The organism is Stenotrophomonas sp. STEN018 (assembly GCF_056760235.1).
In genome coordinates this window covers 1-53,334 of sequence record NZ_JBRREK010000034.1, presented here as the reverse complement: position 1 = coordinate 53,334, position 53,334 = coordinate 1, and the positions used below count along the sequence as shown (strand labels likewise).

Genomic DNA, 53,334 nt, shown 5'->3' with positions numbered 1-53,334 from the left:
GGGGGGGGGGGGGGGGGTGTGGTTCTTTTGCCCCCGCCCCCCCCCCGCCGGGGGGGGGGGCCCCCCCCCCCGCACCCCCCCCGCCCCCCCGGCCCCCCCACTACAGCTTCGCCTCCTCCCTTTCGCGCAGCGAAGGGGAGGGGCTAAAAGCAATCACTCCACCTCGTTCGGATCCGCCTTCCAATACCCGGTCGCGCGTATCCATTCCTTGGGCACCTGCAGGTGCCCCTCCACAAACTTGCGCATCATCCGCGCCCGCCGTGACTCAGTGGCAATCCAGTAGTGCGTATCACCATCCGGCTGCTCGAAATCCACCAGCGCATCCTCCAGCAAAGTACTGCTGGCAGCATCAAAGCCATTGCGCTCAAACCACGACACAGTTACCTGTGCTGAACTCTCCAGCGGCTGCCGATCACCTTCTTCCGGAATCTCGATGAACACCTCGGCTACCGCGCCTTCCGGCAGTTCTTCCAAACGCCGCGCAATCGCCGGCAGCGCCGTCTCATCACCAATCAGCACATAGCAGTCGAAGTCGTCGGCCACCACATGCGAACCACGCGGACCGGCAACCACCAACTCGTCGCCTACCTTGGCATTGGCAGCCCAAAGGGTCGCAGGGCCATCACCGTGCAAAACGAAGTCCAACACCAGCTCGCCCGCATCGGCATCGTAAAAACGCGGCGTGTAATCGCGCGCCGGTGAAGGCTGCTTGCCTTCCGGGTAGCGCGGGCCCTGCTCGGTGAGTTCCGGCAATACAAATTCGCCTTCGGCATTGGCGAAGAACAGCTTCACGTGGTCATCCGGTGAGCGGCTGTCAAAACCTTCCAGCGCATCGCCGCCTACAACAATGCGCTGCATGTTCGGGGTCAGGCGTTCCGTGTGCAATACCTGCAGCTGGCGGAAACGCGGGGTCATGCGGATCAATTGGGTTTCATGCTGTGACATGGGGGTACCTGGGGTCAGTGTCGGCAAGGCCGGGATGACCTGGCTGGATCGCTCTGGCTGGGTCGTAGTGAACAACGGTGATGTGGATCAGTCTTGCTGCGATGCCTGCTGCACCAGCGCCGTGGCTTCTGCAATCAAGCCGGCGATGCGCGCGACATCGGCGTCCTGCCAGTCGCCTTTGCGCAGCATCAGCGAGTGGGTGAACTGGTGCATGGCATCGCGCAGCGGCGCCGGCAGGCTCTCCCTGGCGATGACGCGGGAGTTGTGGCGTGCACGCATGCGTGCGGTCTCCACGTCCTCGGCACGCAGCTTGAGCTGGGACTGGCCCAGGCTGGTGATGTGGTAACGCTTGCGCCCGCCGTCTTCCTCGGCGCTTACCCAGCGCTGCTTCTCGAAGTCGGCCAGTAGCGGATAAACCGAGCCGGCGCTGGGCGTGTAGACGCGCACGAACATCTCGCTGATCTGCTGGATCAGCTCATAGCCATGGCGCGGCTGCTCGGCGATCAGCGACAGCAGCAACAGGCGCAGATCGCCACGGCCCAAGGGGCGCGGGGTGGGGGAGCGACGGGGTTCTGGGCTGGCCATTGGAGTTTTCGATATATCGAATTTGCGCAAAACGATATATCGAAAACTCTTCCGGCGCAAATGGCGTCGCTTCCCATGGGACGGTGCAGACCAGCAGGGCTTGCATTTCTCGCTGATTGCTGCAGTGCAGCATGACCCGGCTGTCACCGCCCTGACCTCTGTTGATGGCAACTTCGCCCGGTGTTTAGCGCCATTGGGCGCGTGCACAAGGGTGTGGCGCCTGTCCCTGGCTGTCCTTGCCGGTGCATGGGAGCTGTCGCCATTTGTCTTGCAGACACTGGCTCTTGGTGCTCCATACGCATGCGTAGCCAGCTTTGCTAGGTACCGGGTGCGCTAAACTCTACGGCTCAAAATAACGAAAACCGCGCGCGTGCGTGCAGTAACTGGGAGCGCTAATGAACTGGTTGAACGAGATGCTTAACAACGACACGAATCCCCTGGAAACCCAGGAGTGGATCGAGTCGTTGAAGGCCGTTATCGATGTCGAGGGCCCCGAGCGCGCGCATCAGTTGCTGGAAGGCATGGTTGAACTGACCCGTCGTTCGGGTGCGTTCCTGCCGTTCTCTCCCACCACCGAATACGTCAACACCATCGAGCCGCAGCTGGAAGCCAAGAGCCCCGGCAATGCGGAACTGGAATGGCGCATTCGTTCCATCATCCGTTGGAACGCGATGGCCACCGTGGTGCGCGCCAACCGCAAGCCGGGCGACCTGGGCGGCCACATCGCCTCGTTCGCATCGGGCGCCACGCTCTATGACGTGGGCTTCAACCACTTCTGGCGCGCGCCGAGCGACAACCACCCGGGCGACCTGCTGTTCATCCAGGGCCACAGCGCCCCGGGCATCTATGCGCGTTCCTTCCTGGAAGGCCGCATCAGCGAGCAGCAGCTGGACAAGTTCCGCATGGAAGTGGACGGCGGCGGTCTGTCGTCGTACCCGCACCCGTGGTTGATGCCGGATTACTGGCAGACCCCGACCGTGTCGATGGGCCTGGGCCCGCTGGCTGCAATCTACCAGGCGCAGTTCCTGCGTTACCTGGAAAACCGTGGCCTGATCGAGAAGAGCGACCGCAAGGTGTGGTGCTTCATCGGCGACGGCGAGTCGGACGAGCCGGAAACCCTGGGCGCGATCGCGTTGGCTGGCCGCGAAGGCCTGGACAACCTGATCTTCGTCGTCAACTGCAACCTGCAGCGCCTTGATGGCCCGGTGCGCGGCAACGGCAAGATCATCCAGGAGCTGGAAGGCGTGTTCCGTGGCGGCGGCTGGAACGTGATCAAGCTGTTGTGGGGCGGTTACTGGGATGCCCTGCTGGCCAAGGACACCAATGGCGTCCTGAAGAAGCTGATGATGGAAACCGTCGACGGCGAATACCAGAACTGCAAGGCCTTCGGCGGCGCGTATACGCGCGAGCATTTCTTCGGCAAGTACCCGGAAACCGCAGCCATGGTTGCCGGTCTGTCCGACGACGACATCTGGCGCTTGAACCGTGGCGGCCACGACCCGCACAAGGTGTACGCCGCCTACCACCAGGCCGTGAACACCAAGGGCATGCCGACCGTGATCCTGGCCAAGACGGTCAAGGGCTACGGCATGGGCAGCGCTGGCGAAGCGCTCAACCCCACCCACCAGACCAAGAAGCTGGACGACGAATCGGTCCGCCATTTCCGCGACCGCTTCAACATTCCGGTTACCGACGAACAGCTCAAGGACGGCCAGGTGCCGTTCTACCACCCGGGCCCGGATTCGCCGGAAATGAAGTACCTGCAGGAGCGTCGTGCAGCGCTGGGCGGCTACCTGCCGCAGCGTCGCCAGAAGGCCGACAAGTCCTTCGTCGCACCGAAGCTGGAAAGCTACGAGCGCCTGCTCAAGGAATCCGGCGAGCGCACCTATTCCACCACCATGGCCTTCGTGCAGACGCTGAACATCAGCCTGCGTGACAAGGAGCTGGGCCCGCGCATCGTGCCGATCGTGGCCGACGAAGCGCGTACCTTTGGTATGGAAGGCCTGTTCCGCCAGATCGGCATCTACGCGCCGTACGGCCAGAAGTACAAGCCGGTCGATGCCGACCAGCTCATGTACTACCGCGAAGACCAGGGCGGCCAGGTGCTGCAGCAGGGCATCAGCGAGCCGGGTGCCATGTCCTCGTGGATGGCGGCCGGTACCAGCTACTCGGTCAGCAATGTGCCGATGCTGCCGTTCTACATCTACTACTCGATGTTCGGCTTCCAGCGCATTGGCGACATCGCCTGGCAGGCAGCGGACATGCGTACCCGCGGCTTCCTGCTCGGCGGCACCGCCGGCCGTACCACGCTCAACGGCGAAGGCCTGCAGCACGAAGATGGCTTCAGCCACATCGTCGCTGGCGGCATCCCGAACGTGCGCAGCTACGACCCGACCTTCGGTTTCGAAGTCACCGTCATCCTCCAGCACGGCACCAAGGCCATGATGGAAGACCAGGTGGATGAGTACTACTACATCACCCTGATGAACGAGAACTACGCCCACCCGGCCATGCCGGCAGGCGCAGCCGAAGGCATCATCAAGGGCATGTACCTGCTCACCGACGCCGGCAAGCCGAAGAAGGGCGAGCTGCGCGTGCAGCTGCTGGGCAGCGGCACCATCCTGCGCGAAGCCATTGCAGCGGCCGAACTACTGGACAAGGATTTCGGCGTCACCGCCGACATCTGGAGCTGCCCGAGCTTCAACGAACTGCGTCGCGACGGTTTCGACGCCGAGCGCTGGAACCGCCTGCACCCGGAAGCCGAACCGCGCAAGCCGTACGTCACCGAGCTGCTGGAAGGCCGCCAGGGCCCGGTCATCGCTGCAACCGACTACGTGCGCGCCTACACCGACCAGATCCGCGCCTTCGTGCCGGCCACCTACTCGATCCTGGGCACCGATGGCTTCGGCCGTTCGGATACGCGTGCGAACCTGCGTCGCTTCTTCGAGGTTGACCGTTATTACATCGCGCATGCGGCCATTGCGGCGCTGGCTAAGGACGGGAAGATGACGGCTAAGGATGTTGCACGGGCGATCAAGCAGTATGGGATTGATCCGGAGAAGGCTAATCCTGTTGGGGTTTGATTTTTTGGTATGACAACAGCAAAAGGGCGGCCGAATGGCCGCTCTTTTGCTATGTTAAGTCTGCGTGATTTTTTGGCTGCGATCCAGTATGGATATTGGAGGGAGCATGGGGCTTTTGTTTGAAGTCGTCGATGGATACAAAAAGACCGAGAGGTATGTCGATGAAGTTCGTATGGGGGCGGATACGAATAAAGCGGCACTCGGTTTTTTGCAAGCAAGCGTCTATAGGCAGTTCGCACAGAAGGATGGCTTATATGTACTTCTTGAGATAAGCGGTGGCGCTCCGGTCTACGCCGGGCATCTGTTATTTGATCGAAGGTTCCCCCGTGCACATGTTCGCCAAATGTTCGTTCTGGAAAAGTACAGAAAATTTAAATGTGCGACGACCTTACTAAATAAGTTGAAGGCATCGCTTATTGATGATGGATTTATTTCCGTGTACGCCAGAGTCGCAGAGGATCTAACTGCTGCTAATGCATTCTGGGAGGCACAGTCGTTCTATGTCCAACGTGCCGAGAGGGGCGGGAGGACGACAAACAGGCAAATTAAAGTTCTGGTGCACGAGCTCGAAACGCCACAGTTGTTTCCCCCCAGTGGCGTATCAAGAGACAATCCGCTGGGACTAAAGGTGCCAATAGCGGAAGATCTGCCGGTTTTTCTTCTCGATCTAAACGTTCTATTTGATATCAATCCGCGACGCTACCGCAGGGATGAGGCAATAGCTTTGTTTCAAGCGGAGAAGATGAGTGTTTGCAGGCTGGCTATAAGCACGGAAATTCGTGCCGAACTTTCTCGTTCTGCTTACAGTGAGCGGCGTACAGATCCCATGGCGGCGTATCTAGATATATTTCCTTGTTACCCGGTTTCTCCAGATGAAGTAGCCGGAGACTTGATGGATGCCCTCGGGAAGACTATTTTTCCCGCCAACGCTGAGTTGGGGCTAAACGCCAATCAGATCTCGGATCTTAGGCATGTGGTTACCTCTATTGTCAATAAATTGGCCGGGTTGATAACCAATGATGTGGCTATTCTGTCGGCCGCTAGAGATATTGAGAGGCAATACGGAGTCTCGGTGTTATCTCCAGCGGCGTTTCAATTGCGTAAGGATGTAGTTGATTCAAGTGAGGTATACGCGGATCGATCTGGCGTGGCGCTCTCTTTTCTACAGGTTTCTCGAGCACAAGAAAGCCAAGTTGTAGAGTTTTTGAGTAGGGTGGGAGTTAGTGGGTCAGCGATTGCGTCAGGCTGGTTACCTCCTGACGTCACAGGGAGAATTGCCTGTAAGTTCGCAGTTTGGGAAGAAAGTCGGTGCGTTGGTTATGTTGCCTGGCCTGTTTGGTCTCATTCGGGTGTCAATATTGTTCGTGCTGCAGCAGACGAGGCACATGATTCGGCTATCGACGTAGCGCGAGCGTTGTTGATGCAGGTTGTCGAGAGAATCTCATCTGTAGGTCCGCGGCAAATAAGATTGGATTTGCCGCAGCGACAATCTAGCCTTAGGGAGGTGGCGAATGGGCTTGGGTTTCGGTCCGCTGGGCAAGATTCTTCTCTTATTAAATCGACATTGGGTACATTTGTTACTGAGTCGAATTGGGGCAGTACGCGCGTATCTCTAGAAGGGGCTGGTGGTCCGCGTCTTCCGGAGTGTCCTCCAGTTTTTCGGGGCATTGACCAGATCCTAGAGTTGCACTCTCCAAATGGAAATAAGGTCAATTTGACAATTGACCAGATTGAGACGCTTTTGTCGCCAGCAATATTCTATCTACCGGGACGAGCGGGCGTTGTTGTGCCGGTGCGGAGGGATTTTTCGGAAGAGCTTCTTGGCCATTCTGAGCAATTGTCTTTATTGCCCTCCAGCTCATCCTCGTTGTTCAATAGCAAGGTATTCTTTAGTGATCCTAAGGCTGTCAAGTATTTGAAACCCGGAATTTTGGCCTTCTTCTATGAATCACAGCGGCGTAAGGGGCGATCAGCAATCGTTGCGGTCGGTCGAGTTCGCCAGGCGTACTTAAAAAAGTGCGATAATATGACCGACTCTGATTTCAAGCCATCTGCACTCGATCCAGCAAAGGTGCGAGCTATCGGAGTTGCAGAGAATAAGACGGTTATGGTTTTTGATAATATTTTTCCTCTTCCAAAATTTGTGTCATTGGAGTTTATGAAAGGTATTGGTTGCGGTCGGCCTAATGACGTTATAACAACGCGACCTCTTAATGCTAAGCAGGTAAGGGAGATCGTTGTCGAGGCATTCGGGCATGATTGAGGCTGGCCACATCCTGGTGTCACTGGAAGCGAGACACGCAGATAATATTTTTTCCGGCCGGAAGCTCGTAGAACTCCGGCGCAGAAAGATGAACGTGGCGGCCGGCGACACGATGTGGATTTACGTTAAGATGCCTGTCGGCTCTATTCAGGGAAGTGCAAACATTACTTCCGTTCGTAGCGCTTCGCCGACGCAGTTATGGAGGCGATATGGCGAAGTGTCCGGGTTAAGTAAGCGCGAATTTTTTGATTATTTTGAAGGCGTTGAGCTGGGTGTAGCTCTCGAGTTAGTAAGGCCGCTTCGGCTAAAGAAGTCTATTTCGCTTGATCACATTAGAGCTTTAAGTTCGGGATTCTGTCCGCCGCAGTTCTTTGTTCACTTGCATAGTGGGCATCCTGTAAGAAGGGCGGTTGCAGAATCGGGAAAGCTATCGCCAAAGTGAGCTAGAAGAGTAGATCGCATTTTGCGCTACTTTGCGAGCGTTTGAGTTGGCGTTGTGATTGGGTTGATGGACCCGACTCGAAGTGGTTGGCGTGCGATCAAGTGACCGATTGCAAGAAGCGGTGTATTCTGGTGGCGCTGATGTCAGCGTAGGGGCGCGACGTGGGGGAATACGCTACGCAATTGCTGCGACTCTGGGATGCCTATGCCCTGGAGGCGAAGGTGGTTGCCTTCTTAATTGCTTTAGTCCTTGCTGGGATGAAAATATTCGCAAAGAAGCTAAGTTATTTAGCTTATCAATTTGCGTTCAGACGATATAGAGACTTCATCTCCTTCGAGCAACTGGAGGTGCGCGCGGCATTGAGGGGGTATGTAATGCATGAGTTTATGTCAATTGACCCCTCAGCGAAAATGGATATGGCCGATGCGCTCGCAGTCAAGAAGTCAGATTTATTTAAGGCACTTGACCGCTTTTTGTCCGAGCTCGGGCAGCAAAAATTCCTGTTCATTTTTGCAGACTGTGGCATGGGAAAGACTACGTTTCTAATCAACTACTTTCATAGGCGAATGGGGTGGTTGGGTCGCCGAGGCTTCCAGTTATTACTGATTTCATTATCAAAGCCTGGTTATGAAGTCGATATAAGTGCGGTCCCCATTTCTGATCGAAAACGAACTGTTGTCCTTATGGATGCTTTCGATGAGGATGCATTGGTTCTTGAAGGGGTGGAAAAGAGGCTCGCCCAGCTTATTCAGATGACCTCCTCATTTAGAGCGGTCGTGATAACCTGTAGGAGTCAGTTCTTCTCCTCTGATTCGGAAATCCCCCTTGCCACGGGCGCACTGCGCACAGGGGCAACACCTGCGGGGATGTCAAAGGAGTATGAATTCGAGCGGTTCTACATCGCTCCATTTGATCAGCGGAAGATCAGGCAGTATCTGCGGAGGGCAATGCCCGGCCCGTTCGCTATTTTAAGAAGGAGGAGAGCTGCACGCCTTGTCGATAGAGTTCCTTCGCTATCTATGCGGCCAATGCTACTGGCGCATCTCGCAGATGTTCTGGAGATCTCGAATCGATCTGAGCAAATGTCACTCGCTGATATTTACCAGGCGATTGTGTCTGCCTGGGCTAAAAGGGAGAGCCATTGGCTAGTACCACTTGATCTGCTTAACTTTTCTCAGCGCCTTGCGCTCAATTTGTTTGATGAGCGACATTCTCGCGGTGGCGAATTCTGCAGTCGCGACGAAGTAATTGCTCTGGCTAGAGAGTGGAAGATTGATATTAGATCAGATTTGCTGACAGGGCGATCGCTGCTGAATAGATTGGATGACGGGAGATGTAAATTTGCTCATCGTTCGATATTGGAGTATTTCGTAGCTGAGGGGATTATCGCTGGGACGTCCCCTCGAAAGCTTGATATTACTGATCAGATAATAGGCTTTATGTTTGATAGGCTTAATATTGATCAATCGGGTCTCATTGGTCGTTTGGGGTCTAGATCAACAATTGAAGTGGTGAGCGCGGAGAATCGTTTAGGTTATTCGACAAATTTTAGCTTGCTTCATTTGTCAGATGAAGTAATGGACCCGGGATCCATCTGTCGAGCGGAGGTTGTTGATGCCCTTGGTAGGCCGTCATTGCTCGGCGAGCATCTGCAGGCAATGACCGACCTAGCCGATCCTCATGCCAAGCTTATTGATATCCGTATCTCTCTCTCGGGTGAATCTCGTGAGGGTGGGGTGGATGCTTTTCTTTCGGTTTGGTCTAGCCGGGAAGCTGTTCTGAGCCAGGTGTTGTTGACGGGAAGATTGGCTCGCGGACTATCTATGGGAAGTTGGTCTTCAAGGCGAACTCAGCATCTTGTTGGCAAGTTCCGTAGTCGCGGCGTAGGCAGCGCCGAGTTTCATGCAGCTACATTCTGTGATGGCTCTACTGATTTCCTTGGGGTCGATTCCGCAAATTATTGCAGTGTGATATCAGCTGGTTTCGATGGGGAACATGGTTGTGCGCATTTTAAATTCATAGCTGGATTTACTGAGCGAGGTCCCTTGGCGCCATTCGGGATATTAAAGGGGGGTAGTCGTGCTTTATTTGGTGGGAAAAAGTTTGCGATTATAAAGGCGCGAGGATTTGCGCAGGAGGATGCTTCCTTCCCTGTGCGGGACATTTTCCATGAAAAGGCAGTTGTGGCGCCTGCAGAGAGGTGGGGTAGTGGGGGAGGGAAACGTCAGCGATGACGAACATGGTCTGGTTAATTGGAAAGTTTGGGTCAGAGTCAGGTTAATTCCTCTCTGGCTCCTGTCGGCTGCGGCCGGCCAAATCTCAGCGAACGATTGTGTCAGATTTGTGGGCAGGTCAAAGATCGCTTATGTGGAAATAGGCGGCAGAGTCGCTTAAATTCTCAGCTGATATAGCAAAGCTAACCGGCCAGGACTGAAGCGATAGGGTGCGCGTCAACCCGCCCGCTAGGGCGGGTTATGTAACAGAGAAATGGGATCAGAGTCGATTTGGCTTAGTCGCCAATAGTATTGATTCCCATCTCTACCGTACATTTCCTATTGGATTAGTTGGGTATCAAGTGGCTTTTTGAACGAACGCAGCACGATGCTGTTCAAGAAAAGGCGTTTGTTCGGGTCTGAAGCCATCAAGCTTCTTCTGCGGATCAATGCCCCATCGATCCAGTACGTCCAGAGAAAGTGACCGGTGAAAGCGCATGCGTCCGTCGTCTTCGAACGTCATCAGGTGGTCGTCAAACAGCGCGTCGACATGCGGTGACAGCAAGATGCCATTGTGACCATTGAGGCGCTCGATGTTGCTGGACGCGCGCCATGGCTTGATGTGACTCGCAATGAGTACCCGGCTATCTTCCACGCCGGTTACGCGGCAAGCGGACTCCAACAACATCACGCGTTTTCGGTACAAGCCTTGGCCTACGCGTGCTTTGGCTAGGTGCAGGCGCTGCGTCTCAAGCACGTTTGGATCGTGCTCGATCACGTGCAAGTCCTCCAGTAGCTCCGGTGCAGGCACTTGCTCAATGGCGGGATGATGGAGCCAAGGTCTCGGGTCGATCTTTAGAAGTGCAAGCAAAATATGGCCCAACGCATCGCTGATCGCGGCCAGGTAGCAGCCTTGATTGCCGTGCCCAGTAGTTTTCTGGATGGGGGAATGCTTATCTGGCAGCAATGGGGCTATTTGCTGCAGGTGATCGACAGGTCGCAAAGGCTGGCCCACCTGCTCGAAGTGCACGTCGACTAGCCAGCCAATATCCGACCAGTTGTCGCCTACGTTGCCAAATTCCTCGGGCTTTGGGGCCGGTACCGCAGCAGCCGTGACAGTGCCGACATATGCGATGTACCCCGAACCGTATGAAAACACGGTGTCGCCAACCTTTACGTGGCGCATGTTTTCGTAGCTCTGATTGAATGCGCCATTGGCGTTACGGTACGGAGACCACAAATAGCCTCCGCGGACCTCGTGAGTACGCGTCTGCTTGTGATTAACCCACCAGAAGCTCATCGATCTGCCTCAATGCAGCAGATGAAGTTGGTCGGCTGGAAAGCAGTAAAGATCGCATTAGCCATTCAGATTTCCCCCCTTTCGGAGGATGGTAGGCGAGCGGCACCAAATCTTCCATCTCAGCCAGTGGGACTGGCCCAGGGCAACCTCGCTGCTCTTTGGTCAGCGGGAGTGAGAAATGGAGAGGGAGAAGGGATTTGCTGTCTTGGAGTACTTGTATCGTGATGCAGGCAACTGGAAGACGCATGGCGCGGTGTTACTGAGCGGCAAGGTACGGGATGCCGGAGCGGCGATTGGTTCCTGTTTGGAGCAGGGGGAGTTTTTCGTGCCGGAGCAGGTTTTGCTGCCAGCACTGTATCCGCAGCACTGGCGCGATCATGAAGATGGTCCTAACGATCTGGACCATGCCTTTCATGAGTTCGCGGGGCTACGGGATGCTCGGGAAGAGGACTTACAGTCGCTGTCGCCGTGTGGATCGCTCGTCCAGCTGGTCTCGTTGTTCGTAGCGGCGCAGGGGAGGTGGGACGTGCGTTGCTCGCGCTACGTCGACTGAAGCAAAGCCGGTTTCCCGGCCTATCGTAAGAGTCGCCCGTAATCGTTTACATGCCTCATCCAATCCTCCGCAAACCCCGTAACCCCAACCGAATTCGGTACGATACGCGCGGGGACAACGCGGTGCCGGGGGATCAGCGGCAGCGTTGCGAGTTCTTGTTTGGCATCCGTCGTTCCGCATGAGGTGGGCGGCGCGCCTTCGCCTGCCCTTTAAGTCGAACACCCAATGATCGCCACCCTCCTAGTCGGCATGCTCTGCGTTTACCTGCTGAGCTTCAGCTTGATGTTCCAACTCATCAGTCGTCGCCTTCAGGACGAGAAGATGGGTATGGATGTCTTTGCGGCGGCCAACCTGATGCTGGGTGGGGCCTACGTGCTGCAGCTGCTGGAAGGGCCGCCGGGCTGGAGTTGGATCAGCATGGTCAACCACACGCTTACGCTGTGCTCCTTGCTGGGGTACTGCGTGGGCGGGGCGCGCTTCTTTGGCCTTGCTACGCCGTTGGCCAGGCCGCTGTTGTACCTGGCGGTGGGCTACAGCCTCCTGCAGATTTTGGTGAACTGGGCGGTGGGTCCGGTGGCGCGTTATGCATTGCTGGCCGGCACCTGTGCGGTGTGGTTTGTCAGCATGGTGGCGGTGCTGCTGTACGGCGTGCGCAGCTTCGCCAAGGACCTGCGCGGCGAGGTGTTGCTGTTTGCCGGTTTGATCAGCGGCATCTGCGTGCTGAACGTCATCAAGCTCAGCAAGCTGCTGTCCGGCGGCTTCGAGGCGCTGAACATGGATGGCCAGTTCTCGATGATCTTCTATGTCTATATGTGCTCGCTGGCGACCATCCTGCCGCCGTCGATCGTCTGGCTGGTGCTGCGCCGACTGACCGACAAACTGCGGTTCATGGCGGCGCGCGATCCGCTGACGAAGCTGCTGAACCGTCGTGGCTTGGGCACGGAGCTGAGTTCCTACTTCCGACGCCCCGGCACTTCAGCGCGCTTGCTGTTGGTCGATGTCGACCACTTCAAGAACATCAACGATACCTATGGCCATCAGGTAGGCGATGCCGTGCTGTGCGGCGTTGCCGATGCCTTGCGCGCCTCGGTGCGCAAGGGCGACCTGGTCTGCAGGCTGGGCGGCGAAGAGTTCGCGGCCATCTGCATTGGCGCCGACGACGCGCCGGCCCTGCGCGTGGCCGAGCGTGTACGCAGCAGCATCGAGCAGGCGGTGATGCTGCAGGGCGCGCGCTACGAGGGGCTGCGTTGCACGGTGACCATCGGCGTCTCGGACAGCTTTGCCAGCGCGGCAGGTTTGAGCCACGCCATGCAGCAAGCAGATGCGGCGCTGTACCGCGGCAAGAACACCGGCCGCAACCGCGTGGAGCAAAACCGGGGTCAGAGTCGGGTTAATGCAATGCTGGATACGGTTCACTAGCTGTCTGTGCCCGGGTCGGATTGCTGGCATTCTTGGGCGATGCTGCATCAAGCAGTGGCAACTGAACTTCGAGGAGAGGGCATGCGATCCCGGTTTGGGCCTGCGTTGAACTGGCAAGTGTTTGCCGGGCGAGCTGACGGGCGCTCGGTCATCGAACGCCTTCCTATCTGCTTTCCCTATTTGCTTTGCGGCCGAACAGATCCGGGTTGCGCTGCAGCCTTGCTGCGTCGGTGTCTACGCTGGATAGACGGGGTGCCGATGCTCCTGCTGCTGGTGTTCTTGCTGCCGGCGACGGCCGCGGCGCAGGTGGAGAGTCTACCCGTCCGCATCCTCATCAGTTACCAGCATATGGGCTGGGACATGATCGAGGAGAACTTCGTGTTTGAGCGGCTGGCCGGCAAGCAGGCTTACACCTTGCAGGGCAGCTACGAGGACCGCAATGGTGGTCGCAAAAGCCTGCGCCGTGATGTTGATGCCGCGGCAGTGGCGGCCTTGGTTGACGCGATTCGCGAGCCGGCCTGGGATCGGGGGCGTGGCGTTCGTGGTGTTGCCGCGCACTATCGTCGTGGTGAGCTGATCCCCAGCGGAGACTGGGAGAGCTTTCCGTCGAACGGCTGCAGCAAAGCAACGCAGCGGCTGGTCGGCGCCCAGTACGTCAAGAACCAAGGCGTGCAGACGCTGGTGGATGACCTGTATAGCGATGGCATCAGCTGGACCGATGACTATCCGTTTGCAGTCATTCAACTGATCTTGGCCGATGGGCGACGGCAGGTGCTGCACTCCGAATCGCAGAAGGCGCTGATGCTGCCTTGGCGCTTGGGCGAGCCCAATAGCAGAAGGGATTCGGCACCTGAGAACTGGTCCAATCCCATCAGTGAGCATTTGAGGGCGTTGTTGCCGGCCAATAGCTTCCTGCATGCGCGCCTTGATGGTATGGAGGCGATGGCTCAGAAAATTGGCTATCGGGTGCAGCATGCGGTTGGGCTTCAGTGCAGCGCAGATCTCGCTAAGCGCCAAGCCAGGGAATAGGGCGTCGGCTTCAAGGCAGCAGGGCTATCCAGGAACCTGACTCTGACCCCGGTTTTCACCTATGCTCCGCCTACCAGCGGGGGCTGGATAGCCAAGGAGGGGGCGATATGCGGTTTTGGTTGGCGCTTGTTTTGTACGTAGTGTCGGCGGGAGTACGGGCTGGCGATTCCATCGATATCACGCCGTTCGTGCAGCAGGATGTCTACGAGTGGGTGAAGATCTCGCCCGACGGCAAGCACTTTGCGGTGACCAAACCGCTGGAAGACCGCACCGCGCTGCTGATCCTGCGGCGCGAGGACAATGCGTTCACTGCCAAGATCATGGGCGGACCGGATTCGGTGGTTGACGATTTCTGGTGGGCCAATGACGAGCGGGTGGTGGTGTCGCTATCGAGCAAGCAGGGCTCGCGTGATGAGCCGGTGGCGATTGGCGAACTGTATGCGGTGAATGTGGACGGCAAGTACAGCATGTTGCTGGCCAGCCCTTACGGCGTGCGCACGCAGCCCGGGTTGGTCACGGAAATGCGTAATACCTTCGAGCAGTCTGTCTACATGCTCGATCCGCTGGCGGGCGATCCACGCAATGTGTTGGTGTCGGCGGTGCCGGTAGCTAGCGATCCTGTCGTTCGTATCGAGAAGCTCGATATCTACAGTCGCAACCGCGTGCGGATTGCCGAGGTGCCGGTACAGCGTGCCAGCTTTGTGTCCGATCAGGCCGGTGAGGTGCGCTTTGCGGTGGGTGCCAAGGCCGACAACATCTCCAAGCTGTTCTACCGCGAGGCGCGTGGGCAGGATTGGCGTTTGATCAACGACGCCGGTAGCAGCGGGCACCGTCGTTTCCCGCTTGGCTTCAGTGCCGATGGCAAGCTCGCCTATCTGCAGGTTGAGCATGCCAGTGGGCCGGACAGCATCGTGTCCTGGGACCCGGCCAGCGGCCAGGAAGTGACACTGCTGCGTGATCCGCTGGTTGATCCGTATCAGGTCCTTTATGACATGGACGGCAAGACGCCTATCGGCGTGTCGTTCATGAACGAACGTATCAGCAACCGCTTCTTTGATGAAGCTGCGCGTACGCCGCGTTTCTACCGCAGTCTCGAAAAGGTATTCGGCACCGACGCGGTGCGCATGACCTCAGCCACCAGCGATGGCCGCTATGCGCTGTTGTTCGTATGGAGTGACCGCAACAATGGTGACTACTTCCTGTTCGACACGCAGGAGCGCAAGGCTGATCGCATGTTCAGCCGCCGCGAGTGGTTTGAGCCGCAGCAGGTTCCGCCCTCACGCTACGTCAGCTTTCGTGCACGCGATGGCATGCAGCTGCATGGCTATCTGACCGAGCCGCTGAAGCCTGCGAGCGGACCGAGGCCGATGGTGCTGCTGCCGCACGGCGGTCCATTCAGTGTGTTCGACCAATGGCGATTCGATGACGATGCACAGCTGTTGGCGGCTGCAGGCTACGCGGTACTGCGGGTCAATTACCGTGGCTCGGGCAACTACGGCCGTGCGTATACCGATGCGGGTAGCCGCGAATGGGGCGGGCGCATGCAGGACGACCTTGCCGATGCCACGCGCTGGGCAATTGCTGAAGGCGTGGCCGACCGCGAGCGGATCTGTATCTACGGCGCCAGCTACGGCGGCTACGCGGCCTTGATGGGCGCGGCGCGAGATCCCGACCTTTACCGCTGCGCCGCCGGCTATGTAGGCGTCTATGACCTTGAACTGATGCATCGCAATGCCTCAAACCGCAGTAGTTCGGGCCGAACCTGGGCTGGTCAATGGTTGGGTGATCGCGCCGACCTTGGGGCGCTATCGCCGGTGAACCTGGCCGATCGCATCAAGGCACCGGTGTTCCTGGCAGCCGGCGGCAAGGATGAGCGCGCACCCATCGAGCACAGCAAACGCATGGAGCGGGCGCTAAAGAGCGCTGGCGTGCCTGTGGAAACCCTGTACTACCCGAACGAAGGCCACGGCTTCTATACCGAGGCGCACCGACGTGAGTATTACGCACGGTTGCTGTCGTTCGTCGGGCAGCACTTGGGCGGAGCGACCGCGGCGAAGTAAGGGCGAAGGTTGTACGGAGCAACGGTAGCGCTGCGTGGATGGGCGCACAGGCGCTGATATCAACGCCGTAATGCCGACTGTATTGATTCCCTGCGCCACTGTCATTTGCCTTTGCGGAAATGCTGGAGCGGATCTAAAACCGCTTCCGGCAGCCCAGGAAATCTGACTCCGATCCTAGGTTTGCACGATAGAATCTCACCCCCGGGAAAGTCCAGTTCAAGTTATCCAGCCTAAGTACGCTGGGTTGCTGGGGTGTCTTTCCCTCATCTAATCCTTGTCGAAACGGAAGTCGAGTAAATGCAGATTCGTTTGTTGTTGCTGGCCCTGGCGGGTTTTACCTGCGCGGACGCCTACGCCGTAGAAGATGTTCCCGTGCAGCAGTCTGCCGCAACGGTCGATCGGCCCGCGCGCATCCGTCTGTTCGGGCAGAACGGCGTTGGGCTGACCATGTATACCAATGCACGGTGCAAGGACGAGTATGACGAGGAGGTTGAGGCCTCTGGTTCGCTGGGGCATAACTTCAGGGCGCTGGTCGGAAAGAAGAAGGAAAATGAATCTCTCGGTATTCCGGAAACCGAGAGCACGCGCAATCTGGCGTCTCGCGACAAGCTATGGGCTAGCCCGTATTACGCGGAGCATCCGTTGGTGCCTGGCCAGCCCGTATTGTTGCAGGCGAACATCGCCAATGGCTCTGGGTGGAGTTGCAACCGTGGTCGCGGCATCAACACCACCTTTGTCCCGGAGCCGGGTGTGGATTACGAGGGCGACATGATCCGTGACTTCGCTGGGAGGCAGTGCGGTATCGCAATCCGGCGGGTAGCGCAGGACGGGAGCGTTACCGATGTCCAGGGTGGGACGATAGCTTCCAAGTGCACGGCCGAGCCGGTGCATACGCCATCGTTGATGGTGATGTTGATGGATCCCGATAATCTGCAGTACCGGCTCGCCGAAGAGGACGCAGGCATCGATGAGTTGGATAACGATGAGGACAGCATCGAGGACTTGGAGGAGATGATCGCAGAAGCGCCTATCGCCCCGGGTATGCCTGTTTGCATCGTCGCTGGCGAAGAGACGAATACCAGTGAGTTCGGCAAGAAGCTTCCCGCGCTACTGGCGTCGCGCGGCGTCCAAGCGCAGGTGGTCCGGGTGGATGCCAAAGCGCTTGCGGCCGAGTGGAAGCTGACCGAGCAGCGGCCGCTGAGCTTTGCACTGGCTGAGTATTACTGTCGCTCTGTTACTGGGCTGCGCTGACGGGCGATCGTTGGGCGGGTTGGGCGAGCGCTTTGATGAGTGCCCGGATCGACTTCCGGGCGGGTCGATTGCTGGCATCATGCACCAATGGCCCTTACCCTCGATCATCTCCGTCGCTACGCCGTTGCCCGTTCACTGTTCAAGCCAACAAGCTTGATGCGGGCGATCGAGAAGCTGGGCTTCGTCCAGGCCGATCCGATCCGCGCACCTGCGCGGGCGCAGGATCTGACCCTGCGGCATCGCGTGGTGGGTTATCAGGCTGGTGAGCTGGAACGGCGTTATCCACGCCTGCCGTTGGAAGAGGATTTCTTCGTCAACTATGGCTTCCTGCCGCGTGGGCATCATGCGTTGATGCACCCAAGGCAAGCGCGGATGGAATGGACGCCGGCACGTTGGAAGCAGGCGCAGGCGGTGCAGGCCTTCATCGCTGAACGTGGCGCGGTGCACCCGCGTGAAGTGGATGCGCATTTCGCGCATGGCAAGACCACCAACTGGTTTGGTGGCTCGTCCAACGCCAGCACGCAGCTGCTCGACGGCATGCACTATCGCGGGCTGCTGCGGGTGGCGCGGCGCGATGGTGGTACGCGTGTGTATGCGACGCGCGATGCGACGCCACCGGTGCACAGGAGCGATATCGACGCGCGAATGGATGCGCTGATCGACCTGATTGTTGGCAAGTACGCGCCGTTGCCGGATGCCAGCCTCGGTCAGTTAGTGGCCTACCTGGGCAATGGCGTTCCGCAGTGGAAAGACACACGCAAGGCTGCGCTGTTGCGTGCGCGGCAACGTTTGCAGCGGGCGCGGGTGGATGGCGTGGATTGGGTTTGGCCAGCTGACGAGCGTGCGGAAAGCCGCCGCTGGAAACCGGATGCGCAGGTAAGGCTGCTGACGCCGTTCGACCCGGTTGTATGGGACCGTCGCCGTTTCGAGTTGCTTTGGGGCTGGGCGTATCGCTTCGAGGCTTACACCCCTGCACCCAAGCGCAAGCTGGGTTACTACGCTTTGCCGCTACTGTGGGGTGATCGGGTGATTGGTTGGGGCAATCTGTCGGTTGCCGCTGGAGCGTTGAGTGCTCAGCTGCAGTACGTTGAAGGGCGAGCCCCGCGGGATGCTGCTTTTGTCCAGGAACTGGATGCGGAGTTGGCGCGCATGCGGTTGTTTCTTGGTCTGGAGCGCTGAGTTGAAGCTTCTGGTGGCTGCGGCGCAGTCCATATGCACGCCCACTGTTCGGAGATGAAGTGGTCTCATATCGGCGGTGTTTATTACCGCCCCGTGGTTCCTATCAGCTGATCCGGTTGTCGGGCCGAAATTGCCGGTCTGCTCTTCGTGTTCAGGCCGCAGGGGTGGCACGAACGAGTTGAACCATGGCAACTGCATCCGTCATGCTGCAGCGTCGCTCTACTGTCCCACCCACTGGATAAAACGCGTGTCGCCGACCACTACCGCAGCAGCTCGAAATAGTGCCCTGCATATGACTGTGGCGTTCGTTGCCATGGGCAGCTGGGCCACGTTCGCCAATCTGGCGCATCCGATGCCGCGACCGTTGATTGCGGGGTTGGTGCAGGGCACATTGTCGGCACTGATCACTTTGTTCCTGAAGCGCATGATCGAGGCGTTGTCCGCCCGCTTGCCTGGGAGGTCTGGCTATTGGGTGCCGCCGATGGTTGCTGTGATCGCTTCGTTGAGTCTGCTCAGCAGCATTCACTGGCTGGCTGGTACGCCGGAGATCCTGCGTACGATTGTGGTGCCGTTGTCGGTGACGGCCATCTATGCGACTACCTACAACCTCGCGCTGCGGCGCGCATCGGCGGCCAGTACGTAGGAGCGGCGTAAGCCGCGAAGCCATTGCTGTGTCAGCCAGCCAAGAGCTAACCCCTCCCCAACCCTCCCCTTCGCTACGCGAAAGGGAGGGCGTAGTGGGGGGGGGGGGGGGGGGGGGGGGGGGGGCGGGGTGGGAGGGGGCACGCCGGGGCGGGGCGCGGGGGCGAGGGGGGGGGCGGGGGGGGGGGTGTGGGTGGCGGGGGGCCCCCGCCCCCCCCCCCCGCCCCCCCCCCCCCCCCCCCCCCCCCCCCCCCCCCCCCCCCCCCCCCCCACTACAGGTGGAGCTTCAGCAAGGTTGGTGCTTGATGCGAGCTTGGGAGAAGCGGCTTACGCCTCTTCTTCCTCCTCCTCTTCTTCGCCTTCTTCCTCTTCTTCTTCCTCGTCCTCTTCGTCTTCATCCTCTTCTTCGAAGGCGTCAGCTTCTTCGACGCGGACGAAGTTGGGCAGGGTGTCGGCGAAGCTGATCTGCTTGCCGTTGGCCAGCATCGGGCGTACGGCGCGCTTGCCGGCTTCTTCCACTACCGCAAAGCACACCAGGCTCTGCGCGCTCTCGTCACCGGCTTCTTCGAATACGGCTACCCAACCGTCGGCGGGGATGATCTGGATGATGTTGTCTTGCATGGCTGGACCGCTGGTTGAAGGAATGGCGAGCTTGCGTGAAGGCGGGCGCGCTTTGCAACCGTGAGCGCAGGTACTCCTTTGTTCTTGCCTGAACAGCTGGTGGCCTTGGTGAACCGTTGCTGGGGGCACGGCCGTAGGCCTGGGCTGCCTGTGGCTTTACTCGGGGTGCGCTGGCGACGAGGATGAGCGCTGGTCCAGAAGTGGAATCACGCCATGCTCCAATGCCGCACCCTCGCCACCGCAGCCGGCGGCATAGCGCCCGCATCGTTATGGGTAGACCTGTGCCAACCGACGCCGGAAGAGCTGGAGCTGGCGTCGAGGCAGGTGGGTTTCCGCATTCCCGACCGTGCCGGCATCAGCGAGATCGAGTTCAGCAGCCGGGTGCGCGTGGTGGGCGAGGCGCTGGTGCTGAATCTGCCGCGCTTCCAGTACGAGGTTGAACATATCGTCGGGCCGCTGGGTTTCGTGGTTGCACCCAATGCGCTGGTGGTGCAGCGCGAGCACCGCATCGATGCGCTGGAAGGCGTGGAGGAGGAGCTGGGCAAGCATCCCTGTCTTCGCCCGGGCGATCTGTTCCTGCGCATGATCGAGCACATTGTCGATCGCCTGGCCGATCTATTGGAATCGCTGGAAAGTACGATGAGCGAGTTCTCGCGGCAGGCCTTCTACAAGCCCAAGGGCAAACGCGCCTCACGTCGCTTGGAGCAGATGCTGCATGAGGTGGGGTTGATGGGGCGACGCATTGGTGCGCTGCATAACACCTTGCATGGGATGCTGCGGATGATGAGCTATCTGGATGAATCCACGCCGGACTGGTTTGGCGCTGATGCGCCCAAACGCATCAAGCTGGTGGTCAAGGACCTCACTTCGCTGAGCGAGTTCGAGCAGCAGCTTGGTGACCGCAACGAGTTCCTGCTGGACAGCGTGCTCGGCCTGATCAACATGGACCAGAACGAAGTGATGAAGGTGATGGCCGTGGCCTCGGTAGTGGGCATCCCACCGACCGTGATGGTCGGGGTGTGGGGCATGAACTTCGCCTCGATGCCGGAATTGCATTGGCATTACGGCTACGCCATTGCGTTGGCTGTAGTAGGGCTGAGCATCGTGGTGCCGTTGCTGTGGTTCAAGCGACGGGGTTGGATCTGATTGTGCGCGGATGCGACGCATTCTCGCCTACAATCGCTGCTCTTTCGAACCCCTGATGGAATCGATGTCTGCCAAACCAATGACCCCCGTTGGCAAGCTGTTTGCCGCCGCCGCACTGATTGAAGGTGTCACCTGGGCCGGGCTGCTGATCGGCATGCTGCTCAAGTACGGTACCGGCACCACCGAGCTTGGGGTGTGGCTGTTCGGCCGCCTGCATGGCCTGGCCTTTCTGTTCTACATCGTGGTCACCCTGTACGCCTGGGTGAAGCTGCGTTGGCCGCTGTGGGCCGTATTGTTGGCTTTGCTGGCAGCGGTGCCGCCGTTGGTGACAGTGCCGCTGGAAATGTGGTTCCGTCGCATCGGTCTGTTGTCCGAGCGTCCGCTTTGATTCGGTTTTGATTTGACAATGATGTGATGGCGCGGCCGGCTTCCACACGGTCGCGCCATTGAACCAGCAGTGACACCGGGTATTACGGGCTCCGGTTACATACGTTGCGGAAGCAGTTCTTGCGGAGTGTTGCGCTCGTCATGAATGTCGATGCTTTACCTCGTCAGCAGCCTTTCCCATTGCTTTCTGAGCCTTTCCTGCATTTTTCTCCATGCTGCCGGCTATCTGCTGGGTTTTGTTGCCTGTCAACTTTCCAGCAGCTTCCTTTATGGCACCCTTGATTTCGTGTTTGGTGCCTTCAACACGGTTGCGGTCCACAAACAGTCTCCGGAAACGTCTGCCTCGCTGCAGACGCTTGCAGCCTGCGCATTGCCGGGTTTGCTGCAGGTGAGCGCAATGTTGTGATCGCGTTGTGCGCGCCGGCGAATTTAGCCTGCGTTGTGTGTGCGCATGTTGGGGCGCGAGTCAGGGCCGAGCGTGTTGGCCGGATTCAGCTGGCCACGTTCGGGCGGCTCCGCGCGTGGCGGACATGCCATCAACCTGGACGGCGATGCTGATTGGCAGCCGGAGGCGCTTGAAGGCGTCGTGCGTCTGAGGCGTTGGTGTTGCGTGGCTTGCTCAAAGCGCGGCGGCGGCGCGGGCCAGCTTGTTGTGGCGCATCGTCCTGCCGGTGTTGGCCCTGGTATGTCTGCCCGAAGAGCGGGGTCGGACAGCTATGGCGTAGTTGGGGGTGGAGCAGCCTTCATGTGAGGGCAGGCAGCTGGCCAGGGTGCCCAGGCCTGTCCCGCATTTCCGTCAAACTGACTGGCAAAGGTGTACCTGTCGATTTGATGGTGGATAATTGCCCATCGCCAATGCCGTCAAGGGATTGCGGCGGTTGGCCCTGGAGCGGCCTGGGCGGTGCTGTACCGCCTGCAGCGAGGTGGTTCGAGGGGGCTCCCGCATCGCGATCGGCAGGGTTCGTTTGCCGCAGGTTTAGGTTGGTTCTTCTAGTTTTCCCCGGCAGGTCGGCTTCTCCTTCAAGGAATTCAGGTGCAACACGCAAGCAAACAGCGTTACGGCAAGGTGTGCCGCCAGGACTGCCTGCAGATGGCGCTGCGGGGTAAGCAATGAGCAACAGCGTCACCACCAGCAACGGGCTGGATGCGGGTATTGCCGTGCTCCCGGCGGAACACCCGTTGCCCATGCCCGAGCAGTCGTTGCGTCAGGGCACGCTGCATGTGCCACGGCAGAAGACCGCACCGGCCAACATCGGCCTGCGCCGCCTGTATGTATTCGGCACCACCGCGCTGACCACGCTGCTCGCCACCTGGTTGATGGCGCGGGTGCTGTCCAATGGTGGCATCAACGTGCTCGAAGCCTGTCTGCTGGGGCTGTTCGTGCTGCTGTTCGCCTGGATCGCGATGTCCTTCGTCAGCAGCCTGGCCGGGCTGCAGGCGCTGCTGCGTGGCCGCCGCAAGCTCGGCATCTACCCGGATACGCCGCTGCCGCAGCTGCGCAGCCGTACCGCCTTGTTGATGCCCACCTATAACGAAGACCCGCGCCGGATGATGGCCGGTCTGCAGGCGATCTATGAATCGGTGGCCGCTACCGGGCAGTTGGAGCACTTCGATTTCTACGTGCTCAGCGATACCACCCGCGATGCGATCGGTCGTGCCGAAGAGCAGGTATTCGCGCGGCTGGTGGAAGCTACCGGCGGCGCCGAACGGTTGTATTACCGCCGCCGCGCCAGCAATGTCGGGCGCAAGGCCGGCAATATTGCTGATTGGGTGCGGCGCTTCGGTGGTGCCTACCCGCACATGCTGATCCTCGATGCCGACAGCCTGATGACTGGCGATGTGATCGTGCGGCTGGTGTCGGCGATGGAAAACCATCCGACCGTTGGCCTGATCCAGTCGTTGCCGGCGGTGGTCGGTGGCCGCACTGCTTTCGCCCGCATGCAGCAGTTTGGTGGCCGCGTGTACGGGCCGGTGATGGCTTATGGCGTGGCCTGGTGGCACGGCGCGGAGAGCAATTACTGGGGCCATAACGCGGTGATCCGCACCCAGGCGTTTGCCGAGCAGGCCGGCTTGCCGGAACTGCCGGGACGCAAGCCGTTTGGTGGCCATGTGCTGAGCCATGACTTCGTCGAGGCCGCGCTGATCCGTCGTGGTGGCTGGGCCTCGCACATGGTGCCGTACCTGCACGGCAGCTACGAAGAAGGCCCGCCGACCCTGACCGACCTGCTGATCCGTGACCGCCGCTGGTGCCAGGGCAATCTGCAGCATTCCAAGGTGGTGGCAACACCGGGTCTGCACTGGGTAAGCCGTGTGCACATGTTGATCGGTATCGGCCATTACTTCACCGCACCGATGTGGGCGATGTTGATGCTGATAGGCATCGCCATCCCGCTGATCCACGGTGGCATTGATCTGGCCGAGGAACTGCATCTGCATCTACGGATGTCGCCGGCGCATTATTGGCGTGGCCTGGATCAGGACGGCGTGTTCTGGGTGTTCGTGGTGACCATGGTCGCGCTGCTGTCGCCCAAGTTGATGGGCTATGTGGCGATGCTGACCTCGAGCAAGGAACGGATTGGTTGCGGTGGCGCGTTCCGCGCGTTCATTTCGATGCTGCTGGAAACCGTGCTGGCGGCGCTGATGGCGCCGGTGGTGATGTATGTGCAGTCGCGCGGTGTGGCTGAAGTGCTGGCCGGCAAGGATTCAGGCTGGGATGCGCAACAGCGTGATGATGGCAGTATTTCGGTGAGCGCCTTGCTGCGCAGTTACGGCGGCTTGAGCGTATTCGGCGTGGTGATGGGTGTGGCCGCCTATATGGTGTCGCCGCCGCTGGCGGCGTGGATGGCGCCGGTAGTGATCGGCATGGCGCTGGCCGTACCGGTGGTGGCATGGACCTCCTCGCGCAAGGCGGGCGATTGGCTGCGAAAGCATGGCCTGCTGTGTATCCCGGAAGAGAACGCACCGCCGCCGGTGCTGCTGCGTGCAGCTGAGTTGCGCGCGGCGGCGCTCAAGGAACCGCTGCAGGACTAGCAGCGGCTGTGGCTGTGGTTGTGGGAGCGGCGTAAGCCGCGAAGCCGATAGCAATGCGCTGCCATTTGGCCTGCGATCTATGCGCAGGTAGCTGGCTTGCCTTCAATCGGCAGCTCCACCAGCTTCGCGGCTTACACCGCTCCTACAAGGCTCCGGATGGTTTTTTTGTAGGAGCGGCGTAAGCCGCGAAGCCGATAGCAACGCAACGCCATTTGGCCTGCGATCTCCGCGCAGGCAGCCGGCTTGCCTTCAACCGGCAACACCACCAGCTTCGCGGCTTACACCGCTCCTACAGAAGCAGCGGCTCCACCTATGGCTGTGCCGGGCAGGCATAATTCCTGCCTGTCTTTGGGAGTCATACACATGCTGGAAACAGTGGAGCAGGAAACCGGCGCGTCGCCGGAATGGTCGGTGATCTGGCTGCATGGTCTGGGTGCCGATGGCCATGATTTCGCGCCCATCGTGCCCGAGCTGGTGCGTCCGCAGTGGCCGGCGATCCGCTTCGTGTTTCCGCATGCACCCAAGCGCCCGGTCAGCATCAACAACGGCATGCCGATGCGTGCCTGGTACGACATCGTCAGCATGGATTTCCGCAGCCGCGCCGATGCCAAGGGTGTCGCCGAGTCGGTTGTGCAGCTGGAAGAGCTGATTGCCCGTGAACAGGCGCGCGGCGTCCCGGCCAGTCGCATTCTGCTTGCCGGCTTCTCGCAGGGCGGGGCGATCATCCTGTCCGCTGGCCTCAAACGCAGCGAGCCAGTAGCCGGACTGGTGGCTTTGTCGACCTATCTGCCGGAGGTGGATGCCGCCCCGTCGCAGTTGGTGGATGGCGCCAATGCCCAGCCGGTATTCATGGCCCATGGCAGCGCTGATCCGGTGATCCCGCTGCAGATCGCCGAACACAGTGCACAGGTGCTGAAGACGCTGGGCTTCGGCGTGGAATGGCACCGCTATGCGATGGCCCACCAGGTCTGCGGCGAGGAGATCCACGCGCTCGGTGACTGGCTGCAGGCCCGTTTCGCGCAGGTGTGATTGGTTTGTGAGCTACCGCGCAGTTGCTGGAGTGTTGACGGCGGCGTACAGCGAACCCGGCTACCATGTCGCCACGACTGGGGAGCCGTGAGCGAGGTAGTGGTGTGAAGGTAGTAATTGCCGATGACGAGCCGTTGGCACGCGAGCGCTTGCGCGCGCTGCTGGCCGAGCTGGCGGAGGTGGAGGTGGTTGGCGAGGCTGCCAACGGCAACGAGGCCTTGCACGTCTGTGCGCAGAGCCAACCGGATCTGGTGTTGCTGGATATCGCCATGCCGGGCATCGATGGCCTGGAAGTCGCCCGCCATCTGGCCCGGTTCGAACCGCGCCCGGCGGTGGTGTTCTGCACTGCTTACGATGCCCACGCTTTGTCTGCTTTCGAGGCGGCGGCGATTGATTACTTGATGAAACCGGTGCGGGCCGAACGTCTGGCCGCGGCGCTGGAGCGCGCCCGCACCTTCATCGCCGGCCGCGCCAACGCGGCGCCGGCAGTAGCTACCCAGGCGCGGCGGGTGCTGTGCGCGCGCCTGCGCGGCAGCCTGCGGCTGGTGCCGGTGGAGGACATCCTCTACCTGCAGGCCGAGGAAAAGTACGTGGTAGTGCACCACCTGCGTGGCGAGGACCTGATTGAGGAATCGCTACGTTCGCTGGAAGACGAGTTTTCCGGGCGTTTCATCCGTATCCACCGCAACTGCCTGATCGCTCGTGATCGGCTGCAGGAAGTCCGGCGCACGCCGGCCGGGCAGGTGCAGGCGGTGCTGCGTGACGTGCCGCAGCCGCTGGAAATCAGCCGCCGCTGCGTGGCCGGGTTGAAGATCGAGATGGAACGGCTGTGACCCGGGGCTTGCAGCGGCGATAATGGCCGCATGAGCATCCTGCGTATCGCCACCCGAAAGAGCCCGCTTGCCCTGTGGCAGAGCGAACACGTTGCCGATCGTCTGCGTCAGGCCCACCCGGGCCTGCAGGTGGAGCTTGTGCCGATGAGCACGCGCGGCGACGAAATCCTCGACCGCTCGCTGGCGGCCATCGGCGGCAAGGGCCTGTTCCTGAAGGAGCTGGAGCTGGCGATGCTGCGCGGCGAAGCCGATTGCGCGGTGCATTCGCTGAAGGACGTACCGATGGAGCTGGAAGCGCCGTTCGTGTTGCCTGCGATCTTGACCCGTGCCGATTCGGCCGATGCCTTCGTTTCCAACACCTATCCCTCGCTGGATGCCTTGCCGCAGGGTGCCTGTGTGGGTACCTCGTCGCTGCGCCGACAGGCACAGCTGCGCGCGCTGCGTCCGGACCTCAAGTCGCGCGACCTGCGTGGCAACGTCAACACCCGCCTGGCCAAGTTGGATGCGGGCGAATACGACGCCATCATCCTGGCCTGCGCCGGCCTGGAGCGCTTGGAGCTGGGCGCGCGCATCCGCGATCGTCTGGTCGCCCCGCAATGGCTGCCGGCACCGGCACAGGCGGCGGTGGCGATTGAATGTCGGCAGGACGCCGTGGACATCATCAACCTGCTCAAGGCACTGGATGACGCATCCACCCGTACCTGCGTGGAAGCGGAGCGGGCAATGAACCGCGCATTGGATGGCAGCTGCCATGTACCGGTGGCGGGTCTGGCGCAGTGGCGCGGTGAAGACCTGTGGCTACAGGGTCTGGTCGGCGGCGTCGCCGATGGCCGTGCAGTTCGTGCGCAGGCGCAAGGCCCGGCGAGCGACCCGGAAGCACTGGGGCGCGAAGTGGCGCGTCAGTTGTTGGAAGGTGGTGCAGGCGAGTTGTTGCGCTGATTCTGCCGTTGTAGGAGCGGCGTGAGCCGCGAAGCCACAAATGCAGGAGATGGCATGAGCGCCGGTTGCATCGGCGCGCAAGCATGGCCAGCTTCGCGGCTTACGCCGCTCCTACAAAACTGCAAAACAATGCCGATTTGCCTGGTTTTGCTGGTAAAGCCCGTGCCGAGCATGGCTCGGCACTACCGGGAAGCGGATGCCGGGCATGCGCCCGGCGCCTGCTTACTTGAAGCTGTAGACCACGTTCATGGTGGTCAGGGTGTCGGTCTTGCGCTTGTCTTCGGCGACGTCGCTGTTGTGGCGGGCCTGCCAGCCCGCCTTCAGGGCGAAGTGCTTGTTCATGCTCACCGAGACGCCGAAATCATTCTGCGCGAAGGTGTTGTACGAGCCCGATTCCACCAGCAGCGAGTTCACCAGGTCGGTGTTTTCGGTGAGGGCATACTTCAGGTCGAACAGGCCGCGCCCAATCAGACCGGTGCGGTCTTCGTCGGTATCGGCATTGTGCGAACGGCGCACACCGGGGCCGATCTGCGTATCTAGGGTCAGGCGCTCGCCATCGATCAGGCGCGTGCCGTAGCCCAGACCGAAGCTGCCCTGGCGGTCGTAGGTGGCAAAGTCGTCGCTTTCATAACGCACGGTGGCGGTGAGCTGACGGTGCTCGCCCAGCTGCAGGGCGCTGCCGGCGCTGCCGGTGTAGCGGTTGGCGGTGGTCTGGCGCTTGCGGCTGGTGCTGCCATCGTCGGAGGTTTCGGTGTACTCGGCGCTGGAGCGCAGACCGAACAGATCCATGCTGTGGATCCAATCGTTGTCGGTGTAGCGCAGCTTCAAACGGCCATTGAAACTTTCGGTGGTGCTGTTGCCGTGGGCCGAGGCAAAGCCCAGCTCACCGCCGCTGCCGCTCCACGGGGAGGTCATGGCAGCAAGGTCGGAAGCGTCATCGGCCCAGGCCAGCGGGGCGGCCAGCAGCAACGGCAGCAATAGGGAAACACGCAGGGACATCAGGGGGATCTCCAGGGGAGAGACGGGAATGGTTGGCGCTGCGATGATACCGGATGGTCCCTGACCCTCAGGCGCACAGAGGGGCTGCGGGCTTCATCTGCGGTTGCGCAGGTGGCTGATCTGCTCCATTGCAGCCCGGAGTCGGACATAATCCGGACATGGACCGCTATGAACGCATCAACGCGCTGCACCGTCTGCTCAAGTCCGCCCGCTATCCGGTCACGGTGATGCGGTTGCAGGAGGAATTGGGCTGTTCCCGTGCCACGGTCTACCGTGACCTGGCCTTTCTGCGTGATGCGCTGATGGCGCCGGTGGAGGGCGATGGCGAGGCCGGGTTCCGCTACATGAGTGGGGAAAGCGATCGTTTCGAGCTGCCGGGTTTGTGGCTGAGTTCGGAGGAGTTGCATGCCTTGCTGGCGTCGCAGCACTTGTTGTCGCGCACCGGCGGCGGGGTGTTGTCGTCAATGTTGGCACCGCTGCAGCAGCGCATCGAGGGTTTGCTGGCTGCGCAGGCGGGTGCTTCGCATTGGCCGGTGGAGCGGGTGCGGGTGATTCCGCACCGTGGCCGCAAACTGGACGAGGCCAGTTTCCGCACAGTGGCTTCCGGTGTGCTGGAGCGCAAGCAGCTGTCCTTTGAATACCGCGCACGTTCCACCGATGAGGCGACTCGCCGCACGGTGTCACCGCAGCGCATCACCCATTACCGCGACAACTGGTACCTGGACGCTTGGGACCACAACCGCGAGGCAGTACGCAGTTTTGCGGTGGACCGTATTCATCAGGCGCGGCTGCTCGATCAGCCGGCGCGTGATGTCGCCGATGAAGAGTTGAACGAACAGCTGGCGGCCAGCTACGGCATCTTCTCGGGTGCACCCAAGGGCTGGGCGACGATTGTGTTCAGTGCCAAGGCCGCGCGCTGGGTGGCTGATGAGCATTGGCATTCCAAGCAGCAGGGGCGGTTTCTTGCTGACGGGCGTTATGAATTGAAGGTGCCGTACAGCGTGTCGCGCGAGCTGTTGATGGACGTGCTGCATTATGGCTCTGACGCGGAGATCGTGGAGCCGCAGTCCTTGCGTGAGCAGGCCAAGGCGTTGTTGTCGCTGGCATTGAGCAACTACGACTGAGGCAGTTGTGCCGTGCATGGCTCGGCTATTGCCCTGCTGTGCTCTTGCTCTGCTTGGCTCTGCTCTGCTCTGGTTCTGTTCTGCTTGGCTCTGCTTGGCTCTGCCCTGCGTTGCTCCGCTCATGCTCTGCTTTCCCCTCTCCCGCCTGCGGGAGAGGGGTAGGGGTGAGGGCAGCTCCTGCTTGTAGTTTCTTTTTGCAGTTGCAGTTGCAGTTGCTTTACGGAAAGGCAGAGCAACAGCCAGCGCGAAGAACGAAAGGCCAGAGCTTCCCCTCACCCCAACCCCTCTCCCGTAAACGGGAGAGGGGGCAGCAACAGCAACAGCAAGGCCAAAGCAGAAGCCGAAGCCGAAGCCGAAGCCAGAGCTAGAGCAGAACCTAAAGCACAAAAGAAAACAGCCGCGTTCGCGGCTGTTTTCTTTCAGATCAATCAGCTATCAAACCCGGCCGAAGATCAACGTCGCATTGGTACCGCCAAAGCCGAAGCTGTTCGACATCACCGTGTCCAGCTTCGCATCCTGCGTCTTGCGCAGAATCGGGAAGCCTTCCACGCGCTCGTCCAGGGTTTCGATATTGGCCGAGCCAGCCATGAAGCCATCACGCATCATCAGCAGGCAGTAGATCGCCTCGTGCACGCTGGCTGCGCCCAAGGAGTGACCCGACAATGCCTTGGTCGAAGACAACGGCGGTACCGCATCACCGAACACCTGGCGCACCGCGCCCAGCTCGGTCACGTCGCCCAGCGGCGTCGAGGTGCCGTGGGTGTTCAGATAGTCGATCGGACGGTCCAGGCCTTCCATCGCCATCTTCATGCAACGCACGGCGCCTTCGCCCGACGGGGCGACCATGTCGGCACCGTCGGAAGTCACGCCGTAACCAACCAGCTCGGCATAGATGCGCGCACCACGAGCCACGGCGTGGTCGTAGTCTTCCAGCACCAGCATGCCGGCGCCGCCAGCGATGACGAAGCCATCGCGGTTGGCGTCGTACGGGCGCGATGCCGTGCTCGGGGTTTCGTTGAAGCTGGTGGACAGTGCGCCCATGGCGTCGAACATCACGCTCATCGACCAGTGCAGGTCTTCACCACCGCCGGCAAACATCACGTCCTGGGCGCCGTGGCGGATCAGGTCGGCGGCAGCGCCGATGCAATGCGCTGAGGTGGCGCATGCGGCCGACAGTGAATAGCTCAGGCCCTTGATGCTGAAGGCCGTGGCCAGGTTGGCCGATACGGTCGAGCACATCGTGCGCGGCACCATGTACGGGCCTACCTTGCGCACGCCACGGTTGCGCAGCAGATCGGCGGCTTCCACCTGCCATTCGCTGGAGCCGCCGCCGGAGCCGGCGATCAGGCCGGTACGCACGTTGCTGACCTGGCTTTCGTCCAGGCCGGCATCGGCGATGGCGTCACGCATGGACACGTAGCTGTAGGCCGCTGCATCGCTCATGAAACGCTTGAGCTTGCGGTCAACCTGCGCCTCCAGATCGATATCGACCTTGCCGCCAACCTGGCTGCGCAGGCCGGCTTCGGCGTGGTCGGGCAGGGTGACGATGCCGGGACGGCTGTCACGCAGGGCGCTGGACACAGTGTCCAGATCGTTGCCAAGGCAGGACGTGATGCCCATGCCGGTAATGACGACACGACGCATCAGAAGCTCTCGGTTGAGGTGAACAGACCTACGCGCAGGTCCTTGGCGGAATAGATCTCGCGGCCGTCGACCAGCATGCGGGCGTCGGTCTGTGCCATCACCAGCTTGCGGTTGATCACGCGCGAAACATCGATTTCGTACTGCACCAGCTTGGCGCTGGGCAGCACCTGGCCGGTGAACTTGACCTCGCCACAGCCCAGCGCACGGCCACGGCCTTCTGCGCCCAGCCAAGTGAGATAGAAGCCGGTCAGCTGCCACATGGCATCCAGGCCGAGGCAGCCAGGCATCACCGGGTCGCCGATGAAGTGGCAACCGAAGAACCACAGGTCAGGACGGATATCCAGCTCGGCCCGGATCATGCCCTTGCCGTGCGCGCCACCGTCCTCGCGGATCTCGGTGATGCGGTCGAACATCAGCATCGGGTCGTTGGGCAGGCGGCCTTTGTTGGGGCCGAAAAGTTCGCCACGCGCGCTGGCCAGCAGCTGGTCGCGCGAGAAAGCATGCAGACGGGTCATCCGGTGTAATCCAAAGCCATTGCGAGCCCCGGAGCATGCTGCAGCATCTGCGTTCAATCAAATGTTTTAACTGGACGGTTGCGTATGTTAGCCGCAGATAAGCGCCGTTCGCGGGCTGTTACGGGAGGTATGAATAAGTACATTTGTGAGGACAAGTGTGCATTTAGCGACAACAGCTATCATGTTGGCTACCTTTTAGGACTGTTGCCTTGAGCGAGCAGCGCAAGATCATCCACGTCGACATGGACGCCTTCTATGCGTCCGTGGAGCAGCGTGATGACCCCAGTTTGCGCGGACGGCCGGTGGTGGTGGCCTGGCGCGGGGCGCGTTCGGTGGTGTGCGCGGCCTCCTACGAGGCCCGCAAGTTCGGGGTGCGCTCGGCGATGCCGGCGTTGCGGGCCGAGCGCCTGTGCCCGGATGCGGTGTTCGTGCCGCCGGACTTTGCCCGCTACAAGGCGGTGTCGCGACAGATCCGCGAGATCTTCCTGCAGCACACCCCGCTGGTGGAGCCGCTGTCGCTGGATGAGGCTTTTCTGGATGTGACGGAATCGCCGAGCTGCGACGGCATCGCCACCGAGATTGCCCGCACCATCCGCGCGCAGATCCGCGAGACCACCGGCCTGACCGCCTCGGCCGGGATCGCGCCGAACAAGTTCCTGGCCAAGGTCGCCTCGGATTGGCGCAAGCCCGATGGTCAGTTCGTGGTGCCGCCATCAAAGGTGGAGCAGTTCTTGACGCCGTTGCCGGTCAAGCGGGTGCCGGGCGTGGGTAAGGTGATGGAGGGCAAGCTGTCGGCGCTGGGCATCGTTACCGTCGGTGACCTGCGCGCGCTGCCGCTTGAACAGCTGCAGGCCCTGTTCGGTAGTTTTGGTGCTGGCCTGTATCGGCGTGCGCGCGGTATCGACGAGCGGCCGGTGGAACCGGATCAGCCGGTGCAGTCGATTTCTTCCGAGGATACGTTTGCGGAAGACCTGCACATGGGCGAGTTCGATGAAGCGATCACCCAGTTGGCGGAACGTACGTGGCGCGCAACCGGGCGCACCGAGCGCATCGGTCACACCGTCGTACTGAAGTTGAAGACCGCGCAGTTCCGCCTTCTCACCCGCAGCTATACACCGGATACGCCGCCAAGCTCGGTCGAGGATCTGCGCGATATCGCCCTGGCCTTGTGTCAACGTGTGCAGTTGCCAGCAGATACGCGCTATCGGTTGGTGGGCGTTGGCTTGTCCGGTTTCCGTGATCGCGAAGAGGCGGTGATCCAAGGCGATTTGTTCCGCAACATCTCGCTGGCTTGAGTACACCCCCTGCGTGATGCTGCGCCGCTACAATCGGTGGCTCATTGCTTGGGAGTGTGGACGCGTGGCGATCAAGGCCTTGGTTTTCGATTTGGATGGCACGTTGGTGGACAGCGCGGATGATATTGCCGAGGCGGTGAACCTCACTTTGGAAGAGCTGGCGCTGCCGCGCGTGTCAGAGGCAACAGTGCGCAGCTGGATAGGCGAGGGCGTACGCAATCTGGTTACTACCGCATTGGGTAATGCTGAGAGTGCTTTTTCGCTTGATGACGTGATGCCGGTTTTTATGCGGCACTACAGCGCTTGTCTGTTGCGCAGCCCGCGCTTATATGACGGTGTTGGTGAGGCGCTGACGGCATTGCAGGCGCGCGGCTTGCCGATGGCCATCTGCACCAACAAGCCGGCAGCCATGGTTGCGCCGTTGTTGCAGCATCTCGGGATTGCCGGGTTCTTCGCGCACATCATCGGTGGCGATTCCTTGCCGCAGCGCAAGCCTGCGGCAGAACCGTTGTTGCATGTGGCGCAGCTGCTGCAGCAGCCGGTGGCTGATTGCCTGATGGTGGGTGATTCGGGCACGGACCTGGGTGCGGCCAACAACGCCGGCATGCCGATCGTGCTGGTGCGCTATGGCTATTCGCGCGACCTGGATCTGGATGCCGCCGATGCCGTGGCGGTGATCGACGATATGCGTGAGCTGGTGGCGATCGTCGCGTAACCGGCAGCATTTGTAGGAGCAGCGTAAGCCGCGAAGCCGACAGCAATGAAGTCGCAGGAATTTCCGCAATCGGGTAGTCCATCAGCTTCGCGGCTTACGCCGCTCCTACAAATCAGGGGTCACAGCCTCATTGTCCGTAGTTATCAATAATCATTCTCATTTGGTGTAGAATGCGGCCATCCCGCAGCGTGTCTGGCGTTTGTTTCCGGCAGCTGCATTCGATATCCGTCGTTCCTCAAGCTGTTCGCCAGAGGGGCGCATCCCCACTGTCGAGAGGCTTCCCCCATGTCCCGTCGTTCGTCGTCGCGGTTGTCCGCGCGTGTCTTGCTGTCCCGCAACCCCCTTTCCGCTGCGCTGGCTTTGAGCGCGTTGCTCGCCGGTCCGGCATTGGCCGAAGGCGCAGCAGCGGCTACCGACATCGACACCGTGCATGTCACCGCCGAACAGATCGCCAAGCAGGCCTTGGGCAGCTCGGTAATCACCGCGGTCGATCTGGAGCGTCTGCCGCCGGCCAATGACTTGTCCGAAGTGATCCGGCGCATGCCCGGCATCAATTTGACCGGCAATACCGCGTCGGGCTCCTACGGCAATTTCCGCCAGATCGACATCCGTGGCATGGGCCCGGAAAACACCTTGATCCTGATTGATGGCCGCCCGGTCAGCTCGCGGGACTCGGTGCGCATGGGCCGCAGCGGTGAGCGTAACAGCCGCGGCGACAGCAACTGGGTGCCGGCCGAGGCGGTCGAGCGCATCGAGGTGTTGCGTGGTCCGGCCGCGGCACGTTACGGCTCGGGCGCTTCCGGTGGTGTGGTCAACATCATCACCAAGAAGCCGACCGGTGACCTGACCGGCTCGCTGACCTTGTACGGCAGCCAGGCCGAGCACAGCGATGAAGGCGATAGCGAGCGCGTTGGTTTCCAGTTGTCCGGTCCGTTGAGCGAGCAGCTGTCGTTTCGTCTGTTCGGCAACGTTAACAAGACCGAGCCGGATGCCTTGTCGCTCAATGAAGAATTCGCCACCGGCGTGACTCCGCCGGCCGGCCGCGAAGGTGTACGCAACCGCGATATCAGTGGCCTGCTGCGCTACGACATCAACGACAAGCATGTGCTGGAGCTGGATGCCAGCGTCAGCCGCCAGGGCAATATCTACTCCGGCGAGCGCGGCGTCAGCGGTGACGGCTTCGAGCGTTTGAATGCGCTGTACGGTGCCGAGACCAACGTGATGCTGCGCCGTTCGTTCGGCCTGACTCATCGCGGCAGCTACGACTGGGGTACCTCGCGCATCGCCGCCGCCTACGACGACACCGATAACACCCGTTTGAACGAAGGCTTGGCCGGTGGCCCAGAAGGCTCGATCACCGAAGGCGCGAGCTTCTCCACGTCTGAGCTGACCTCCACCCGCGTGGACGGCGAGATCAACGTGCCGTTGAACTGGGGCGGCATTGAGCAGGTGGCAACGCTGGGCTTCGAGTACCGCGACATGAAGCTGGATGACCCGTACTCGGTGACGCAGACGTCCAGCAGCGGTGGTGGCATCCCGGGTTACGACGGCGTGCGCACTGGTAAGAGCGACCAGCAGTTCGCGGCCGTGTTCGTCGAAGACAACCTGTATATCGGCGAGCGCTGGACGCTGACCCCGGGCCTGCGCTTCGATCACCATTCGCAGTTCGGCAACAACCTCAGCCCCAGCCTCAACGTGCAGTTCAAGCTGGCTGAAGACTGGGCAATCAAGGGCGGCATCGCGCGCGCGTTCAAGGCACCGAACCTCTATCAGGCCAACCCGGATTACCTCTATTACACGCGCGGCAATGGCTGCCCAGTGCTGAACCCGAACCTGGGTTCGGGTTGCTATGTGATGGGTAATGCCAACCTCGATCCGGAAACCAGCATCAACAAGGAAATCGGCATCGAGTGGGCGCCGGACAACGGCTGGCACGCCTCGGTCACCTACTTCCATAACGACTACAAGGACAAGATCGTCGCCGGCCAGGACCGTATAGGCATCACCAATGACACCAAGGGTCAGGTATTCCAGTGGACCAATGCGCCGGAAGCCATCATTCGTGGCGTCGAGGGCAACGTGAAGGTGCCGCTGATTGGAGGTGGTGATGTGCTGTCGTGGAACACCAATGTCACCTGGATGATCGAGAACGTCGACAAGACCACTGATCAGCCGCTGTCCATCATTCCCGAGTACACGGTCAATACCTTCCTGGATTGGCAGGTCAATACGCAGTTGTCGTTCATGCTGACCGGCACCTTCTACGGCAAGCAGGAATCGGCCACGCAGGCCAGCACCACCGGTGCGGCATTGCCGCCGGATACGCGCGCTGCCTATGACCTGTGGAGCCTGGGCGGCCAGTACCGGATCACGCCGAAGGTGCGTGTCGGCGGCGGCGTCAACAACCTGTTCGACAAGCGCCTGTTCCGCGAAGGCACCACCAGCACCAGCGCCACCGGTGCAGGCGCCGCTACCTACAACGAACCCGGCCGCAGCTACTGGGTGAACCTGACCGTCGGCTTCTGATCCAGGCATAGCGATGACAACTCACATGCGTATCCGCTTTCACTCGCTGCTCGCCGTGGCCGCGCTGCTGCTGCTCGGCGTAGTCGCGCCGATGGCAGTGGCCCAGCAACGCAATCCTGCGCAGCTGATGGGCCAGACCGTTGCCGACACTGGCTCGGCGCACTACCGCTTTGAACGCTTCGTGGTGCGCAGTGATGATGGCCAGCGCACGTGGCGGGTCAACCTGGGCATCCCTGCCGGTAAAGCACCGGCAGCGGGTTTTCCGGCCTTGTGGATGCTCGATGGCAATGGCGCGTTGATGGAATTCGACGCGCCGCTGCTGGAGGAACTGGCGCAGAAGCAGCCGACGGTGCTGGTGTTCGTCGGTTATGACAACCAGCAGCGCATCGACTCGCCTGCACGTACCCGCGATTACACGCCGATTGCTGACCAGCCCGAAGACGGCGGCGAAGCGGTAGGCGGTGGCGCCGATGCGTTCCTGGAAGTGATCGAGCGGCGCATCCGTCCGCAGCTGGTGCAGCACGTGGCAACCGATGCCAACAAGCAAGCACTGTGGGGCCATTCGCTGGGCGGGCTGTTCGTGCTGCATACGCTGTACACGCGCAGCGGTGCATTCCAGACCTATGTGCCGGCCAGCCCGTCGCTGTGGTGGCAGCAGGGCGCGATGCTGGGCGCTCCCGAGCGCCAGTTCATCGGCAACAATGCCGGTCATCGCGCGCGGGTGCTGATGATGCTTGGTGGCGGTGAGCGTGATCGCGATACCAGCAACCGCGACATGAGCAACCCGCGTGTGCTCGCACATCTGAAGCGCGTCTCTGGCGCACCGTCCGACGCTGCCGAGCAGTTGTCAGCGCGCCTGCGCCAGGTGCCCGGCTTGGATGTCGAGTACCACCAGTTCGATGGCCTCGGCCATGGCCCGATGTTCCGCGCCTCGTTGATGCGCGCGCTGCATGAAATCACCGGTGTGCGTGACCGCAGCGCGGAGCCGCGCTCCTGATCTGCCCGCTTCTTATCTGAGCTCCAAGTCCGGGCCGACGGCACGGCACCCCATTACCCAGGCAGCGTCACCGCCCAGGCAGAACCCCACGATGCGCGCGACGTCGCGCAGCACCCAAGAGGTAATGCCCGATGGCAAACATTCGTTCCACTACTGCTTCCACCACTGCCCGCGCCGCGCGTCCGCACCTGCTCGGTCTGGCGTTATTGCTGGCCACCGGCGCTGCCGGCGCGCAGGTGTTCGCGCAGCCGGACACCGCGTTCAACGGCAGCGTGCGCGCTACCGCACCGGTTGTATTGCCGGGCAGCGAAACCGGTATTGAAGGCAATGGTTTCACCCCGGGGCAGAAGGTAACCTTGCTGCGCGGTGAGACCGTGCTCAACGCGCAGCCTTATGTCGCCGATGACGAAGGCAAATTCAGCGGCACGCTGGCAATCCCGGCCGACGCCGTCGCTGGCCCGCAGCCGATCGTGGTGCGCGCCGCTGCGCCGGACGCCGCGGCGGTGTTCTCGCTGAAGGTATCGCGCGAAGTGCCGTTGTCCGGCCAGGAGCGCATCCAGGCCGCCAGTAACCGCCTGGTGCAGGGTTTGTATCAGGTCGCCTACAGCCCGGCCAGCAAGGCCGCATTCGTGACCAGCGCGGTCGGTCGCCCGCCGGTGAAGCAGTCCGAGTTGCTCAAGGTGGACCCGGAAACCCTGCAGATCATCGCCCGCGTATCGCCGCAGGCGGCACCGGGTAATGACGGCAACCTGTTCGCGGTCTACGGCGTGGGCGTGGACGACGCCAACGGCACTGTGTGGGTGACCAATACCCGCCAGGACACGGTGGCGGTGTACCGCCAGTCCGACCTGTCGCTGGTCAAGCAGTTCCCGGTCGGCGCGGTGTCGCACGCGCGTGACGTGGTGGTCGATGCACAGCGCAACCGCGCCTACGTCTCGGCCACCGGTGCCGACTACATCAGCGTGTTCGACACCCGCACGCTGCAGCAGCTGGACAACATCACCATTGCATCCGGCAAGCGTGGCGAGACCTTCACCCCGGGTAGCCTGGACATCGATACGGCTACCGGCAAGGTCTATACCGTCAGCCTGGCCGCTGCCGAGGCCGCAATCATCGACGGTGCCAGCGGCAAGGTGGAGAAGGTATTCCCGCTGGCTGGCGCGCGTGATGCGATCGGCGTTGCATGGAACCCGGTGGCCAAGCGCCTGCTGGTGGTATCGCAGGGCAGCGACAACCTGCTGATCGTCGACCCGGCCACTGCCAAGGTCGAGCACGACGTGTATGTCGGTGCCGGTTCCTTGAACGTGTCTTACAGCCCGAGCACGCGCCTGGCCTATATCAGCAACCGCGCTGCCGGCACCGTCACGGTGGTCGACGAAGGCGGCAAGATCATTGCCAACCTCGATGGCGGCACCTACCCGAATCACGTCAGCAAGGGCCCGGATGCGGTGATGTTCGCGATCAACAAGTCCAAGGGCGCTGATGACGCCAAGGGCGATCGCATCACCCGCATGCTGCCTGTGCAGCGCTGAGTGATCGGCCGCGCCCTGCGCGCGACAAAGCGATAAACGCGCGGGAGATGCTGGTAACGGCATCTCCCGCACTGCCATCAAAACCTGGCCGCCACGCAGCTCCAATGCGTCGGCTAATCTGGTAACCGAGGACGTATTGATGAAAGCCACCACCATTGTTCCGACCGGCCTGGGCCTGCTGTTGGCCGTGCTGATTACCGGCTGTGATCGCAGCCCGACACCACCGCAGGTTGCAGCCGAAGCCCCCGCAGTTGCAGCACCCGCTGTCGACGGCGCAGATGCGGGCGGATTGCCGGCTGGCTGGAAGCGCGTGGCCGGGCAGGACGTACCGCAGGTGGCGGCAGCAACGCCGCAGTTGCCGGCCAAGCTGCGCTCGGACGATGGTGTGGACGTTGAAGTGACGGATATCAGTCGCATCGTCGCTGGCGGCGATGATGTGATCGCGGTGATTGAAGCCTTGGGCTTGTCCGATAAGGTCTATGCAGCGCCGGAGCGCTCGGCGACTGCTGCGGGCAAGGCCGCGGCCAAACACTTCCTGTTCAACCGTACAACCGGTGTGGAGGGCGTGCTGAGCCTGGAAGGAACCCTGTTCCTCGGCAACAGCCTGCGCCGCCATGCGCTGCTGGCTGAGCGCCTGCGCGCGGCCGGCCATGCGGCAGTGGTGATCGACGACCTGCAGCCGCCAGCGGACAAGGTGCGCAAGGTGGCGGCTGCGCTTGGTCTGGCTGCACAGGGGCAGGAATTGGCCGGCAAGGTGCAAGCACAGCTCGATCAGGCTGCAGCCATCGCCAAGGACAATGCGAAGCGCCCGCGGGTGATCGCGCTGTCGGCCAGCGGTGCCGGTGGTCTGCCGACCGTGGCCGGCGCTGACAGCGCCGCCAACCAGCTGATCACCATCGCCGGTGGCATCAACATCGGCGAAGAAGCGGGCGTGGCCAATTACTCCCAGCTCAGCAACGAGGGCGTTGTTGCGGCAGCGCCAGACGTGATCCTGGTAACGGAAAACGACCTGCGCCTGTTCGGCGGTGAAGCCGGCCTGTGGAAGGCCTATCCAACCTTGAAGCACACGCCCGCTGGCGCGGCCAACCGTGTCTGGGTGATGCCTGATGTCGAACTCAAATCCACCAGCGTGGGTTCCGGTGCCGGTGCGCTGGCCTTGGCGCAAGCCCTGGCGGAGTTGTCGCGCGGATGATGTCGGCGCAGGTCCGGCGGCCGAACGGTGCGCTGCTGCTATGTCTGTTGCTGGCGGTGCTGCTGGCGGCGGTGCTGTTGTCGTTCGGCACCGGCCCGCTGAAGCTGCCTGCGGCCGACGTGCTGCGGGCGATGGCGGCGCAGTTCGGCTTGGCGGATCCGCAATCGATCAGTGCCCGCGACATGGGCGTGGTCTGGCAGCTGCGCATTCCACGCGCATTGCTCGGCGCGCTGGTGGGAGCATCGCTGGCGATGGCTGGCGTCGCCTTGCAGGGCTTGTTCGGCAATCCGCTGGCTGATCCCGGCATCGTCGGTGTCAGTCAGGGCGCGGCGCTGGGCGCGGTGGCGGCCATCGTGCTCGGTGCGGGCGCATTCGCTGTATGGCTGATTCCGCTGGCGGCCTTCATTGGCGGCGCCGGTGCGACGACCTTGATCTATCTGCTGGCACGGCCCGGGCGCGGTGAGGGCACCGCGACCTTGCTGCTGGTCGGTATCGCGATTGGTGCGGGCTGCTCGGCGGCGGTTGGCTTCCTGACCTACATCGCCAGCGAGAGCGAACTGCAGTCACTGGTGTTCTGGCAGATGGGCTCGTTGGCGCAGGCCAGTTGGAGCGACGTGGCTGCGGTCACGCCGGTATTCGTGATCGGCCTGTTGGCTCTGCTGCGGCTGGCCACGCCCTTGGACATGCTTGCGCTCGGTGAGCGGCAGGCACGTCATATCGGTCTGGATGTCGCACGTACGCGGCTGTTGCTGGTCGCCTTCAGTGCACTGCTGGTAGGTGCAGCGGTGGCGTTTGCCGGCAGCGTCAGTTTCGTCGGTCTGGTGGTGCCGCACCTGGTGCGGATGCTGGCTGGGCCTGGACATCGTTGGTTGCTGCCCTTGTCGGGCGTAGTTGGCGCGTTGCTGATCGTGGTTGCCGATACCGCCGCGCGCACGCTTGATCCACCGTCGGAGATCCCGCTCGGCCTGTTCTCTGCTGCCTTGGGCGCACCGTTCTTCCTATGGCTGGTGTTGCGCAAGCGTGGAGGGCGAGGATGAGCCCGCCGCTGCTTGAACTGCGCAAGGTCAGCGTGCTGCGTGGCAGTCGCCAGATATTGGCCGGTGTCGATCTTTCCCTGCAGGCCGGCACGCTGACTGCCTTGGTCGGCCCTAACGGTGCGGGCAAATCCACGTTGTTGGCCCTGCTTGCCGGTGATGCCGAGCCGGATACCGGGCAGGCACTACTGCATGGCCATGCGCTGGCCGGCTGGCCGGTCCGCGAGCTTGCCCTGCAGCGGGCAGTGATGGTGCAGGATCATGCCGTGCACTTTGCCTTCAGCGTGCGCGAAGTGGTGGCGATGGGGCGTTTACCGCATCCGCCACAACCACGACAGGATGCGGATATCGTCGAAGCCGCGTTGCTTGAAGTAGATGTCACAGCTCTCGCCGGTCGCGATGTGCAGACGCTATCCGGTGGCGAGGCAGCACGCACCTCGCTTGCGCGTGCCTTGGCGCAACAAACGCCGGTACTGCTGCTGGATGAGCCAACCGCCGCACTCGATCTTCGCCATCAGGAGCGCACCCTGCGCAGCGCTCGCGAGCTCGCAGCGCAAGGCCGTTGCGTGGTGGTGGTGGTGCTGCACGACCTCAACCTGGCCTCGGCCTACGCCGATCGCATTGTGATGCTGTGCGATGGACGCATTGCCGCCGATGGTTCACCGCGAGAGGTGCTGACCCGCGACACCATCGGCAAGGTCTACGGTCAGCCGGTGCAGGTGATCGAGCACCCAACGCGTGGCGTGCCGCTGGTAGTTGCCTGCGACGACTGAGTATCCGGCGGTGCGTGGGCGAAGTCGTGTTCTTCGCACGCATCGCGCACTGGCGGGATGGCTACTTCGGCGCTGCCGCCAGCGCCCGATAGTCGCGCGGCGTCATGCCAACGGTGTGTTTGAACTGGCGCGCGAATGCACTTTGGTCGGAGAACCCGCAGGCCTGACCGACGCTGGCGATGCTGGTATCGGTGAACAACATGCGGGTAGCGGCCTCGATGCGGAACTTGGTCAGCAACTGCTGCGGCGTCAGCTGAAATACTTTTTTGAACAAACGCTCCAACTGCGCGACCGAGACGCCACTCTTGCCGGCCAGCGTGCGCACGCGCAGCGGCTCGTGGAAATGCGCCTGCATGTACTCCACTGCAGCGTGCAAGCGCTGGAATGATGAATCCTCGCGGTCGGGTTGGCCAAGATCGCGTGAGATACCTATCAAGCCAACGATGCGGTTGTCCTCAATCAGCGGCTGCTTGAGGGTGAGGCACCAGCCTGGGCTGCGGTTTGCATAGAGCTGCAGCTCAAGCATGTCTTCGATCACTTCGCCGGTCAGCACGCGACGATCCTGCAGGATGTAGCGCGCGGCCAGGTGTGCAGGATAGAGCTGCAACACGCTCCTGCCGACGATCTCCTCGCGGCTCTTCTTCGCCAGCCGTTGCATCAAGGTCTGGTTGACGTGGGTGTAGCGACACTCGGTGTCCTTGATGAAGAACACCACGTCTGGAAGTGGGTCAAACATGCGCACCAACACCTGCGGTGACAGGGTGACAGTCATGGCGTTGCTCTCCGTTGCAGAGCGCACACCCTGCCATTGCGGCGGCCGTCTCTCAAGCGGAATTAGTATGCTGAAATCCGCATCGTGCGAGCAAAGATACACCTAGCGCGTGGTGGTGGGTCCAGTGGAGTATTGAACCCGAAATGTACGGTCATGAACTCCTTTCGTTCTTGCGTATGTATACAAATCAAATGGTTGCAATTGTTACCGGTTGTGTGGATTTTTTGCGCCCTTCCCGTTGATCAGCGGGAAGGCGCGCGTCGATAACCGTCCGGGGGCTGGTATTAGGCGGATCTAAAAACCTCGGCCGGTTATGCCAAGGTAGTGCGTGTCTGCCAGAACCGGCATACCCGATGCTGGATCCGGTTCGGGTTTGTGCGTGAATGTTTTGCCTTCAGTCCAGCCTCGTTCGCGGCCATCAGGATCGTGACTGTTCCATCTGCTGTAGACCTTCGCGTTTGCCCGCGCCGAGGTCCGTTGGAGTGTGCGCGAGAAATGGGCGAAGTCTTCGCGAAGCAGTTGATCGGTATTGTGCCGTCGTCGACCTGCAGCCGTTGCTGAAGCCGCACTTCAATCAAGGCGAGGCGCTGGGCGGGCGCGGTCAGAAGCAGATGTTGTTGATTGCTGAATTTTCGTTGGACATTTCATATTCGAGGGGAAGTAGATGAAAACGAACGATCCCGCCAAGCGCTTGCCGTGTCGTCGGCGTGGCCAATTGGCTATAGCTGTAGCTATCGCGCTGTGTTCCACCGCCATCGGCTCGGCCTGGGCGCAGGACGCAGCTGGGGAGGCCGCGAAGGAACAACAGGCTACTGGCGCGGAAGCGAAGAATCTCGATGCCGTGATCGTGACCGGCTCGCGCATCCGGCGTGAGCCGGGCTTCGAGGGCCCAGCGCCGGTGACGGCAATCAGTGCGGAACGGATCCAGGCCTCCGGCTATACCCAGATCGCCGATCTGGTGAACCAGCTGCCCAGCTTTGCTGCGACCCAGACCAGTCAGACCGCCAACCAGACCGGCAACGTTGGCGTCAGTGCACTGGACCTGCGTGGCATGGGCGTGCAGCGCACGCTGACGCTGGTGGATGGGCGTCGCCAGGTTGCATCCATCCCCGGCACCGCCGGTGTCGACGTAAGCGCACTGCCTGCAAGCATGATCGAGCGCGTGGACGTGGTTACCGGTGGCGCCTCCGCGCTGTATGGCGCCGATGCCGTCAACGGTGTGGTCAACTTCGTCCTCAAGCGCGACTACGAAGGCCTTGAAGCCAGCGTCCGCTATGGTGATTCTTCGCGTGGCGACATGCCTACCTATACCGGCGACGTTCTGTTCGGAAAGAACTTCGCCGACAACCGCGGCAACTTCACCCTGTACGGCTTCTGGGAAGAAAATTCCGGCACCGTGCGCGGCCAGGACCGTCCTTGGACCGCCAACGGCTATCCGTATTACGCCCGTGCCAAAAGCACGGATCCGTATGTGATCCTCGACAACAGCCGCAACGTCTATAACTCGCCCAATGCCACCGTCTTGCTGGGCAACTGCAGCGCGGCCAACGCCGCCAACTGCCTGTACACCTTCAATCCGGACGGCTCGTTGCGCCACTCGCAGCTTGGCCCGGGTGGGCTGACCAACCTGAGCTCAGGCTTCAACGTGCTGCAGCAGGGCACCACCGATGGCGGCGAGTTTGGCGGACGCTACGATTCCTGGTACCTGGTGACGCCATCGGATCGTCAGACAGTGCGCTCGACGCTGGATTTCGACGTCAACGATGCGCTGCGCCTGGTTGGCACGGTCAACTATTCGCAGAGCCAATCTGAAGCCTCCTGGCGCTCGCTCAGTACCTACGGTTCGGGTGGCAGTGAAGTGGTGCCGTACTACAGCCCCTTCATCACCCAGGAAATGATCACCGCCAACGGTGGTGCATTCACCGATGGCATCGCTTTTGGTCGCCACTTCGATGAAGAGCTGGGGCATATGCGCCAGCAGACCGACCGCAAGCTGTTGCAGGCCACCGTAGGCGCGGAAGGCTATTTCGACTTCTTCGGCCGCAGCTGGAACTATGAGGCTTACTATTCTTACGGACGCAGCCGCCAGCGCACCCGCGAACTCAATGCCGGTTCCTACGACCGGCTGCTGTCGGGGTTGAATTCCTATGTGGATGGCGCCGGCAACCCGATTTGCCTGGATGGGCCGGCTGGCTGCGTGGCGATCAATCCGTTCAAGCGGCTGACGTCGGAGATGGTCGACTGGCTGACCTATGACACCGACTGGTCCACGACCACACTTACCCAGAAAGTTGCATCGGCCTATGCCTCTGGCGGCCTGTTCGACCTGCCCGGTGGTGAAGCCAAGATCGTGGTGGGTGCGGAGTACCGCAAGGAACGCAATGAGATCGGTACCATCGCTCAGTACGACCCGACCAACCCGGCGTATGACCCCAGCCTCGGCACCACGCAGAGCAGCTTGACCGGCGAGTTCAGCGTCAAGGAAATCTTCAGCGAGTTGAGCCTGCCGTTGCTGTCAGGCGTGACCGGTGCCGAGCGCCTGTCGCTGGAGCTGGCCGGGCGTGTGTCGGACTACAGCACCGCCGGCCGCACCACCACTACCAAAGTTGGCTTGGAGTGGGCGCCGATCGATGACATTACTCTGCGTGGCACCTATGGCAAGGCAATCCGTGCGCCCAATATCGGTGAGCTGTACACGGCGGGCAGCGTGTCCTCGGCGTGGATCTACGATCCCTGCAACGACTATGCGTTGGCCAACCGCACCAGTACGACCAGCTACACGGCGGGCAACTGCGCGGCCATCAGCCCCAGCGATACCAGCGTCGGCAACTACTGGCAGTGGAAGGACATCGTCTATTCGGGCAACGTCAACCTGAAGCCGGAAACCGCCAAGACCACGACCTTTGGCGTGGTGCTGCGGCCGCGCTTCATTTCCAACCTGACGGTGTCGGCCGACTATTACAAGATCGACCTGCGCGGGGTGATCTCCACCCTGGACTACCAGACCATCCTCAACCGTTGCGTCGACCAGGCCAGCCTGGACAACGCTTTCTGTGATCTGGTCAGCCGCGACTCGGCTGGCGATATCGTAGAAGTTGCCGTGCAACAGCTGAACCTGTCGCAGAGCATCGCACGTGGCGTGGACATCAATGCCAACTGGTACTACGACCTGGGTGGTGTAGCCAGCTCCAATGCGGGCCGCATCCTGGTGGATCTCAGCTACGGTCGTACCCTGGAACGCAAGTTCGTCGCCGATCCGTTGAATCCAGATGACGAATGGGATTACCTGACGCTGTGGGGCACGCCGAAGTGGAAGGGCACGGTACGTACCGGTTGGTCCAATCCCAAAGCCAGTTTCTACTGGACCCTGCGGCATGTATCGAAGATGCGTGGCAGCAATACCTCCACCGCAAGCTACGCGCGTGAGTGGGCCGGCAATACGTTCTACAGCGACTTCTACGCCAGCTATCAGCTCACGCCGAAGTTCAGTGTGTTCGGTGGCATGAACAATGTGTTTGATCGCGCGCCGCCACGGGTGCCGGGTGCAGAGGCGGGCGGCGCCGGCTTCAATCAGACCGGCTATCAGGCAGCGGTATATGACGTGCTGGGCCGCACCTTCAACATCGGCGTGCGTATGAAGCTGTAACGATCTTTGGCGACTGCAAAAAGAGCAGGGCCGACGGGATGACCGTCGGCCCTGCTTGTTTTCACACTGTTGGAAGCCGCAGCTGCGCTGGGGCTTCGCAGGCTCAGTTGGCCTTGCTGTTGTAACGCAGGGTCAGCTGGTACTCGCGGCCCGGCTGGTTGTACCAGGCAACGGTTTCGTATTCGCGGTCGAACACGTTGGCGGCCTTGGCCTGCAGGCTCCAGGCATCGTTGATGGCGTATTCAACGCGCACATCCATGGTGCCGTAGCCGGCCAGACGCACGCTGTTGGCAGCGTTGTCGAAGCGGTGGCCGCTGCCGGCAGCGGTCACGCCCAGGCGCAGCGGGCCGAAGCTCTTGTCCACATCCAGACGGCCGCTGGTGCGCGCGCGGCGGGCCAGCAGGTTGTCGTAGGTGGCAGCGCCGGAGGTATGGTCGCGCGGGTCGGTGAAGCTGGCCTGGGCGTTGATATCGAAACCAGCCAGCGACAGATAGCCGGTCAGCTCGGCGCCGCGGATGCGGGCTTCGGCAACGTTGACCAGGTCGAAGTTGCTGTCATAGCCGATCAGCTGGTCGACGCGGGTTTCGTAGGCGTTGAAGGTCCAGTTCCAGTTGTCGGCGTACTGCGCGATGCCCAGGTTCAGGCTCTTGGATTCTTCCGGCTTCAAGTTCGGGTTGCTGAAACCCGGGTAGTACAGGTCGTTGAAGGTCGGTGCCTTGAAGCCGGTGCCGGCGCTGGCGGTCAGGCGGAAGCCGTTGCCAAAGGCGAAGCCGTAACCCAGGCTGCCGGTGGTGTGGTTACCGAACTGTTCGTTGTCGTCGTTGCGCACGCTGGCCTGCAGCGAGTGCGCGCCAAACTGGCCCTGGTACTCGGCAAACACGCCAAGGTTGTCGCGCTGGTCGATGTCGAACGCGGTGGAGCTGGTGACCTTGTCGTTCTGCCAATCGGCGCCGGCGGTGATCTGCTGGCCTTCGGCGAAGCTGAAGTCGCCCTGCACGCTGGCGGTGTCGCGGCGGGTATCGAAAGCGCTGGCGAAGCGGCGGGTGCCGTTGTTGGCATCAGCAAAGTAGTTGTCGGCTTCGTCGCGGTTGCGGCCAACCTGCGCGCTGAGGCGGAAGCGGTCCGATGCAGCCCAGGCGAGCTTTGCACCATAGACCTGCTGGCGGTTGTCGGCTTCGTTGCCGCCGAAGATGCTGCCGTCGTATTCGTTGAAGCTGTCGGCGTTGAGCACATGGCCTTCCAGGCTCAGCGTGTCGGTCAGGGCATAGCCGCCGCGCACGTTGATGGAGGTGTTGCGGTAGCCATCGCGGTCCGGCTCATCGGCGTAGCAGCCAGCGCCCCAGCCAGCGGCAGTGCCGCGGCAGGCGTTGATGCCGTCGGTCTTCTGGTAGCCGCCCTGGGCCGAGATCCAGCCACGCTCGCCGCGGTTGCTGAAGCCGGCGCTGACCTGGCGCAGGTTGTTGCTGCCGGCGGTGATTGCCAGGTTCTGCTGCAGGCCCTGGCCAGCGTTGCGGGTGAAGATCTGGATCACGCCGCCAATGGCCTCGGAGCCGTACAGGCTCGAACGCGGGCCGCGCACGATTTCAATGCGTTCGATCTGGTCAACCGGCAGGTCCTGCAGTGCGGCCATGCCGCTGGTGGCCGAGGCCACACGCACGCCATCTACCAGCACCAGCACCTGGTTGGAGTTGCTGCCGCGCAGGAACAGCGAAGTGATCTTGCCGGCGCCGCCCTGGTTGGCGAAGTCCAGACCAGCGCGGCCGCGCAGCAGGTCCTGCAGCGAGTTGGCCTGGCTGTGGTCGATCTGCGCACGGTCGATGACCTGTACCGGCACAACGCTGTTTTCGATGGAGACCGGGGTACGGGTCGCGGTGACGGTGACGTCGTCCAGCTCGGTCGGTGCGTTCTGCGCGGCGGCAACGCCCGGCAATGCCAGGGCAAGGGCGAGCGAAAGGGTGTGGTAAGACAGTTTCATGGAAGCTCCTGGGCCTGCACGCTCCCGCGCAGGCGGATTGGGGAGGCTGCCAGAAGAGGGAGAAGACGGAGGCGGCGCACACGGCGCTACAGCCGCCGCCATGCCCTCCGCATCGCAACCAGTCGGCTTTCGGGCCGGTCTCCGGACTCGCAGGCGAGGCGGCGTGTGCCGCTTCCGTCCAGACGCCTTCCCGTGCCGTGCACAGTGGCGCCATGTCTGGACTTGTCCTGCTTACCGTTGCGGGGGCAGCGCCGGAATGGCTGCACGCTGGAGATCCAGCAGTGCGCGGCACCGGCTTCCCGTTTCAACCGACCAGCAATGCCGGGCGGTCACCTGAAAGTGCGCGCATTCTATGCCATTGCCGCCAAGGTTGCCGGAATGGGCGGCAACGGCGGCCGTACCGTTGCGTCGGTAGCCAAGGTTCAAGACAGCCCGGACATGCGCAGTGAGCCCGGGAAGTGCAGGGCGCTGCAGCCCGCATCGATGCTGCAATCGCATTCCCCGGGAGCGCTGCGCTTACCCGGGCTACGTGTTGCTGGAGTTGGGTTTGAGCAGTGACTGCCGAAGCAGGTCATGCGCAGCACTGTTGCTGAATGGCTAGAATGCGCGCTGCAAACGCAGTATCGGAAGTGTCGTGACAGAAACATGGTACGGGCAGGCCTGCGGCCAGCCTTCGCAGGAATACCGGCAGCGTGCGCTGCTGCGCCAGCGCCAGCTGACCAAGCCGGAAGGCGCGTTGGGTCGCTTGGAGACCTTGGCCGTTGAGCTGGCCGCGCTGCAAGGCGTGGATCAGCCGGTGGCGCAACGTGTGCCGGTGGTGGTGTTCGCTGGCGATCACGGTGTGACCGCGCAGGGCGTGTCGGCCTACCCGGCGGAAGTGACGGTGCAGATGCTGCACAACTTTGCCGGCGGTGGTGCTGCCATTGCGGTGCTGGCGCGCGAACTGGGCCTGCCGCTGCACGTTTGGGATGTGGGCAGCCGCGCCACCGCGCCGATTGCCGGCGTGGTCAGTGCCAAGACGCTGTACGGCACTGCGGACTTCAGTACCGCCCCGGCGATGTCGGTTGCCGATCTGGACGCTGCCTTCGATGCCGGTCGCCGCGCGGTGGAAATCGCCTGCGCCGACGGTGCCGATCTGCTGGTGTTCGGTGAGATGGGCATCGGCAACACCACCGCTGCCAGTGCGGTAGCCGCCGTGCTCGGCCCGTTGCCGTTGGACGAGTTGGTCGGCGCTGGTACCGGCCTGGACGCGGTACGCATGGTGCAGAAGAAAAATCTGATCGCACGCGCGCTGAGCCTGCATGGTGAAGCGATCAGCACGGCCGAGTCGCCCGCGTACGAAGCGTTGCAACGTGTGGGTGGATTGGAGATCGCAGCGATCTGCGCGGCGATGATTGCCGCTGCGCAGCGTCGTATTCCAGTGTTGGTGGATGGCTTCATTGTCTCTGCTGCGGCATTGGCGGCAGTGCGCATCAATCCGAGTCTGCGGCCGTGGCTGCTGTTCTCGCATCAGTCGGCCGAGCGCGGTCATATCCGCCTGTTGGAAACGCTGCAGGCACAGCCGTTGCTGTCGTTGGACCTGCGTCTTGGCGAAGGCTCCGGTGCCGCGCTCGCGTTGCCGCTGGTACGCATGGCCTGCGCCCTGCACAACAGCATGGCGACGTTTGCCGAAGCGGCGGTCGCTGATCGCGGTGGCGGCCGATGATTCTGGATCTGCTGCGGCATGCTTCCACCGGACGTGCAGGTCATCTGGACGGTCGTACCGATCCGCCCTTGATCGAAGGCGCGATGGATGCGCTGTACCGCTGCCATGCCGGCATCGGCTGGAGCCGCGTGATCAGCTCGCCGCGCCGGCGCGCGCTGGACACCGCGCATGCGCTGGTGGCCGGCAGCAACCAGTTCTGCGAAATCCATCCGGATTGGGCCGAGCTCGACTTCGGTGATTGGGACGGGCTGCATTTCGATGAACTACCGGCCGAGCAACTGGCCGGGTTCTATAGCGAGCCGCACGATGTGGTGCCGCCCAACGGCGAATCCTGGCAGCAGTTCCAGGCACGCGTGGAAGAGCAGTTGCATCGGCTGGTGGACGAAGATGATGGCGACGGCCAGCCGGTGCTGGTCGTCAGCCATGCCGGCGTGTTGCGGCTGGTTGTGTCGCGGGTCTGCGGCATGAGCCTGTCTTCGCTGTGGGCGATGCGTATTGATTACGGCACCCGTGTGCGCCTGCGCGTGGAGCGTGGCGAAGACGGGCAGTTGTGGGGTGAATTACTGGAGTTGCGACAACCATGATCGGACGCCGCCTGATCCTTGCCATTCAATTCCTGACTCGGCTGCCGACACCGCAGGTGCGCGATTTCCGCCAGGAAGATCTGAGCAGATCGGCGGTGTACTACCCCTTGGTCGGCGTCATCATCGGCGTGCTGCTGGCGCTACCGCTGTATGGCTTGGCTGATCGTCCATGGTTGGCCGGCGCATTGACCTTGCTGGTCTGGGTATGGGTGACCGGCGCGCTGCATCTGGATGGCCTGGGCGATGTCGCCGATGCCTTCGGTGCGGCGCATCGCAACCCGCAGCGTTTTCTGGAAGTACTCAAAGACCCGCATATGGGCGTGTTCGGCGTGGTCACGCTGATCATGCAGCTGCTGCTCAAGTTCGTGTTGCTGACCGAGCTTGCGGTGGGCCCGTTGTGGTTCGGCATCGTGCTGGTGCCGGCGTGGGCGCGTTGGGGCACCTTGTGGTGGAGCCAGCGCATACCGTCGCTGCATGGCGATGGTTTGGGTGAGCGTTTTTCCTGGCAGCTGCGACCGTCGGCGATGTGGTTGTGGGCGGCACTGCTGGCCGCGATCAGCGCGATTTTCGCCTGGCCGTTGTTGCTGGCGCTACTGCTGGTGCCGCTGGTTGCGCTGTGGTGGAAGCGCAAGCTTGGCGGCATCTCCGGCGATGGCCTGGGCGCCAGTGTCGAGGTAGTGGAGACACTGCTGCTATTGGCCCTGGTAATCCTCGCACCGCTCGCCACCGGGTTTGTAGGAGCGGCGTAAGCCGCGAAGCCACAGTTGCAACCGGAGCCATTTAACTAGAACTACCAGCGATCATTGCTGTGCGATCTGATGGACGTCCAGCTTCGCGGCTGACGCCGCTCCCACAAGGTGACCACCTGTAGTGCCGAGCCATGCTCGGCAGGGGCCTTGCAGGCGCTGCGTCGGACAGTTCCGCCAGCTTCGCGGCTGACGCCGCTCCCACAAAAGCACCGGGCGGAGTTCAATCCTCGAAGCGAATCTCGCTGTTATCTTCTTCATCGGCTTCGGCCTGCATATGCGTTTCATGCACCGGCCCGGCCTGTTGCCCTGCGCGTCCAGTAGGCAGGGCGCCAACGGCGACTTCGTACTCTGCGACCAGCTGCTGGCGGCGTGCTTCGGGTATTTCCTGCCAATGGCAGCCGACCAATGCGCCTTCCAGCGAATACAGCAGGTTGAGGCTGGGCTTGAAGCCGGCGCGGCGTACCTTCATGAACGCCGCTACCGGGCCGATCGCGCTCAGATCCTGCTCGCTGCGCAAGCCCACCTGACGCAGCCAGGCTGCACTCTTGGGGCCGATATTGCGCAGCTTGGGCGCGCTCATTGCAGCGCCTCGACAAACACCTGGGCGATGGCTTCCAGCCCCAGTTGATCATCCGCGTCGAAGCGTGCGATCACCGGGCTGTCGATATCGAATACGCCGACCAAGGCGCCGTTGTGAACCAAGGGCACCACCAGTTCAGAGCGCGAGGCCGAGTCGCAGGCGATATGGCCGGGGAAGGCATCCACGTCTTCGATGCGCTGGGTCTGGCGGCTGCTGGCAGCGGCGCCACATACGCCTTTGGACAGGGGAATACGCACGCAGGCCGGCAAGCCTTGGAACGGGCCCACCACCAGCTCCTTGCCGTCGTAGAAGTAGAACCCCACCCAGTTGAGCTGCGGCAGCGCGTGGTAGACCAGCGCCGACAGATTGGCGGCATTGGCAATACGATCTGGCTCGCCATGGACCAGAGCGCGGGCCTGGGCCAGCAGCTGGGCGTACTGTTCCGGCTTGCTGCCGGTCAGCGTATCGGTGTTGAACATCTCAGGAGTCTCTAACCGCTTGCACAGCTGTTGATTCTGCCAGTTCGGGCGGGTCGCTGCAGGCCAGATAGATGACTGCGCGTTATGAGTTGAACTGCCAGAAGCTCAAAGCACACTGATCCGCGCCGAGCTGATGTCTTACATGCAGCCGATGATCTTGATCCTGCGCTCGCGCTCCAGCTCGCGCAGTACATGGCTGCGCTCGCGGATGACGGTGACCATGCGCTGTACGTGAGTGCGGGCGACCAGGTCGACGAAGGCCGGGTTGGCCGATGTGCGGTCGCCGTCATAGGGCGTTTCCTGCACTGCCTGTTTGATGCTGGCCAGCAGGCCGGTCAGGTTGCCCATCACGATGTCATCGATGGCGCCCTGGATTGCACCGCAGGCGGTGTGACCCATGACGATGACCAGCCGCGCGCCGGCAACGGCGCAGGCGTATTCCATGCTGCCGAGCACGTCGTCATTGACTACATAGCCGGCGATGCGCGCGTTGAAGGTGTCGCCGATGCCGAGGTCACAGATGATCTCCACCGGCGTGCGAGAGTCGATGCACGACAGCGAAATCGCAGCCGGGTGCTGGCCGCTGATGGTGCAGCGCTGCTCGGCCAAGGTATCGCGCGGTAGCTGCGTGCCCATCATGAAGCGGCGGTTGCCATCGAGCATCAGGGCGATGATGTCATCCGGCGACAGGCTGTCACGCTGCTGCTGGGTAAGCGCGCTGTTGAAATAGGGGGCAGGCAGGTCGATATCGTCGCTCATGGCGGCGAATCATAGCGGCAGGTGCTGTGGGAAGCAGGTGCGATGTGGCGAGAGAATGCGTGACCAACGGCGGAGGAAAAACCGGGATTGCAGGCAAAAAAAGACCCGGCAGCGGGAGGGAGCTGCCGGGTCTGGGATTGCGCGGGGGAGGGACCGCGCAAATTCTGTTGTCTGGGTGTCAGTCGGTTTTGCGCTCAGCCTTGGCGGGCTTGGCAGCGAACGGCTGGCGTACCAGCGCGCCCAATGCCTCGCTGGTCTTCAGGCTGAGCCCGACCACTTCCTGGTTGGCGTTGGCCAGCCGTTCGATGTTCTCGCGCGCCAGCTGCATGCCCTTGGGCAGCAGCGCCTGCAGATCCGCCTGCGCACCGGCCTGGGCCAGTTCGCCGAAGAAGCCAGCCGCAGCGGTGGTGTTGCGCTCGAACGCTCGCAGTTGCACGCCAAACACGCTTTCAGCATTTTCCAGCGCGAGCCGATTGGCACGGTTGGCGGCTGCGGCGAGCTGCTGGGTGTAGCTGCTGAAGTCGTTGAACTGAGCGGACATCGAGGTGATCCGGCGGGTCTTGTTGCGTCGCAGCATAGCGCGGATTTTGCGCGGCGCAACATTTAATGATGAACGATTCAGTATTCCGCCACTGTAGAGCCGAGCCATGCTGGCTGGGGCGTTCCAGGTAAGGCCCGCTCTGTAGTGGGGGGGGGGGGGGGGGGGGCGGGGGGGCGGGCGGGCGGGGGGGCCCCGGCGGGGGGGGGGGGCGGGGGCGCCCCGGGGCGGGGCGGGCGGGGGGCGGGGCGG

General features: G+C 61.7%; 43 protein-coding genes and 1 riboswitch. Of the genes, 29 read left to right on the top strand and 14 right to left on the bottom strand.

Annotation, left to right across the window (positions count from 1 at the left end):
* Positions 1-153 precede the first annotated feature (153 nt).
* Positions 154-945, bottom strand: a complete 792-nt coding sequence (locus ACVOMB_RS13975) for a siderophore-interacting protein (protein WP_481531731.1) — start codon at positions 943-945, stop codon at positions 154-156.
* Positions 946-1,032: 87 nt separating this feature from the next.
* The gene (locus ACVOMB_RS13970) at positions 1,033-1,530 is read right to left on the bottom strand and encodes a PadR family transcriptional regulator (RefSeq protein WP_481531730.1); all 498 of its coding nucleotides are present in this window, start codon (positions 1,528-1,530) and stop codon (positions 1,033-1,035) included.
* A gap of 395 nt (positions 1,531-1,925) precedes the next feature.
* On the opposite strand from ACVOMB_RS13970, the gene aceE reads away from it, so the two are divergent.
* The 3 genes from aceE to ACVOMB_RS13955 all read left to right on the top strand — a co-directional run bounded on the left by aceE (position 1,926) and on the right by ACVOMB_RS13955 (position 9,552).
* Positions 1,926-4,613: a pyruvate dehydrogenase (acetyl-transferring), homodimeric type gene (gene aceE, locus ACVOMB_RS13965; protein ID WP_481531729.1), complete on the top strand. Its 2,688-nt coding sequence runs from the start codon at positions 1,926-1,928 to the stop codon at positions 4,611-4,613.
* 106 nt (positions 4,614-4,719) lie between these two features.
* Entirely contained in the window at positions 4,720-6,876 is a 2,157-nt protein-coding gene (locus ACVOMB_RS13960) for a GNAT family N-acetyltransferase (RefSeq protein WP_481531728.1), read from the top strand.
* Between the two features lie 603 nt (positions 6,877-7,479).
* The gene (locus tag ACVOMB_RS13955; protein ID WP_481531727.1) at positions 7,480-9,552 is read left to right on the top strand and encodes an NACHT domain-containing protein; all 2,073 of its coding nucleotides are present in this window, start codon (positions 7,480-7,482) and stop codon (positions 9,550-9,552) included.
* A gap of 337 nt (positions 9,553-9,889) precedes the next feature.
* Here ACVOMB_RS13955 and ACVOMB_RS13950 read toward each other — a convergent pair whose 3' ends face one another.
* Positions 9,890-10,831, bottom strand: coding sequence for an HNH endonuclease (locus ACVOMB_RS13950; protein WP_481531726.1), 942 nt, complete (start codon positions 10,829-10,831; stop codon positions 9,890-9,892).
* A 178-nt stretch (positions 10,832-11,009) separates the two neighbouring features.
* Here ACVOMB_RS13950 and ACVOMB_RS13945 point away from each other — a divergent pair, with 178 nt between their 5' ends.
* The 7 genes from ACVOMB_RS13945 (at position 11,010) to ACVOMB_RS13915 (ending at position 18,965) form a co-directional block, all read left to right on the top strand.
* A complete protein-coding gene (locus tag ACVOMB_RS13945) occupies positions 11,010-11,384 on the top strand; it encodes a hypothetical protein (RefSeq protein WP_481531725.1) in 375 nt (124 codons plus the stop codon).
* Positions 11,385-11,609: 225 nt separating this feature from the next.
* Entirely contained in the window at positions 11,610-12,803 is a 1,194-nt protein-coding gene (locus tag ACVOMB_RS13940) for a GGDEF domain-containing protein (RefSeq protein WP_481531724.1), read from the top strand.
* Positions 12,804-12,857: 54 nt separating this feature from the next.
* Positions 12,858-13,832, top strand: coding sequence for a hypothetical protein (locus ACVOMB_RS13935; RefSeq protein WP_481531723.1), 975 nt, complete (start codon positions 12,858-12,860; stop codon positions 13,830-13,832).
* Between the two features lie 107 nt (positions 13,833-13,939).
* Positions 13,940-15,892, top strand: a complete 1,953-nt coding sequence (locus tag ACVOMB_RS13930; protein WP_481531722.1) for an alpha/beta hydrolase family protein — start codon at positions 13,940-13,942, stop codon at positions 15,890-15,892.
* A gap of 297 nt (positions 15,893-16,189) precedes the next feature.
* Positions 16,190-17,143, top strand: a complete 954-nt coding sequence (locus ACVOMB_RS13925; RefSeq protein WP_481531721.1) for a hypothetical protein — start codon at positions 16,190-16,192, stop codon at positions 17,141-17,143.
* An 87-nt stretch (positions 17,144-17,230) separates the two neighbouring features.
* Positions 17,231-18,322 (top strand): DNA glycosylase AlkZ-like family protein, encoded by a 1,092-nt coding sequence (locus ACVOMB_RS13920; RefSeq protein WP_481531720.1) that lies wholly within the window; start codon positions 17,231-17,233, stop codon positions 18,320-18,322.
* A 247-nt stretch (positions 18,323-18,569) separates the two neighbouring features.
* Positions 18,570-18,965, top strand: a complete 396-nt coding sequence (locus ACVOMB_RS13915; RefSeq protein ID WP_481531719.1) for a hypothetical protein — start codon at positions 18,570-18,572, stop codon at positions 18,963-18,965.
* Positions 18,966-19,291: 326 nt separating this feature from the next.
* Here the strand turns inward: ACVOMB_RS13915 and ACVOMB_RS13910 are convergent, their stop codons facing one another.
* On the bottom strand, positions 19,292-19,585 hold the full coding sequence (locus tag ACVOMB_RS13910) for a hypothetical protein (protein ID WP_481531718.1): 294 nt from the start codon (positions 19,583-19,585) through the stop codon (positions 19,292-19,294).
* Between the two features lie 213 nt (positions 19,586-19,798).
* On the opposite strand from ACVOMB_RS13910, the gene ACVOMB_RS13905 reads away from it, so the two are divergent.
* The gene (locus ACVOMB_RS13905) at positions 19,799-20,731 is read left to right on the top strand and encodes a CorA family divalent cation transporter (RefSeq protein WP_481531717.1); all 933 of its coding nucleotides are present in this window, start codon (positions 19,799-19,801) and stop codon (positions 20,729-20,731) included.
* 79 nt (positions 20,732-20,810) lie between these two features.
* On the top strand, positions 20,811-21,119 hold the full coding sequence (locus tag ACVOMB_RS13900) for a DUF3817 domain-containing protein (RefSeq protein ID WP_481531733.1): 309 nt from the start codon (positions 20,811-20,813) through the stop codon (positions 21,117-21,119).
* A gap of 138 nt (positions 21,120-21,257) precedes the next feature.
* Here ACVOMB_RS13900 and ACVOMB_RS13895 read toward each other — a convergent pair whose 3' ends face one another.
* Positions 21,258-21,437, bottom strand: a complete 180-nt coding sequence (locus ACVOMB_RS13895) for a CsbD family protein (protein ID WP_481531716.1) — start codon at positions 21,435-21,437, stop codon at positions 21,258-21,260.
* 791 nt (positions 21,438-22,228) lie between these two features.
* On the opposite strand from ACVOMB_RS13895, the gene mdoH reads away from it, so the two are divergent.
* The 4 genes from mdoH to hemC all read left to right on the top strand — a co-directional run bounded on the left by mdoH (position 22,229) and on the right by hemC (position 26,949).
* Positions 22,229-24,148 (top strand): glucans biosynthesis glucosyltransferase MdoH, encoded by a 1,920-nt coding sequence (gene mdoH / locus ACVOMB_RS13890; protein ID WP_481531715.1) that lies wholly within the window; start codon positions 22,229-22,231, stop codon positions 24,146-24,148.
* Between the two features lie 363 nt (positions 24,149-24,511).
* A complete protein-coding gene (locus ACVOMB_RS13885) occupies positions 24,512-25,177 on the top strand; it encodes an alpha/beta hydrolase (RefSeq protein ID WP_481531714.1) in 666 nt (221 codons plus the stop codon).
* Positions 25,178-25,281: 104 nt separating this feature from the next.
* Positions 25,282-26,010 (top strand): LytR/AlgR family response regulator transcription factor, encoded by a 729-nt coding sequence (locus ACVOMB_RS13880; RefSeq protein ID WP_481531713.1) that lies wholly within the window; start codon positions 25,282-25,284, stop codon positions 26,008-26,010.
* A 30-nt stretch (positions 26,011-26,040) separates the two neighbouring features.
* Positions 26,041-26,949, top strand: coding sequence for a hydroxymethylbilane synthase (gene hemC, locus ACVOMB_RS13875; protein ID WP_481531712.1), 909 nt, complete (start codon positions 26,041-26,043; stop codon positions 26,947-26,949).
* A 222-nt stretch (positions 26,950-27,171) separates the two neighbouring features.
* Here the strand turns inward: hemC and ACVOMB_RS13870 are convergent, their stop codons facing one another.
* Positions 27,172-27,948, bottom strand: a complete 777-nt coding sequence (locus ACVOMB_RS13870) for a DUF481 domain-containing protein (protein ID WP_481531711.1) — start codon at positions 27,946-27,948, stop codon at positions 27,172-27,174.
* Positions 27,949-28,106: 158 nt separating this feature from the next.
* Between ACVOMB_RS13870 and ACVOMB_RS13865 the strand changes: the two genes are divergently transcribed.
* Entirely contained in the window at positions 28,107-29,072 is a 966-nt protein-coding gene (locus ACVOMB_RS13865) for a helix-turn-helix transcriptional regulator (protein WP_481531710.1), read from the top strand.
* A 435-nt stretch (positions 29,073-29,507) separates the two neighbouring features.
* On the opposite strand, the gene fabB is transcribed toward ACVOMB_RS13865, so the two are convergent.
* Positions 29,508-30,716, bottom strand: coding sequence for a beta-ketoacyl-ACP synthase I (gene fabB, locus ACVOMB_RS13860; RefSeq protein WP_481531709.1), 1,209 nt, complete (start codon positions 30,714-30,716; stop codon positions 29,508-29,510).
* A complete protein-coding gene (gene fabA, locus ACVOMB_RS13855; protein ID WP_057627977.1) occupies positions 30,716-31,231 on the bottom strand; it encodes a 3-hydroxyacyl-[acyl-carrier-protein] dehydratase FabA in 516 nt (171 codons plus the stop codon). Before fabA ends, fabB begins: the two co-directional genes overlap by 1 nt.
* A gap of 209 nt (positions 31,232-31,440) precedes the next feature.
* Between fabA and dinB the strand changes: the two genes are divergently transcribed.
* From dinB to ACVOMB_RS13815, 8 genes are all read left to right on the top strand, one after another.
* Positions 31,441-32,526 carry a DNA polymerase IV gene (gene dinB, locus ACVOMB_RS13850; RefSeq protein WP_481531708.1) on the top strand — a complete coding sequence of 362 codons (1,086 nt, stop codon included), beginning with the start codon at positions 31,441-31,443 and terminating at the stop codon, positions 32,524-32,526.
* A 64-nt stretch (positions 32,527-32,590) separates the two neighbouring features.
* Positions 32,591-33,241, top strand: coding sequence for a phosphoglycolate phosphatase (gene gph, locus ACVOMB_RS13845; RefSeq protein ID WP_481531707.1), 651 nt, complete (start codon positions 32,591-32,593; stop codon positions 33,239-33,241).
* Positions 33,242-33,526: 285 nt separating this feature from the next.
* Positions 33,527-35,767, top strand: coding sequence for a TonB-dependent siderophore receptor (locus tag ACVOMB_RS13840; protein WP_481531706.1), 2,241 nt, complete (start codon positions 33,527-33,529; stop codon positions 35,765-35,767).
* 25 nt (positions 35,768-35,792) lie between these two features.
* The gene (locus ACVOMB_RS13835; RefSeq protein WP_481531705.1) at positions 35,793-36,764 is read left to right on the top strand and encodes an alpha/beta hydrolase; all 972 of its coding nucleotides are present in this window, start codon (positions 35,793-35,795) and stop codon (positions 36,762-36,764) included.
* Between the two features lie 131 nt (positions 36,765-36,895).
* Positions 36,896-38,296 (top strand): YncE family protein, encoded by a 1,401-nt coding sequence (locus ACVOMB_RS13830; RefSeq protein WP_481531704.1) that lies wholly within the window; start codon positions 36,896-36,898, stop codon positions 38,294-38,296.
* 139 nt (positions 38,297-38,435) lie between these two features.
* Positions 38,436-39,488 (top strand): heme/hemin ABC transporter substrate-binding protein, encoded by a 1,053-nt coding sequence (locus ACVOMB_RS13825; protein ID WP_481531703.1) that lies wholly within the window; start codon positions 38,436-38,438, stop codon positions 39,486-39,488.
* On the top strand, positions 39,485-40,525 hold the full coding sequence (locus tag ACVOMB_RS13820) for a FecCD family ABC transporter permease (RefSeq protein ID WP_481531702.1): 1,041 nt from the start codon (positions 39,485-39,487) through the stop codon (positions 40,523-40,525). Before ACVOMB_RS13825 ends, ACVOMB_RS13820 begins: the two co-directional genes overlap by 4 nt.
* Positions 40,522-41,295: a heme ABC transporter ATP-binding protein gene (locus ACVOMB_RS13815; RefSeq protein WP_481531701.1), complete on the top strand. Its 774-nt coding sequence runs from the start codon at positions 40,522-40,524 to the stop codon at positions 41,293-41,295. Before ACVOMB_RS13820 ends, ACVOMB_RS13815 begins: the two co-directional genes overlap by 4 nt.
* Positions 41,296-41,356: 61 nt before the next feature.
* Here ACVOMB_RS13815 and ACVOMB_RS13810 read toward each other — a convergent pair whose 3' ends face one another.
* A complete protein-coding gene (locus ACVOMB_RS13810) occupies positions 41,357-42,067 on the bottom strand; it encodes an AraC family transcriptional regulator (protein ID WP_481531700.1) in 711 nt (236 codons plus the stop codon).
* A gap of 664 nt (positions 42,068-42,731) precedes the next feature.
* On the opposite strand from ACVOMB_RS13810, the gene ACVOMB_RS13805 reads away from it, so the two are divergent.
* Complete coding sequence (locus ACVOMB_RS13805; RefSeq protein ID WP_481531699.1) at positions 42,732-45,713, top strand: TonB-dependent receptor domain-containing protein; 2,982 nt, start codon at positions 42,732-42,734, stop codon at positions 45,711-45,713.
* Between the two features lie 103 nt (positions 45,714-45,816).
* Here ACVOMB_RS13805 and btuB read toward each other — a convergent pair whose 3' ends face one another.
* A complete protein-coding gene (btuB, locus tag ACVOMB_RS13800; protein WP_481531698.1) occupies positions 45,817-47,688 on the bottom strand; it encodes a TonB-dependent vitamin B12 receptor in 1,872 nt (623 codons plus the stop codon).
* 115 nt (positions 47,689-47,803) lie between these two features.
* A riboswitch (cobalamin riboswitch) is annotated at positions 47,804-48,040 on the bottom strand.
* Positions 48,041-48,322: 282 nt separating this feature from the next.
* Here btuB and cobT point away from each other — a divergent pair.
* From cobT to cobS, 3 genes are read left to right on the top strand one after another with little or no spacing between them, the layout of a single operon-like run.
* Positions 48,323-49,393 (top strand): nicotinate-nucleotide--dimethylbenzimidazole phosphoribosyltransferase, encoded by a 1,071-nt coding sequence (gene cobT, locus ACVOMB_RS13795; protein WP_481531697.1) that lies wholly within the window; start codon positions 48,323-48,325, stop codon positions 49,391-49,393.
* Positions 49,390-49,977, top strand: a complete 588-nt coding sequence (locus tag ACVOMB_RS13790) for a histidine phosphatase family protein (protein ID WP_481527321.1) — start codon at positions 49,390-49,392, stop codon at positions 49,975-49,977. Before cobT ends, ACVOMB_RS13790 begins: the two co-directional genes overlap by 4 nt.
* Complete coding sequence (cobS, locus tag ACVOMB_RS13785) at positions 49,974-50,726, top strand: adenosylcobinamide-GDP ribazoletransferase (RefSeq protein ID WP_481531696.1); 753 nt, start codon at positions 49,974-49,976, stop codon at positions 50,724-50,726. The genes ACVOMB_RS13790 and cobS overlap by 4 nt, the downstream gene beginning before the upstream one ends.
* A gap of 220 nt (positions 50,727-50,946) precedes the next feature.
* On the opposite strand, the gene ACVOMB_RS13780 is transcribed toward cobS, so the two are convergent.
* The 4 genes from ACVOMB_RS13780 to ACVOMB_RS13765 form a co-directional block, all read right to left on the bottom strand.
* Complete coding sequence (locus ACVOMB_RS13780) at positions 50,947-51,306, bottom strand: TfoX/Sxy family protein (RefSeq protein WP_481531695.1); 360 nt, start codon at positions 51,304-51,306, stop codon at positions 50,947-50,949.
* Positions 51,303-51,785, bottom strand: a complete 483-nt coding sequence (locus ACVOMB_RS13775) for a GAF domain-containing protein (protein ID WP_481531694.1) — start codon at positions 51,783-51,785, stop codon at positions 51,303-51,305. The genes ACVOMB_RS13780 and ACVOMB_RS13775 overlap by 4 nt, the downstream gene beginning before the upstream one ends.
* Positions 51,786-51,923: 138 nt before the next feature.
* Positions 51,924-52,544 carry a carbonic anhydrase family protein gene (locus ACVOMB_RS13770; protein WP_481531693.1) on the bottom strand — a complete coding sequence of 207 codons (621 nt, stop codon included), beginning with the start codon at positions 52,542-52,544 and terminating at the stop codon, positions 51,924-51,926.
* A 178-nt stretch (positions 52,545-52,722) separates the two neighbouring features.
* A complete protein-coding gene (locus ACVOMB_RS13765; RefSeq protein WP_481531732.1) occupies positions 52,723-53,085 on the bottom strand; it encodes a phasin family protein in 363 nt (120 codons plus the stop codon).
* Positions 53,086-53,334: the final 249 nt, after the last annotated feature.

What these genes read in the sequence shown, in the direction of transcription:
- ACVOMB_RS13910 (WP_481531718.1), bottom strand. Translation starts at nt 19,585, where the DNA reads ATGCAAGACAACATCATCCAGATCATCCCCGCCGACGGTTGGGTAGCC.
- ACVOMB_RS13885 (WP_481531714.1), top strand. Translation starts at nt 24,512, where the DNA reads ATGCTGGAAACAGTGGAGCAGGAAACCGGCGCGTCGCCGGAATGGTCG.
- ACVOMB_RS13830 (WP_481531704.1), top strand. Translation starts at nt 36,896, where the DNA reads ATGGCAAACATTCGTTCCACTACTGCTTCCACCACTGCCCGCGCCGCG.
- aceE (WP_481531729.1), top strand. Translation starts at nt 1,926, where the DNA reads ATGAACTGGTTGAACGAGATGCTTAACAACGACACGAATCCCCTGGAA.
- ACVOMB_RS13870 (WP_481531711.1), bottom strand. Translation starts at nt 27,948, where the DNA reads ATGTCCCTGCGTGTTTCCCTATTGCTGCCGTTGCTGCTGGCCGCCCCG.
- ACVOMB_RS13775 (WP_481531694.1), bottom strand. Translation starts at nt 51,785, where the DNA reads ATGTTCAACACCGATACGCTGACCGGCAGCAAGCCGGAACAGTACGCC.
- ACVOMB_RS13835 (WP_481531705.1), top strand. Translation starts at nt 35,793, where the DNA reads ATGCGTATCCGCTTTCACTCGCTGCTCGCCGTGGCCGCGCTGCTGCTG.
- ACVOMB_RS13950 (WP_481531726.1), bottom strand. Translation starts at nt 10,831, where the DNA reads ATGAGCTTCTGGTGGGTTAATCACAAGCAGACGCGTACTCACGAGGTC.
- ACVOMB_RS13945 (WP_481531725.1), top strand. Translation starts at nt 11,010, where the DNA reads ATGGAGAGGGAGAAGGGATTTGCTGTCTTGGAGTACTTGTATCGTGAT.
- ACVOMB_RS13975 (WP_481531731.1), bottom strand. Translation starts at nt 945, where the DNA reads ATGTCACAGCATGAAACCCAATTGATCCGCATGACCCCGCGTTTCCGC.
- ACVOMB_RS13765 (WP_481531732.1), bottom strand. Translation starts at nt 53,085, where the DNA reads ATGTCCGCTCAGTTCAACGACTTCAGCAGCTACACCCAGCAGCTCGCC.
- ACVOMB_RS13825 (WP_481531703.1), top strand. Translation starts at nt 38,436, where the DNA reads ATGAAAGCCACCACCATTGTTCCGACCGGCCTGGGCCTGCTGTTGGCC.
- ACVOMB_RS13820 (WP_481531702.1), top strand. Translation starts at nt 39,485, where the DNA reads ATGATGTCGGCGCAGGTCCGGCGGCCGAACGGTGCGCTGCTGCTATGT.
- mdoH (WP_481531715.1), top strand. Translation starts at nt 22,229, where the DNA reads ATGAGCAACAGCGTCACCACCAGCAACGGGCTGGATGCGGGTATTGCC.
- ACVOMB_RS13865 (WP_481531710.1), top strand. Translation starts at nt 28,107, where the DNA reads ATGGACCGCTATGAACGCATCAACGCGCTGCACCGTCTGCTCAAGTCC.
- fabB (WP_481531709.1), bottom strand. Translation starts at nt 30,716, where the DNA reads ATGCGTCGTGTCGTCATTACCGGCATGGGCATCACGTCCTGCCTTGGC.
- ACVOMB_RS13925 (WP_481531721.1), top strand. Translation starts at nt 16,190, where the DNA reads ATGCAGATTCGTTTGTTGTTGCTGGCCCTGGCGGGTTTTACCTGCGCG.
- ACVOMB_RS13810 (WP_481531700.1), bottom strand. Translation starts at nt 42,067, where the DNA reads ATGACTGTCACCCTGTCACCGCAGGTGTTGGTGCGCATGTTTGACCCA.
- ACVOMB_RS13770 (WP_481531693.1), bottom strand. Translation starts at nt 52,544, where the DNA reads ATGAGCGACGATATCGACCTGCCTGCCCCCTATTTCAACAGCGCGCTT.
- fabA (WP_057627977.1), bottom strand. Translation starts at nt 31,231, where the DNA reads ATGACCCGTCTGCATGCTTTCTCGCGCGACCAGCTGCTGGCCAGCGCG.
- ACVOMB_RS13960 (WP_481531728.1), top strand. Translation starts at nt 4,720, where the DNA reads ATGGGGCTTTTGTTTGAAGTCGTCGATGGATACAAAAAGACCGAGAGG.
- ACVOMB_RS13840 (WP_481531706.1), top strand. Translation starts at nt 33,527, where the DNA reads ATGTCCCGTCGTTCGTCGTCGCGGTTGTCCGCGCGTGTCTTGCTGTCC.
- ACVOMB_RS13920 (WP_481531720.1), top strand. Translation starts at nt 17,231, where the DNA reads ATGGCCCTTACCCTCGATCATCTCCGTCGCTACGCCGTTGCCCGTTCA.
- ACVOMB_RS13930 (WP_481531722.1), top strand. Translation starts at nt 13,940, where the DNA reads ATGCGGTTTTGGTTGGCGCTTGTTTTGTACGTAGTGTCGGCGGGAGTA.
- hemC (WP_481531712.1), top strand. Translation starts at nt 26,041, where the DNA reads ATGAGCATCCTGCGTATCGCCACCCGAAAGAGCCCGCTTGCCCTGTGG.
- ACVOMB_RS13790 (WP_481527321.1), top strand. Translation starts at nt 49,390, where the DNA reads ATGATTCTGGATCTGCTGCGGCATGCTTCCACCGGACGTGCAGGTCAT.
- ACVOMB_RS13780 (WP_481531695.1), bottom strand. Translation starts at nt 51,306, where the DNA reads ATGAGCGCGCCCAAGCTGCGCAATATCGGCCCCAAGAGTGCAGCCTGG.
- ACVOMB_RS13900 (WP_481531733.1), top strand. Translation starts at nt 20,811, where the DNA reads ATGACCCCCGTTGGCAAGCTGTTTGCCGCCGCCGCACTGATTGAAGGT.
- ACVOMB_RS13815 (WP_481531701.1), top strand. Translation starts at nt 40,522, where the DNA reads ATGAGCCCGCCGCTGCTTGAACTGCGCAAGGTCAGCGTGCTGCGTGGC.
- ACVOMB_RS13905 (WP_481531717.1), top strand. Translation starts at nt 19,799, where the DNA reads ATGCTCCAATGCCGCACCCTCGCCACCGCAGCCGGCGGCATAGCGCCC.
- btuB (WP_481531698.1), bottom strand. Translation starts at nt 47,688, where the DNA reads ATGAAACTGTCTTACCACACCCTTTCGCTCGCCCTTGCCCTGGCATTG.
- ACVOMB_RS13805 (WP_481531699.1), top strand. Translation starts at nt 42,732, where the DNA reads ATGAAAACGAACGATCCCGCCAAGCGCTTGCCGTGTCGTCGGCGTGGC.
- ACVOMB_RS13940 (WP_481531724.1), top strand. Translation starts at nt 11,610, where the DNA reads ATGATCGCCACCCTCCTAGTCGGCATGCTCTGCGTTTACCTGCTGAGC.
- cobS (WP_481531696.1), top strand. Translation starts at nt 49,974, where the DNA reads ATGATCGGACGCCGCCTGATCCTTGCCATTCAATTCCTGACTCGGCTG.
- ACVOMB_RS13970 (WP_481531730.1), bottom strand. Translation starts at nt 1,530, where the DNA reads ATGGCCAGCCCAGAACCCCGTCGCTCCCCCACCCCGCGCCCCTTGGGC.